55 protein-coding genes and 1 riboswitch are annotated in these 54,877 nt (G+C 66.9%); of the genes, 30 read left to right on the plus strand and 25 right to left on the minus strand.

The window, feature by feature from the left end; genetic code table 11:
- The coding region (locus AC5P6S_RS14225) for an integrase core domain-containing protein (RefSeq protein ID WP_146257439.1) at positions 1 to 127 on the plus strand (127 nt) is incomplete at its 5' end.
- Between the two features lie 72 nt (positions 128 to 199).
- Here the strand turns inward: AC5P6S_RS14225 and AC5P6S_RS14230 are convergent.
- Both AC5P6S_RS14230 and lepB read right to left on the minus strand, forming a co-directional pair.
- Entirely contained in the window at positions 200 to 1,456 is a 1,257-nt protein-coding gene (locus tag AC5P6S_RS14230) for an MFS transporter (RefSeq protein ID WP_111198172.1), read from the minus strand.
- A gap of 124 nt (positions 1,457 to 1,580) precedes the next feature.
- Positions 1,581 to 2,207, minus strand: coding sequence for a signal peptidase I (gene lepB / locus AC5P6S_RS14235; RefSeq protein ID WP_231336683.1), 627 nt, complete (start codon positions 2,205 to 2,207; stop codon positions 1,581 to 1,583).
- Positions 2,208 to 2,382: 175 nt separating this feature from the next.
- On the opposite strand from lepB, the gene AC5P6S_RS14240 reads away from it, so the two are divergent.
- Together AC5P6S_RS14240 and AC5P6S_RS14245 are read left to right on the plus strand one after the other, a co-directional pair.
- Complete coding sequence (locus AC5P6S_RS14240; RefSeq protein WP_049459209.1) at positions 2,383 to 2,784, plus strand: hypothetical protein; 402 nt, start codon at positions 2,383 to 2,385, stop codon at positions 2,782 to 2,784.
- Between the two features lie 3 nt (positions 2,785 to 2,787).
- Positions 2,788 to 3,234: a 3-dehydroquinate dehydratase gene (locus AC5P6S_RS14245; RefSeq protein WP_004153636.1), complete on the plus strand. Its 447-nt coding sequence runs from the start codon at positions 2,788 to 2,790 to the stop codon at positions 3,232 to 3,234.
- Positions 3,235 to 3,609: 375 nt separating this feature from the next.
- On the opposite strand, the gene dcp is transcribed toward AC5P6S_RS14245, so the two are convergent.
- The 3 genes from dcp to arfB all read right to left on the minus strand — a co-directional run bounded on the left by dcp (position 3,610) and on the right by arfB (position 6,916).
- Positions 3,610 to 5,766, minus strand: coding sequence for a peptidyl-dipeptidase Dcp (dcp, locus tag AC5P6S_RS14250; RefSeq protein ID WP_012478784.1), 2,157 nt, complete (start codon positions 5,764 to 5,766; stop codon positions 3,610 to 3,612).
- A gap of 111 nt (positions 5,767 to 5,877) precedes the next feature.
- Positions 5,878 to 6,480: a lysophospholipid acyltransferase family protein gene (locus AC5P6S_RS14255; RefSeq protein ID WP_005407645.1), complete on the minus strand. Its 603-nt coding sequence runs from the start codon at positions 6,478 to 6,480 to the stop codon at positions 5,878 to 5,880.
- A gap of 4 nt (positions 6,481 to 6,484) precedes the next feature.
- Positions 6,485 to 6,916: an alternative ribosome rescue aminoacyl-tRNA hydrolase ArfB gene (gene arfB, locus AC5P6S_RS14260; protein WP_005407644.1), complete on the minus strand. Its 432-nt coding sequence runs from the start codon at positions 6,914 to 6,916 to the stop codon at positions 6,485 to 6,487.
- A 133-nt stretch (positions 6,917 to 7,049) separates the two neighbouring features.
- Here arfB and AC5P6S_RS14265 point away from each other — a divergent pair, with 133 nt between their 5' ends.
- Positions 7,050 to 7,577: a DUF2059 domain-containing protein gene (locus tag AC5P6S_RS14265; RefSeq protein WP_005407643.1), complete on the plus strand. Its 528-nt coding sequence runs from the start codon at positions 7,050 to 7,052 to the stop codon at positions 7,575 to 7,577.
- 76 nt (positions 7,578 to 7,653) lie between these two features.
- Here the strand turns inward: AC5P6S_RS14265 and AC5P6S_RS14270 are convergent, their stop codons facing one another.
- Entirely contained in the window at positions 7,654 to 8,394 is a 741-nt protein-coding gene (locus tag AC5P6S_RS14270; protein WP_005411909.1) for a pseudouridine synthase, read from the minus strand.
- Positions 8,395 to 8,549: 155 nt separating this feature from the next.
- Positions 8,550 to 9,137 (minus strand): O-methyltransferase, encoded by a 588-nt coding sequence (locus AC5P6S_RS14275; RefSeq protein WP_005411908.1) that lies wholly within the window; start codon positions 9,135 to 9,137, stop codon positions 8,550 to 8,552.
- 165 nt (positions 9,138 to 9,302) lie between these two features.
- Between AC5P6S_RS14275 and AC5P6S_RS14280 the strand changes: the two genes are divergently transcribed.
- The 4 genes from AC5P6S_RS14280 to AC5P6S_RS14295 are packed head-to-tail and all read left to right on the plus strand — an operon-like array spanning position 9,303 to position 12,435.
- A complete protein-coding gene (locus AC5P6S_RS14280) occupies positions 9,303 to 9,914 on the plus strand; it encodes a PIG-L deacetylase family protein (protein ID WP_012478778.1) in 612 nt (203 codons plus the stop codon).
- Positions 9,914 to 11,053 carry a glycosyltransferase family 2 protein gene (locus AC5P6S_RS14285; protein ID WP_049460985.1) on the plus strand — a complete coding sequence of 380 codons (1,140 nt, stop codon included), beginning with the start codon at positions 9,914 to 9,916 and terminating at the stop codon, positions 11,051 to 11,053. Before AC5P6S_RS14280 ends, AC5P6S_RS14285 begins: the two co-directional genes overlap by 1 nt.
- Positions 11,040 to 11,645, plus strand: coding sequence for an LbetaH domain-containing protein (locus AC5P6S_RS14290; protein WP_088435789.1), 606 nt, complete (start codon positions 11,040 to 11,042; stop codon positions 11,643 to 11,645). Before AC5P6S_RS14285 ends, AC5P6S_RS14290 begins: the two co-directional genes overlap by 14 nt.
- Before the next feature lie 4 nt (positions 11,646 to 11,649).
- Positions 11,650 to 12,435, plus strand: a complete 786-nt coding sequence (locus AC5P6S_RS14295; RefSeq protein WP_060380409.1) for a YaiO family outer membrane beta-barrel protein — start codon at positions 11,650 to 11,652, stop codon at positions 12,433 to 12,435.
- Between the two features lie 52 nt (positions 12,436 to 12,487).
- On the opposite strand, the gene ubiB is transcribed toward AC5P6S_RS14295, so the two are convergent.
- Both ubiB and AC5P6S_RS14305 read right to left on the minus strand, forming a co-directional pair.
- Positions 12,488 to 14,143, minus strand: coding sequence for a ubiquinone biosynthesis regulatory protein kinase UbiB (ubiB, locus tag AC5P6S_RS14300; RefSeq protein WP_059034153.1), 1,656 nt, complete (start codon positions 14,141 to 14,143; stop codon positions 12,488 to 12,490).
- Positions 14,140 to 14,775: a ubiquinone biosynthesis accessory factor UbiJ gene (locus AC5P6S_RS14305; protein ID WP_005411902.1), complete on the minus strand. Its 636-nt coding sequence runs from the start codon at positions 14,773 to 14,775 to the stop codon at positions 14,140 to 14,142. The genes ubiB and AC5P6S_RS14305 overlap by 4 nt, the downstream gene beginning before the upstream one ends.
- A 419-nt stretch (positions 14,776 to 15,194) precedes the next feature.
- Between AC5P6S_RS14305 and ddlA the strand changes: the two genes are divergently transcribed.
- A complete protein-coding gene (gene ddlA, locus AC5P6S_RS14310; protein WP_099479776.1) occupies positions 15,195 to 16,289 on the plus strand; it encodes a D-alanine--D-alanine ligase in 1,095 nt (364 codons plus the stop codon).
- Between the two features lie 76 nt (positions 16,290 to 16,365).
- Here the strand turns inward: ddlA and AC5P6S_RS14315 are convergent, their stop codons facing one another.
- The 3 genes from AC5P6S_RS14315 to oleC all read right to left on the minus strand — a co-directional run bounded on the left by AC5P6S_RS14315 (position 16,366) and on the right by oleC (position 19,250).
- Entirely contained in the window at positions 16,366 to 16,521 is a 156-nt protein-coding gene (locus tag AC5P6S_RS14315) for a DUF1328 domain-containing protein (protein WP_005407633.1), read from the minus strand.
- Positions 16,522 to 16,602: 81 nt separating this feature from the next.
- Positions 16,603 to 17,595 carry a 2-alkyl-3-oxoalkanoate reductase gene (oleD, locus tag AC5P6S_RS14320; RefSeq protein WP_049400567.1) on the minus strand — a complete coding sequence of 331 codons (993 nt, stop codon included), beginning with the start codon at positions 17,593 to 17,595 and terminating at the stop codon, positions 16,603 to 16,605.
- On the minus strand, positions 17,592 to 19,250 hold the full coding sequence (gene oleC / locus AC5P6S_RS14325) for an olefin beta-lactone synthetase (RefSeq protein WP_100443447.1): 1,659 nt from the start codon (positions 19,248 to 19,250) through the stop codon (positions 17,592 to 17,594). The genes oleD and oleC overlap by 4 nt, the downstream gene beginning before the upstream one ends.
- Before the next feature lie 104 nt (positions 19,251 to 19,354).
- On the opposite strand from oleC, the gene AC5P6S_RS14330 reads away from it, so the two are divergent.
- Positions 19,355 to 19,786 carry a YkgJ family cysteine cluster protein gene (locus tag AC5P6S_RS14330; RefSeq protein ID WP_005407630.1) on the plus strand — a complete coding sequence of 144 codons (432 nt, stop codon included), beginning with the start codon at positions 19,355 to 19,357 and terminating at the stop codon, positions 19,784 to 19,786.
- 114 nt (positions 19,787 to 19,900) lie between these two features.
- Here the strand turns inward: AC5P6S_RS14330 and AC5P6S_RS14335 are convergent, their stop codons facing one another.
- The 4 genes from AC5P6S_RS14335 to AC5P6S_RS14350 all read right to left on the minus strand — a co-directional run bounded on the left by AC5P6S_RS14335 (position 19,901) and on the right by AC5P6S_RS14350 (position 25,387).
- On the minus strand, positions 19,901 to 20,791 hold the full coding sequence (locus AC5P6S_RS14335) for an alpha/beta fold hydrolase (RefSeq protein WP_088435791.1): 891 nt from the start codon (positions 20,789 to 20,791) through the stop codon (positions 19,901 to 19,903).
- Positions 20,792 to 20,885: 94 nt separating this feature from the next.
- Positions 20,886 to 21,902 carry a 3-oxoacyl-ACP synthase III gene (locus AC5P6S_RS14340; protein WP_004135358.1) on the minus strand — a complete coding sequence of 339 codons (1,017 nt, stop codon included), beginning with the start codon at positions 21,900 to 21,902 and terminating at the stop codon, positions 20,886 to 20,888.
- A 103-nt stretch (positions 21,903 to 22,005) separates the two neighbouring features.
- Entirely contained in the window at positions 22,006 to 22,323 is a 318-nt protein-coding gene (locus AC5P6S_RS14345) for a DUF4156 domain-containing protein (protein WP_005407628.1), read from the minus strand.
- Positions 22,324 to 22,537: 214 nt separating this feature from the next.
- Entirely contained in the window at positions 22,538 to 25,387 is a 2,850-nt protein-coding gene (locus AC5P6S_RS14350) for a M16 family metallopeptidase (protein ID WP_032966333.1), read from the minus strand.
- Between the two features lie 415 nt (positions 25,388 to 25,802).
- On the opposite strand from AC5P6S_RS14350, the gene AC5P6S_RS14355 reads away from it, so the two are divergent.
- Complete coding sequence (locus AC5P6S_RS14355) at positions 25,803 to 26,279, plus strand: XAC0231 family protein (RefSeq protein ID WP_005407626.1); 477 nt, start codon at positions 25,803 to 25,805, stop codon at positions 26,277 to 26,279.
- Positions 26,280 to 26,348: 69 nt separating this feature from the next.
- Entirely contained in the window at positions 26,349 to 26,828 is a 480-nt protein-coding gene (locus AC5P6S_RS14360) for a tRNA (cytidine(34)-2'-O)-methyltransferase (protein ID WP_005411894.1), read from the plus strand.
- 407 nt (positions 26,829 to 27,235) lie between these two features.
- Here AC5P6S_RS14360 and AC5P6S_RS14365 read toward each other — a convergent pair whose 3' ends face one another.
- Entirely contained in the window at positions 27,236 to 28,399 is a 1,164-nt protein-coding gene (locus tag AC5P6S_RS14365; RefSeq protein WP_049459756.1) for an acyl-CoA dehydrogenase family protein, read from the minus strand.
- A gap of 257 nt (positions 28,400 to 28,656) precedes the next feature.
- On the opposite strand from AC5P6S_RS14365, the gene AC5P6S_RS14370 reads away from it, so the two are divergent.
- Positions 28,657 to 30,333, plus strand: coding sequence for an electron transfer flavoprotein-ubiquinone oxidoreductase (locus tag AC5P6S_RS14370; RefSeq protein ID WP_005411892.1), 1,677 nt, complete (start codon positions 28,657 to 28,659; stop codon positions 30,331 to 30,333).
- A 65-nt stretch (positions 30,334 to 30,398) separates the two neighbouring features.
- Complete coding sequence (locus tag AC5P6S_RS14375) at positions 30,399 to 30,800, plus strand: c-type cytochrome (protein ID WP_099526848.1); 402 nt, start codon at positions 30,399 to 30,401, stop codon at positions 30,798 to 30,800.
- Here AC5P6S_RS14375 and AC5P6S_RS14380 read toward each other — a convergent pair.
- Positions 30,794 to 34,393, minus strand: coding sequence for an ATP-binding protein (locus AC5P6S_RS14380; protein WP_049396232.1), 3,600 nt, complete (start codon positions 34,391 to 34,393; stop codon positions 30,794 to 30,796). The two genes, AC5P6S_RS14375 and AC5P6S_RS14380, sit on opposite strands and share 7 nt — an antisense overlap.
- Before the next feature lie 75 nt (positions 34,394 to 34,468).
- On the opposite strand from AC5P6S_RS14380, the gene AC5P6S_RS14385 reads away from it, so the two are divergent.
- The 7 genes from AC5P6S_RS14385 to pnuC all read left to right on the plus strand — a co-directional run bounded on the left by AC5P6S_RS14385 (position 34,469) and on the right by pnuC (position 43,321).
- Positions 34,469 to 35,107 carry a response regulator gene (locus tag AC5P6S_RS14385; RefSeq protein WP_005407620.1) on the plus strand — a complete coding sequence of 213 codons (639 nt, stop codon included), beginning with the start codon at positions 34,469 to 34,471 and terminating at the stop codon, positions 35,105 to 35,107.
- Between the two features lie 378 nt (positions 35,108 to 35,485).
- Positions 35,486 to 36,256: a hypothetical protein gene (locus tag AC5P6S_RS14390; protein WP_005407619.1), complete on the plus strand. Its 771-nt coding sequence runs from the start codon at positions 35,486 to 35,488 to the stop codon at positions 36,254 to 36,256.
- Positions 36,257 to 36,368: 112 nt separating this feature from the next.
- Positions 36,369 to 38,360 carry a peptidoglycan-binding protein gene (locus AC5P6S_RS14395; protein WP_099526871.1) on the plus strand — a complete coding sequence of 664 codons (1,992 nt, stop codon included), beginning with the start codon at positions 36,369 to 36,371 and terminating at the stop codon, positions 38,358 to 38,360.
- 246 nt (positions 38,361 to 38,606) lie between these two features.
- Positions 38,607 to 39,014, plus strand: coding sequence for a glycine zipper 2TM domain-containing protein (locus tag AC5P6S_RS14400; RefSeq protein WP_005411889.1), 408 nt, complete (start codon positions 38,607 to 38,609; stop codon positions 39,012 to 39,014).
- Positions 39,015 to 39,139: 125 nt separating this feature from the next.
- Positions 39,140 to 40,264 carry a phosphotransferase enzyme family protein gene (locus AC5P6S_RS14405; protein ID WP_065183501.1) on the plus strand — a complete coding sequence of 375 codons (1,125 nt, stop codon included), beginning with the start codon at positions 39,140 to 39,142 and terminating at the stop codon, positions 40,262 to 40,264.
- A gap of 123 nt (positions 40,265 to 40,387) precedes the next feature.
- Positions 40,388 to 40,483: riboswitch (TPP riboswitch) on the plus strand.
- Between the two features lie 70 nt (positions 40,484 to 40,553).
- Positions 40,554 to 42,743 (plus strand): TonB-dependent receptor, encoded by a 2,190-nt coding sequence (locus AC5P6S_RS14410; RefSeq protein ID WP_235643433.1) that lies wholly within the window; start codon positions 40,554 to 40,556, stop codon positions 42,741 to 42,743.
- Between the two features lie 8 nt (positions 42,744 to 42,751).
- On the plus strand, positions 42,752 to 43,321 hold the full coding sequence (pnuC, locus tag AC5P6S_RS14415; RefSeq protein WP_024956293.1) for a nicotinamide riboside transporter PnuC: 570 nt from the start codon (positions 42,752 to 42,754) through the stop codon (positions 43,319 to 43,321).
- 104 nt (positions 43,322 to 43,425) lie between these two features.
- Here pnuC and AC5P6S_RS14420 read toward each other — a convergent pair whose 3' ends face one another.
- The 5 genes from AC5P6S_RS14420 to AC5P6S_RS14440 all read right to left on the minus strand — a co-directional run bounded on the left by AC5P6S_RS14420 (position 43,426) and on the right by AC5P6S_RS14440 (position 46,925).
- Positions 43,426 to 43,842, minus strand: coding sequence for an energy transducer TonB (locus tag AC5P6S_RS14420; protein WP_012478756.1), 417 nt, complete (start codon positions 43,840 to 43,842; stop codon positions 43,426 to 43,428).
- An 84-nt stretch (positions 43,843 to 43,926) separates the two neighbouring features.
- Positions 43,927 to 44,901, minus strand: a complete 975-nt coding sequence (locus AC5P6S_RS14425; RefSeq protein WP_049459760.1) for a Dyp-type peroxidase — start codon at positions 44,899 to 44,901, stop codon at positions 43,927 to 43,929.
- 123 nt (positions 44,902 to 45,024) lie between these two features.
- The gene (locus AC5P6S_RS14430; RefSeq protein WP_024957754.1) at positions 45,025 to 45,393 is read right to left on the minus strand and encodes a VOC family protein; all 369 of its coding nucleotides are present in this window, start codon (positions 45,391 to 45,393) and stop codon (positions 45,025 to 45,027) included.
- Between the two features lie 67 nt (positions 45,394 to 45,460).
- The gene (locus AC5P6S_RS14435) at positions 45,461 to 46,228 is read right to left on the minus strand and encodes a helix-turn-helix transcriptional regulator (protein WP_049459761.1); all 768 of its coding nucleotides are present in this window, start codon (positions 46,226 to 46,228) and stop codon (positions 45,461 to 45,463) included.
- 121 nt (positions 46,229 to 46,349) lie between these two features.
- On the minus strand, positions 46,350 to 46,925 hold the full coding sequence (locus AC5P6S_RS14440) for an OmpO family porin (RefSeq protein WP_005411880.1): 576 nt from the start codon (positions 46,923 to 46,925) through the stop codon (positions 46,350 to 46,352).
- A 206-nt stretch (positions 46,926 to 47,131) separates the two neighbouring features.
- Here AC5P6S_RS14440 and AC5P6S_RS14445 point away from each other — a divergent pair, with 206 nt between their 5' ends.
- From AC5P6S_RS14445 to AC5P6S_RS14460, 4 genes are all read left to right on the plus strand, one after another.
- The gene (locus AC5P6S_RS14445) at positions 47,132 to 48,082 is read left to right on the plus strand and encodes a DUF2268 domain-containing putative Zn-dependent protease (protein WP_032965489.1); all 951 of its coding nucleotides are present in this window, start codon (positions 47,132 to 47,134) and stop codon (positions 48,080 to 48,082) included.
- A gap of 214 nt (positions 48,083 to 48,296) precedes the next feature.
- Positions 48,297 to 48,569: a hypothetical protein gene (locus AC5P6S_RS14450; RefSeq protein ID WP_005407606.1), complete on the plus strand. Its 273-nt coding sequence runs from the start codon at positions 48,297 to 48,299 to the stop codon at positions 48,567 to 48,569.
- Between the two features lie 157 nt (positions 48,570 to 48,726).
- Complete coding sequence (locus tag AC5P6S_RS14455) at positions 48,727 to 49,419, plus strand: L,D-transpeptidase family protein (RefSeq protein WP_044569346.1); 693 nt, start codon at positions 48,727 to 48,729, stop codon at positions 49,417 to 49,419.
- A 201-nt stretch (positions 49,420 to 49,620) separates the two neighbouring features.
- Entirely contained in the window at positions 49,621 to 49,953 is a 333-nt protein-coding gene (locus tag AC5P6S_RS14460) for a hypothetical protein (protein ID WP_232092432.1), read from the plus strand.
- 28 nt (positions 49,954 to 49,981) lie between these two features.
- On the opposite strand, the gene arsH is transcribed toward AC5P6S_RS14460, so the two are convergent.
- A complete protein-coding gene (gene arsH, locus AC5P6S_RS14465) occupies positions 49,982 to 50,710 on the minus strand; it encodes an arsenical resistance protein ArsH (protein WP_012478749.1) in 729 nt (242 codons plus the stop codon).
- A 17-nt stretch (positions 50,711 to 50,727) separates the two neighbouring features.
- Between arsH and AC5P6S_RS14470 the strand changes: the two genes are divergently transcribed.
- From AC5P6S_RS14470 to AC5P6S_RS14485, 4 genes are all read left to right on the plus strand, one after another.
- A complete protein-coding gene (locus AC5P6S_RS14470) occupies positions 50,728 to 51,057 on the plus strand; it encodes an ArsR/SmtB family transcription factor (protein ID WP_049459763.1) in 330 nt (109 codons plus the stop codon).
- A 35-nt stretch (positions 51,058 to 51,092) separates the two neighbouring features.
- The gene (locus AC5P6S_RS14475; protein WP_049459764.1) at positions 51,093 to 51,596 is read left to right on the plus strand and encodes an arsenate reductase ArsC; all 504 of its coding nucleotides are present in this window, start codon (positions 51,093 to 51,095) and stop codon (positions 51,594 to 51,596) included.
- A 13-nt stretch (positions 51,597 to 51,609) separates the two neighbouring features.
- The gene (gene arsB / locus AC5P6S_RS14480) at positions 51,610 to 52,641 is read left to right on the plus strand and encodes an ACR3 family arsenite efflux transporter (protein ID WP_099526853.1); all 1,032 of its coding nucleotides are present in this window, start codon (positions 51,610 to 51,612) and stop codon (positions 52,639 to 52,641) included.
- Between the two features lie 490 nt (positions 52,642 to 53,131).
- The gene (locus AC5P6S_RS14485) at positions 53,132 to 53,506 is read left to right on the plus strand and encodes a hypothetical protein (RefSeq protein ID WP_099479729.1); all 375 of its coding nucleotides are present in this window, start codon (positions 53,132 to 53,134) and stop codon (positions 53,504 to 53,506) included.
- 60 nt (positions 53,507 to 53,566) lie between these two features.
- Here AC5P6S_RS14485 and AC5P6S_RS14490 read toward each other — a convergent pair whose 3' ends face one another.
- Positions 53,567 to 54,241 (minus strand): Ivy family c-type lysozyme inhibitor, encoded by a 675-nt coding sequence (locus AC5P6S_RS14490; protein WP_099526854.1) that lies wholly within the window; start codon positions 54,239 to 54,241, stop codon positions 53,567 to 53,569.
- 136 nt (positions 54,242 to 54,377) lie between these two features.
- Between AC5P6S_RS14490 and AC5P6S_RS14495 the strand changes: the two genes are divergently transcribed.
- Positions 54,378 to 54,833: a YybH family protein gene (locus tag AC5P6S_RS14495; protein WP_099523401.1), complete on the plus strand. Its 456-nt coding sequence runs from the start codon at positions 54,378 to 54,380 to the stop codon at positions 54,831 to 54,833.
- The last annotated feature ends 44 nt before the right edge of the window (positions 54,834 to 54,877 follow it).

Consider the following 54,877-nt stretch of genomic DNA (forward strand, 5'->3'; position numbering starts at 1 on the left):
CCAGCGCAATTCCGTGCTGACCCAATGGCTGCACCACTACAACTGGCACCGCCCTCACATGGGGATCGGTGGCCAGCCACCTATTTCCAGAGTCCTGCTGAACAACGTGGTGGGTTTACACAACTAACAGTCGACTCTACCTCGGCAAACCCGCCACGCCGTGGTTGCCGGCCAGCGGCCGGCACTACCGTGCGTTGGGTCACGCCGTGACCGGCTGTGGCGCGCGCTGCTGCAGCGTCCAGACGATGCCACCGCCGATCAGGGTCAGCACGGCGGCGAACGCACACACGCCAAGCCAGTCCCAGGCTGCATAGGCCAGGCCACCCACACCGCCCAGCACGCTGGACCCCAGGTAGTAGGCGAACAGGTACAGCGCCGAGGCTTCCGCACGCATCGCACCGGCGCGGCTTCCAACCCAGCTGCTGGCCACGGAATGACCACCGAAGAAGCCGAAGGTCACCAGTGCGATACCCAGCGCCATCGTGCTCAGCCACGGCATCGCCAGCAGCGCGATGCCGGCGCCGATCAGCGCGAACGAGATCGACAGGATGCGGCCGCGTCCGTAGCGCGTGGCCTGCTGGCCCATCCACGCCGAACTGAAGGTACCCACCAGATAGACGCTGAAGATCAGCCCGACCACGGTCTGGCTGAGATGGTAGGGCGGCGCCAGCAGGTGATAGCCCAGGTAGTTGTAGAGGGTGACGAACACGCCCATCAGTACGAACGAGGTGGCGAACAGCCACGGCAGGCCCGGGTCGGCGAACAGCGTGCGCCAGCGCGACGGCAATTGGCGCAGGCCGCCGCGACGGGCATGGAAGTGCCGCGACGGTGGCAGCTGCAGCCACAGCAGCACGGTGCTGGCCACGGCGATGATCGAGACCACGCCGATGCCCCAGCGCCAGCCCCAATGGTCGGCGATGATGCCGGCCAGCAGGCGCCCGCTCATGCCACCGATGGCGTTGCCGCCGATGTACAGGCCCATCGCCAGGCCCAGCGCGCGGCTGTCCATTTCCTCGACCAGGTAGGTCATCGCTACCGCCGGCACGCCGCTCAGCGCCAGGCCAAGCAGGGTCCGCAGCACCAGCAGCGTGGTCCAGTCGTCCACCAGCGCGGTGCACAGCGACAGCATGGCCGACGCCAACAGCGCAACGATCATCAACGGGCGACGGCCGACCGCGTCGGACAGCAGGCCGGCCAGCAGCATCGCCACCGCCAGCGTGCCAGTGGTCAACGACAGCGACATCGCGCTGCCGGCGGCGGACACGCCGAAGTGACGGCTGAACTCGGGCAGCAGCGGCTGCACGGTGTACAGCAGGCCGAAGGTGGAGAAGCCGGCCAGGAACAGCGCCAGCGCGGTGCGGCGGAAGGCCGGGGTGCCCTGCTGGATGCGGGTGTCGGTGCCGGTATCGAGAGTGGAGGGACGGCCTTCAACGGCCGCCGCAGTTTCGCCAGTCATGGAATCGAAGGGCCGGTGGGGACGGCCGGGCGTGGGAGGGAACGGGCCTCAGACTAGGCCCGTCCATCCAGTCGATCCATAACCTGATAAGTCAGGATTGATACTCAAGAAGTATCAATTCAGCTTACAGGCGCTGCCACTCGAAACCGTCGCTGCGGCGGTAGTACACCGCCACCGCACGGCCGTAGACCTTGTCGGCATCTACGAAGCCGAAGAAGCGGCCATCGAAGCTGTTGCCACGGTGGTCACCCAGCACCAGCACCTTGCCGTCCGGCACCACCAGGTCGGCGATGTCCGGGCCGCCCCCCATGTCCAGATCGAGGCTGGCACGGCGTTCACCGAAGGCTTCCACATCCTGCAGGTCCGCAGTCTGCAGCGGCTGGCCGTTGATGGTCAGGTGCCCTTCGTGCAGCTGTACATGGTCACCGGCCACTGCGGCAACGCGCTTGATCAGGCGGGTGCCGTCGGCTGGCGAATCGAATACCGCCACTTCGCCGCGCTGCGGCGTGCCGGTGGACATCAGTTCCTTGCTGGTGAATGGCAGGCGCAGGCCGTAGGCGCGCATGTCCACCACCACCCGGTCGCCGGGCTGCAGGGTCGGCTGCATCGAACCGCTGGGCACCACGTAGTGGTTGGCGAGGGTATCGCGGGCGGCGGCGAGCAGGCCGAGCATCACCAGCAACGGCAGCGCCTCCTTCTTCAGCCAGGCCAGCGCGCGATCGGAAAAGGGAGGGCGGGCAACGGCGTCCATGGCAGGCTCCGGGTGGGTGGTAGCTGCATCAGACCACACACGGGGGGAGAGGTTCCCGGTAGTGCCGGGTTACGCAGGTTTTACGCGCGGGACCGGCCGCGGGCATCGCACCTTTACGGCCAGCGCGCGCATCGTGTGCCCACCGCGCCGCAGGGCGCATTCCGCAAGGTGTTGTATGACCCTCCTGGTGATCCGCCACGCATCTTCGTCCGCGCCGCGCCCGCAATTGCCGGCGCAGCTGAGCGGCCATCGCGTGCTGTGCAGCGACTGCGCCAGCCTGTCCGAAGTGCGCCAGTGCCTGTGCCAGCCACAGGCGCGTTCGGCCGACTGGGTGCTGCTGGATGTCGGCGTGGCCGACGAGGCGCAATGGCAGGCCGAGGGCGGTGCGCTGCAGGCGGCGCTGGAACGGCTGCCGGCGCAGTACATCGAGTTGCAGGCACCCAGCGAGCCCGGCCTGGAGGCGCGCCTGCGACTGCAGCATGGCCCGGCGGCGGTGGTCATTGACCAGCGCAGCCAGCAGGCCGGTTATCCGTTGTCGCTGGCCATCGTCGGCCGCCGCCTGGCGCAGGAGGGCTGAGCCATGTCGATCTTCATCATCCGTGGCCCGGAAGCCGCCGGTGCGCTGATCCGTACCGCCATGCCGCTGCCGGCACCGGTACTGAAGTCGTTGGTGCACCGGGCGATCGACGCCGGCACCAGCGTGGCGATACGCGCCTGCGGCTCGGAACAGGAACTGCTGGACGCCCTGCGCGTGGCCGACCACAGCCGCGGCGAGGTGACGCTGCTCGATCCGGGTGCCTGTGCCAACAGCCTGCGTCTTCAGCGCCTGCTGCCCTACCTGCACAACGCCTACGTGGAAGTACATGACGACGGCGCGGTGGCCGAGCCGTGCCTGCCGGCCGGTGTCGGCCAGCGCCTGGGCATCGCCGCCGGGTACGGTGCGCAGAGCTATGTGCTGGCGCTGGACATCGCGCTGGATCACCTGGGATTGGCCGAACAGGCCAATCGCGTGCACGTGGGGACGTGATGGCCGGGCTGTGCCCGGCACCCGGTAGTGCCGGCCGCTGGCCGGCAACCTCGACAGCAACAGCCAAAGCCGTTTTCCTGGGGGATGGCGGGGTGGGTCCGGTTGCGGGGGACGCTGCAAGTACGTGCCTGTAAGCTTGGCCGCGGCATCCATGCCGCGGACACCCCCGCAACCGGACCCACCCCGCCTTCGACAGATCTCCGCGAACTGTCGGAACAGCATGGCCTGCTTTTGGTGGGTGTCGACCTTGGTCGATGCATGGATCCACGCCATGCGTGGATGAGCGGCAAACTGCGGAATCTGTCGATGGTATCGATACAACGAAAAACGGCGGGGTTTCCTCCGCCGTTATTTCTTTCGTACTTCAGGTCGCGCTTATTTCAGTCCGCGGAACTTCAGCAGCGGTTCCACCGACGGGTCCTTGCCGCGGAAATCGCGGTACAGGGTCGACAGCTCCACGCTGTTGCCGCGCGAGAGGATCTTGTCGCGGAATTCCTGGCCATTGGCGGCGGTCAGGCCACCGTGTTCGGTGAACCACTGGTAGGCGTCATGATCCAGCACTTCGGCCCAGAAGTAGGCGTAGTAGCCGGCCGAGTAACCGCCACCCCAGATGTGGTCGAAGTAGGTGGTGCGGTAACGCGGCGGCACCTGCGGCAGGTCGACCTTGAACTTCTTCAGCGCGCTGGCTTCAAAGGCGCCGACGTCCTGCAGCGGCGCGTCGGCCTTCTGCGTGTGCCAGGCCAGATCCAGCAGTGCGGCCGACAGGTACTCGGTGGTCGCATAGCCCTGGTTGAAGCTGCGTGCCTTGAGGATCTTGTCGACCAGCTCCTGCGGCATCGCCTCGCCGGTCTTGTAGTGCTTGGCGTAGTTGGCGAACACCTTCGGGTCCAGCGCCCAGTGCTCGTTGAACTGCGACGGGAACTCTACGAAGTCGCGCGAGGTGGCGGTGCCGGCAATCGACGGATACTTCACGTTCGAGAACATGCCATGCAGTGCATGGCCGAACTCATGGAACATGGTGGTGACGTCGTCGAAGCTGATCAGCGCAGGCTGGCCGGCGGCCGGCTTGGTGAAGTTGCAGACGTTGTAGACCACCGGCTTGGCGCCGGTCAGGCCGTCCTGCTCGACGAACACGTCCATCCAGGCGCCGCCAGACTTGCTGTCACGCTTGAAGTAGTCGGTGTAGAACAGGGCCAGCGAGGTGCCGTCCTTGTCGAAGACTTCGTACACCTTCATGTCCGGGTTGTAGGTCGGAATGTCGGTACGCGGCTTGAAGGTGATGCCGTACAGCTGGGTGGCGGCGTAGAAGACGCCGTTCTGCAGCACGTTGTCCAGTTCGAAGTACGGCTTGATCTGCGACTCGTCCAGATCGTACTTGGCCTTGCGCACCTGCTCGGCGTAGAAATCCCAGTCCGAGGCGGCGACCTGGAAGCCGCCCTTCTGCGCGTCGATCACCTTCTGGATCTCGCCGGCTTCGGCGCGCGCCTTGGCGGTAGCGGCCGGCACGGTGTCGGTCAGCAGCTTCAGCGCGGCAGCCGGGGTCTTGGCCATCTGGTCGCCCAGCTGGTAGTCGGCGAAGGTGTCGAAGCCAAGCAGCTTGGCCTTCTGCGCGCGCAGCTGGGCCAGGCGCTGCACGGTCTGCCGGGTGTCGTTGGCATCGCCACGCTCGGCACGGGTTTCCGAAGCCTTCAGCACGGCGGCACGCTGGTCGCGGTCACTCAGCGAGCCGAGCACCGGCTGCTGGGTGGTGTTCTGCAGCGGCAGCAGGAACTTGCCATCCAGCTTGCGCTCCTTCGCTGCGTTGGCGGCGTTGTTGATCGCATCCTCGTCCAGGCCGGCCAGCTTGGCCTTGTCGTCAACGACAACGGCCGCAGCGGCGGTAGCGGCCACCAGGCGGGTGTGGAACTGGGTGGAAAGGGTGGTTTCTTCCACGTTGAGCTTGCGCAGCGATGCCTTGTCGGCGTCGGACAGCTGTGCGCCGGCGCGCACCAGGCCATCGTAGTAGTGCTCGACCAGGCGCTTCTGCACCGGATCCAGTTCAAGCGTGTCGCGCTGGTCATAGATCGACTTCACGCGCGCGAACAGCTTCGGGTCGAGATTGATCTCGTCCTGGTGCGCGGCCAGCTTCGGCGCCACTTCTTCCTGGATCTTCTGGCGCGCATCGTTGGTATCGGCCTGGACCAGGCCGAAGAAGATGCGCGACACGCGGGTCAGGGTCTCGCCGCTGCGCTCCATCGCCACGATGGTGTTGTCGAAGGTGGCCGGCTCGCTGCTGTCGGCGATCTTGCGAACGTCGGCCAGGTGCTGGCGCATGCCTTCTTCGAAGGCCGGCAGGTAGTCGCTGTCCTTGATCTTGTCGAACTGCGGCGCCTGGAACGGCAGCGTGCTGGCGCTCAGCAGCGGATTGGTGGAGGCTTCGGCCGGCTGCTGGGCCGGGGCTTTCTGGGCATCGGACACGGGGGTGGACTCCTTGCCGGAACAGGCCGCCAGCGCCAGGCTGATGGCGGCGGCCAGGACTACGGTACGCGACATGTAAAACGCTCCTTGGGCAGACGGTATGGAATACCAGCCCTCCACCCTACTCCTGTCGCGCTCGCCCGGCATGTGCCGGACGTGGCGTCTATGCGACGGCCTGCGGCCGGCTCAGACCGTGCCGCGGGTCTTGCCGATCCACGGCCGGTAGAACTCGCGGATGGCGGCCATGTCGGCAGCATCGTCGCCGGTCGGCTGGAACAGCGGGCCGATGCCGATGGTCTTTTCCGGGTAATGGAAATAGGCGGCCAGGATCGGCACGTCGGCCATCCGGGCGATCTTCAGGAAGCCGGCCTTCCACTCCTTCACCGCCTTTCGGGTGCCCTCGGGGGTGATGGCGAACCACATCTTCTCGTTGTTGCGCAGCAGGTCCACCGCCTGGCCCACCGTGCCCTGCGGCGAGCTGCGGTCCAGCGGGATCACGCCCAGCTTGTGCAGCAGCGGCCCCAGCGGCCACCAGAACAGCGAGGCCTTGCCCAGCACCTTCACCTTCATGCCCAGCGCGATCTTGGCCGCCATGCCCCACAGGCCGTCCCAGTTGGACGAATGCGGCGCGATGATGAACACCAGGCGCGGGATGTCAGGCAGGGTGCCGGTCACCTTCCAGCCGCCCATGCGCAGGGTGCAGCGCGCCAGCCAGCGCAGGAAGGCATTGGGTTTGACCTGTGGCATCTGCGGCGGCACGGCCGGCAGCAGCGGAGTCGGGTTGTTCAAGCAATCACTCCCAGTCACGTGATGAGCGCCCGCGCTTGATCTGCGCGCGCCCGCGTTTGGCGTCCAGACGACGCAGTTTCGACCCGAGGGTCGGCTTGGTGGCCTTGCGCGGTTTGGGCACGCTCAGCCCGGCCTGGATGAAGGCCGCCAGCCGCTCGCGCGCATCCTCGCGATTGCGATCCTGGGTACGGAAACGTTGCGCGTCGATGACCAGCACGCCTTCGCCGGTCATGCGCCGGTCACGCCGCGCCAGCAGGCGCGTGCGCAACGGTTCGGGCAACGAGGGCGAGTTGGCCACGTCGAAACGCAGTTCCACCGCAGTGGAGACCTTGTTGACGTTCTGGCCACCGGCACCGCTGGCACGCACGAACCGCTCGACGATCTCGCCGTCGGGGATTTCAAGCTGCGCGTTGATGGTGACCGGTCCACTGCCCATCCGCGCATTGTAGCGGCAGCCACGTGTCGGAGTGCGCATCGCGCGCCGTATGCCGCCGATCAGGTACCGAACACGCCGCCTTCGCCTTGGCTGCGGGTATGCTGGCCGTCCCATGTACCGCAGGAAGCTTCGCATGACCCGCTCCGCACCCGCCCTGCCCTCCCTGCTGCGCCGCGCCGCCCTGCTGCTGGCGCTGGCCGTGGCCAGTGTCCCCGCCCTGGCCGCGCCGCCGACCGATGGCGACATCAACCGTCTGCTGTCCGCGTCACGTGCGCAGAGCATGATCGACACCATGCTGCCGCAGATCGAGGCGATGCAGCAGCAGCAGTTCCAGCAGGTGGCCGCACAGCGCCAGCTCAATGCCCAGCAGCAGGAGCAGCTGAAGCGGATCCAGGCACGGACCAGCCAGACCCTGCGCCAGGCACTGTCCTGGCAGCAGCTGCGGCCGATGTACGTGGACCTGTACAAGAAGACTTTCAGCAAGGAAGACGTGCTGGCGATGGCCGAGTTCTACGAGAGCGCGGCCGGCCAGAGCCTGCTGGACAAGACCCCGGCCCTGATGCAGAACGTGATGGTGGCGATCCAGGCGCGCATGCAGCCGCTGTTCGCGGACCTGCAGAAGGACCTGGAAGCGATCGTCAACGAGCCGGAAAAGAAGTGAGGTCGTGCCGGCCGCTGGCCGGCAACCTCGTACGGTTGGGATCAGGCAGATGCCGGCCAGCGGCCGGCACTACCGTCTATAGGTCCACCTGCCAGCCGAACAGGTCCAGCGCCTTCTGGAACTCACGATCCAGCGGCGCACTGACATCCACGTTGCCACCCTCAGGATGCGGGAAGCGCAGGCGCTCGGCGTGCAGCAGCATGCGGTGCACGCCCTGCATGCGGAAGATGCGGTTGTGGCGGCCATCACCATGGCTGGTGTCGCCGATCATGTGATGCGACAGGTGCTTGAGGTGCCGGCGGATCTGCCGGAAGCGCCCGGTCTGTGGCTGGCAGCGCAGCAACGCATAACGCGAGCTGGTGAATTCACCGACCGGCACCGACAACTCGCCGGTGGCCAGGCGCTGGAAGTCGGTGACCGCCGGCTTTTTCACCGGTTTGCCCGGGCCGCCGTCCAGATCATGATCGACCTGCCAGGCGAGTTCGGCCGGCCAGCCCCGGCAGACGGTCAGGTAGTCCTTCAGCACCTCGCCACCCATCAGCGCCTTGCCCAGCGCACTGGCGGTCTCGCGGTCAAAGGCCAGCAGCAGGCAGCCACTGGTGGCCCGGTCCAGGCGATGCACGAGGAAGATCGGCCGGCCCAGCTGCTCCCGCAGGCGGTCGGCCAGGAAGTCGTCTTCGCCACGGGCCAGCTTGCTGTCGTGGACCATCAGCCCGGCAGGCTTGTTGACCACGGCCAGGCGCTCATCCAGGTGCAGCAGCTGCAGGGGCGCGGTTTCAGTCTCGACCGCGGCGAGGGTATCGGGTTCGGTGCTCACGGCGGGATTATCGAGGCTGGGCACTGAATGCGGTAGAGCTGGCCGCTGGCCGGCTGCCTGCGGATCGTCTGGCTGCTGGGGTTGCCGGCCAGCGGCCGGCACTACCAGATCAGGCGCGGCCGGCACTACCGGATCAGGCGCGGGCAGCACGGCGGTCAGGCGTTGCGTACGGCCAGCAGCTCGCCGTTGCCTACCGGCACCAGGCTGGTGCTGAAGTTCGCGTCAGACTCCAGCAGCGTCCGCAGCGGTTCCATCTCTCCCGCATGCGAGGTGGCGTTGTCCACCACCAGCAGGCCACCCGGCCGCAGCACGCGGCGCAGCTGCGGCCACCAGCCGGCGTATTGCCCGCGGTCCGAATCGAGGAACAGCAGGTCAATGCTGGCATCGGCGGCCTCTGCAAGCCACGGCCCGGCATCGTCGTGGACCAGCGTGATGCGATCGGCCAGGCCACTGCGCGCGAAGGTGTCACGCGCCATCGCCGCCTTGTCCTCGGCGTATTCCAGCGTAGTCACGTGGCCGTCGATGGCGGCGGCGGCCTCGGCCAGCCACAGCGTCGAATAGCCGTTGGAGGTGCCGATCTCCAGTACGCGGCGCGCAGTGCCGAAGCGCACCAGCACCGCGAGGAATTCGCCCGTATCTGGCGTGATGTTGAGCATGCGGCGGCCGCGTTCGACTTCACGGGCGTCGTTTTCGGCACCGAAGTGGGCCAGTTCGTTCTTCAGTTCCGACAGTTCCAGGGCCATTTTCCGCTGAGCTCGCCATGACGCAGCGTCCATTCTTACCCGAATTCCGGAATTTCGTATGAATCCTAGAGCCGCTGCATTTTCACGCTGAGATAGTTCCCGCCTCCTTCGCGCGGGGACAGCATGCCTGGCCGCCGCGCACCCGGCTTCCGCTAGGACACGGCCATGACATTGAACATTCTGGCAATCGGTGCCCATCCAGATGACATCGAACTCGGTTGCGGTGGCAGCCTGGCAAAGCTCGCCCGCGCCGGCTCACGCATCCATGCACTGGTACTCAGCCGTGGCGGCCGGGGCTGCCACGCCGGCATCGACCGCAGCGATGAATCGCATCGCGCCCTGCACCGGCTCGGGGTGGCCGAGGTGATCCAGCAGGATTTCCCGGACACACGATTCCCCACCTGCCGCAACGACATCATTGCGTCGATCGAACAGGTCTGCACGCTGATCGAACCAGACCGCATCTACACGATGTGTGGTGAGGATCATCACCAGGACCATCGCACCGTTCACGAAGCGTCGATCATCGCCTGCCGCCACATTCCGCAGATCCTCTGTTATGAGAGCCCCAGCACCCTGCCGCAGTTCGCGCCGCAGGTGTTCGAGGACATCAGCGCGCAGCTGGAGCTGAAGATCCACGCGCTGCGCGAGCATGCCAGCCAGGGCGATCGCCACTACATGCAGGAAAGCCATCTCCGCTGCCATGCGCAGTTCCGTGGCCAGCAGATCGGCATCGGTCCCAGCGAGGGCTTCCTACCCTACCGTCTGGTGCTTTGATGAAGACGCTGTTGTTCCTGGCCATGTGCGCTTTCATCCTGGTACGAATCTGCGTGCAGGCCTCGCGCCGGCCCAGCACCCGCCTGTACAGCATCGACGCGATCGTGCCGGCCTACAACGAAGCCCCCTGCCTGGAGCGCTCGCTGGCCAGCCTGCTGGAAAACCCGTACGTGGCGCGGGTGATCTGTGTCAACGATGGTTCCACCGACAACACGGCTCAGGTGCTTGATGCACTGCAGGCGCGCTGGCCCGGGCGCCTGGTGGCCGTGCACCAGGCCAACACCGGCAAGGGCGGTGCGCTGATGCACGGGCTGCAGCACGCAACCGCCGAGCAGGTGTTCCTGACCGACGCAGATACCCATATCGATTCGCGCAGCCATGGCCTGGGCTATCTGCTGGCCGAGATCGAGCGCGGCGCCGATGCGGTTGGCGGGGTCCCCTCGTCCAGCCTGCAGGGCGCCGGCTTCCTCCCCCATGTGCGCGCCAGCCTGAAACTGCCGATGATCGTGATCAAGCGCAGCTTCCAGCAATGGCTGGGCGGCGCACCGTTCATCGTTTCCGGCTCGTGTGGCCTGTTCCGTACTTCGGTGCTGCGCAAGGTCGGATTTTCCGATCGCACCCGCGTGGAAGACCTCGACATGTCCTGGTCGCTGGTTGCGCAGGGCTATCGGGTTCGCCAGAGCATCCGCTGCGTGGTCTACCCGCAGGAATGCAACACGCTGGTGGAGGAATGGCGGCGCTGGCGACGCTGGATCGTCGGCTATGCGGTATGCATGCGCCTGCATCGCCGCCTGCTGCTGACACGCTTCGGCATTTTCAGCATCCTGCCGATGATGCTGCTCGCCCTGGCCGGCATCATGCTGTCGCTGCAGGTATGGTTCGGCGCGGCCCGGCTGCACGGACCGGGTGGCCTTGCCCTGTCGGTGATGCCGCTGTTCTGGACCGGCATCGTCATGCTGCTGGCAGTGATCAGTGCCATCCACCACCGACGCGCGTGGCTGGTGCCGGCGGCGGCCTTCTCGATGCTGTATGTACTGCTCGCCTATGCGATCTGGCTGTTTCATGGCCTGGCGGGGCTGTTCACCGGCCGCGAACCCGTGCGCGACAAGCCGACGAGGTACCCGCATGTGGTGGAATGACCTCGCGGCGATGGCCGAGGCACTGTCGACACTTGCGCCCCACACTGATCCCGACGCGGAGGTCTCGCCACGGGCCACCCTGCAAGGCGCCGTACGGATCGGTGCCGGCAGTCGCATCTGCGACGGCGCCCATGTCCAGGGTCCGGTGTCGATCGGCCGCGACTGCCTGATCGGCAACAACGCACTGCTGCGCGGCCCGCTGTGCATCGGTGACGGCACGCGTATCGGCTTTGCCAGCGAACTGAAGAACGCACGGTTGGGCAACCAGGTCAGCATCGGCCCGCAGTGCTTCATCGCCGACAGCCGCATCGATGACCGGGTCTATCTCGGCGCCCTGGTGCGTACCAGCAACCATCGCCTGGATGGGGCAACGGTCACCGTCCACATCGGCGACACCGTCATCGACAGCCAGCGCGACAAGCTCGGCGCCTGGATCGGCGAAGGTGCCGCGCTGGGCGTCGGCGTGATCATCCTGCCCGGCCGCATCGTCGCGCCGGGAAGCCAGTTCGGGCCGCGCATCACCGTGGAACGAAACCTGCCGCCCGGCCGCTACCGGCTGCTGCAGTCATTGCATTCCCAACCCCTGGAGTAACCCCATGCGATTGATCATCCGTGGCGCACTGCCATGCGCCCTGCTGCTGGCTGTCTGCAGCGCCCACGCCGGCGTCGACCGTGTCACGGTGCAGCTGGACCATGCCGACTACAGCGATGGCTTCGGCAAGCGCGACGTACAGACCGTGGACGTGGCCGGACGCAGTGGCGGCAGCCGCTGGCACCTGGGGTTGGCCCATGGCGAGCGTGACTACGGCAGCAGGCGATTCAGCGGCAACCGCATGCAGGGCTCGCTGCACCATCGCTGGAGCCCGCGCCTGTCCACCCGCACCGCTGTCACGGCATCCAACGATGATCCGGTGTTCGTCAACCGCCAGGTCAACCAGGACATCCAGTGGAACGTGACACCGCAGACCGTACTGAGCGTGGGCGGCAAATACGCCCAGTACCATGCCGGCGCCCATGTGAGCGGCTGGTCGGTGGGTGCCTCGCATTACTTCCCGCGCGTGACTGCCTCACTGCGCCACGAGCGGCACCGCCAGTCCAATGGACCGGATGGGCATGGCACCACACTGTCGCTGCGGCTGAAGGATGGGCAAGGCCGTGGTTCGACCCAGCTGTGGCTGGGCAGCGGCACGTCCGGCTATACCGCCGAGTCCGATCCGCTGCTGCTGCGCGAGCACGATGCACGGCGTGCCTTCCTGCGCCGCAGCCAGCCATTGGGTGAGCATCTGGTGCTGGACGTGGGTATCGGCAAGACCTGGCACAGGACGCGCCTGGACAGCTTCCAGAGTGTGCAGTCGCACCTGGGCCTGGGCTACCACTGGTGAGCCTGTAATTGATCGGCGGCGTACCGTGCCGCCGATCTTCAATCTGCCGGGGTCAGCGCCACCACGCGCGCGCCAGCGCCACCACGCCGACCGCACCGGACAGCCAGCTCCACGCCGGCACGTCGCCCCAGTACCAGCCCGGCGGCTGCAGCACATACATCAGTGCAGCGATGGCGAGCAGGCCCACACCGGTGATCGCGCCCACGGCGCGCTTCTGCAGGCGCTGCAGGCTGGCGTCGAGCGCGACCAGATCGCGCGAACGCATCGCCAGTTCGTGGCGGCCTTCCACCTGCTGGGTCAGCCAGGCGTGCACCAGCCGCGGCATGTCCGGCGCATGGGTCATGATTTCCGGCAGGCGCTTGCCCAGCTCGCGCACCACCCGGCGCGGGCTGTAGCGCTCGCGCAGGATCTTCGCCAGCACCGGCTTGGCCACCGCCCAGATGTCGATCTGCGGGTCCAGCTGGCGGCCGACGCCCTCGATGTTCAGCAGGGTCTTCTGCAGCAGGATCAGCTGCGGCTGCAGCGTCAGCTGGTAGCGCTGCGCCACCCGGAACAGCTTCATCAGCACTTCGGCCAGCGAGATCTGCGACAGCGGACGTGTGAAGTACGGCTCGCATACCGAACGCACGGCCGCTTCCAGATCGTCGATGCGTACGTGGTCGGGCATCCAGCGTGCCTGCACGTGCAGTTCGGCGATGCGGCGGTAATCGCGGTTGAAGATGGCCATGAAGTTCTCGGCCAGGTAGTACTGATCTTCCTGCGAGAGCTGGCCCATGATGCCGAAGTCCAGCGCGATGAAGCGCGGATTGGCACGGCGCGCCGGATCGGTGTCGACCCAGATGTTGCCGGCGTGCGCATCGGCGTGGAAGAAGTTGTCGCGGAACACCTGGGTATAGAACACCCGCACGCCCTTGGCGGCCAGCGCCTTGCGGTCGATGCCGGCCTTGTCCAGTGCAGCGATGTCATCGGACGGAATGCCCCACACCCGCTCCAGGGTCAGCGCGCGCTCGGCGGTGTGGCTCCAGATCACTTCCGGCACGTACAGGTCGTCGCTGTTTTCCCAGAAGCGGCGCAGCACGCTGGCGTTGGCGCCTTCGCGCTGCAGGTCCAGCTCGGCGGCCAGGGTGTTCTCGACCTCGGCCACCACTTCGCGCGGCCGGATCTTGTCGGCGCGCGGGTGGGTGCGCTCGACCAGCGCGGCCAGCGAATTGAGCAGGGCAATATCCGCGTCGATCTGCTTCTCGATGCCCGGTCGAAGTACCTTGACCACCACCTGGCGACCATCAGCCAGCGTGGCCGCGTGCACCTGCGCGATCGAGGCCGAAGCCAGCGGTTCGGTGTCGAAGCTGGCGAAGGCCTCGCTGACCGGCAGGCCGAGCGCGTCCTCGACGATGCGGCGCGCGGTCTCGCCATCGAACGGCTTGACCCGGTCCTGCAGCAGGGTCAGCTCGTTGGCCACGTCCGGCGGCACCAGGTCGCGGCGGGTGGACAGGATCTGGCCGAACTTGACGAAGATCGGGCCGAGGTCCTGCAGCGCCAGGCGCAGCCGCGCACCGCGCGACTGCGAAGCGATGCTGGCCGAGGCGCGCGGCACGAACGGCTTGGCCAGGCGCAGCCAGCGCTCGGCCGGCGTGTCCTGCAGCAGGTCGTCGAGGCGGTAACGCAGGATCACCCGGCCAATGCGGCTGGCCCGCAGCACGGCCTTCATGCGGCACCCCGCAGGCGCTGCACGCGTGCACCAAGGCGCTCCACGTCATCGCGCAGCACGTCCACGTCGTCGTGGAAGGCATCCAGCTCGGCGCGCGGCACCACATCGCGCGACTCCTCGGTGATGAACTCAGCGGCGCTGTGGGCCAAGTCGATCGCCCCCTGGCGCGCGTGCTGCAGGGCGCTGCGCAGGGTGTTGGCGACCTGCACGCCCAGTACTTCGCCGAATACGCTGACGAAAGGCTGCTGCCAGTCCGGATCGAAGCCCTTGGCCAGTTGCTGCAGGCGGCGCGCCAGCTCGGCATCGCCGGCCACGCGCACACGGCCCTTGCCGTTGTTGTCGCCGCGTCGTGCGTTGGCCAGCAGTGGCAGCTGCGCCAGCACGCCGGCCAGGCTGCTGCGCACGGCCAGGTCGGCTTCCTGCGCATCCACCGGGCCGACCCGCAGCTGGTCGCCGTCGACGCTGATGCGCATCGCCAGCGACGGCGCTTCCAGGGTCAGGTCGATATGCCGGCCATCGAGGCTGGCCAGTGCATGGCGGGTATCCGGATCCAGCGCCAGCGCGCGGTTCAGGGCGATCTGCAGGGCGCGGCCAGCGACCGGCTTGAGGGACTTGAGCAGGGAGAGAGCCATGTGCGCATTCTACCTGCGTGGGTGGGGGGCTTGGGCCGGGCTGCCGGGCTGCCGCCCGGCACCCGTGGTAGTGCCGGCCGCTGGCCGGCAAGATCAACATCAAAAGCTGGCTATCCGTGGGATGGCGGGGTGGGTCCGGTTGCGGGGGACGCTGCAAGTACGTCCATGTAAGCTCGGTCGCCGCATCCATGCGGCTCACGCCCCCACAACCGGACCCACCCCGCCTTCGACAGTTTCCTGTCGTCCGTGGGGTTGGATCCCGTTGTTGCGCAACGGGCTCCGACCCCTGTTGATGGGCCATGAGGACGGTAGATCCACGCCATGCGTGGATGGATTTCTGGTTCATCTGTGCCTCACGCGGTGGGCCGATGAAGGTTCATGCTATGGGGCCACGCAACGCACAGGACATCGCACTCCCCATGGCACGGACCCGGGTTGGCATCATTTTCGGCGGCAAGTCTTCCGAGCACGAAGTTTCGCTGCAGTCGGCGAAGAACATCCTCGATGCGCTTGATCGCGAGCGCTTCGAGCCGGTGCTGGTCGGCATCGACAAGCAGGGCCAGTGGCATCTGAGCCAGCCGGATACCTTCCTGATCAATGCCGATGATCCGTCGCGCATCGCGCTGCATCGCTCGGGCCAGTCGCTGGCGGTGCGCCCGGGCGCCGAGCAGGCACAGCTGCAGCCGTCCGATGCGGCCAGTGCGCTGGGCCAGATCGATGTGGTGTTGCCGATCGTGCATGGGCCACTCGGCGAAGACGGTGCGCTGCAGGGGCTGCTGCGCATGATCAACCTGCCCTTCGTCGGTTCGCCGGTACTGGGCTCGGCGGTGGCGATGGACAAGGACGTGACCAAGCGCCTGCTGCGCGACGCGGGGCTGCAGGTGGCGCCGTGGCTGTGCATCCGCCGCCATGAGGCAGCGGAGGTCGATGCCGATGCGGTGATCGCCCAGCTCGGCCTGCCGCTGTTCGTGAAGCCGGCCAACCAGGGTTCGTCGGTGGGTGTGAGCAAGGTCAAGGATGCGGCGGGCTTTGCCGAGGCACTGGCATTGGCGCTGCGCTACGACCACAAGGTGCTGGTGGAATCGGCGGTGGTCGGCCGCGAGATCGAATGCGCGGTGCTGGGCAACGAGCACCCGCAGGCCAGCGTATGCGGCGAGGTGGTGGTGCACGACGAGTTCTACGCCTACGACACCAAGTACATCAATGCCAATGGCGCTGACGTGGTGGTGCCGGCCGACATCGACGCCGCCACCCAGGCGCGTATCCAGCAGATCGCGCGGCAGGCCTACCAGACGCTGGAGTGTGCGGGCATGGCGCGCGTGGATGTGTTCCTCACCGCAGACGGCGAGATCGTCATCAACGAGGTCAACACGCTGCCGGGCTTCACCCGCATCAGCATGTACCCGAAGTTGTGGGGCGCCAGCGGTGTTGACTACACCACGCTGATCACGCGCCTGATCGAACTGGCGTTGGAACGCCATGAGGCCGATCGCGGGCTGCAGAGCGCTGTGTAACGTGGTGATCGCCCGCAGAGTCGAGCATGGCTCGACTCTGCGGAAAGCGATGCCGGCCAGCGGCCGGCACTACCGGCTAGCCTCGCTTGCGGAACATCGAGATCACCGCAAGGATCAGGAACACCACGAACAGGATCCAGGCGATGTTCGTTGCGGCGCCGGCGATACCGGAGAAACCCAGAACGGCGGCGATGATGGCGATGACAAAGAAAATGATGGCGTAATGCAGCATGGCGCTCCTCGCGGGTGGTCGAGCCTTGGATGGCGTGGGTCCATCCTCCCGATCCTGCGGTGTGCAACCAGTGATGGCGATCTATGCAGCAGATGAAGCCTTCAGCCTGCGCAGTCCCTCTTCGATGCTGACCTGCGGCACGTAACCGAAGTCTCGGCGCGCCGGCTCCATGCTGTACCAGTGCGGCGTGCACAGCTGTTCGGCCAGGAACCGGGTCAACGGCGGTTCGCCGCGCAGGCGCAGCAGCGGCCACAGCCGCTCGCAGATAGCGCCGATACGGTACGCGGTCTTGAAGCTGATCGCCTTGTCCACCCTCGGTGCACCCACGGCGGCCAGCAGCTGGTTGACCAGCTCGCGCATCGGCAGCGGTTCGCCGTTGGAAATGAAGTAGGCCTTGCCTGCACATGCGGCACCGGGCGCCAGTGCCTCGAAGGCGAGGAAGTGAGCGAGCGCGGCGTTGTCGATGTAGGTGGTATCGACCTTGTTGCTGCCATCGCCCACCAGGCGCAGGCGGCCCTGTCGTGCACGTTCGGCCAGGCGCGGTACCAGCTGCTGGTCGCCAGGCCCCCAGATCAGGCGCGGACGCAGCGCCACCGTCGCCAGCGACGCGTCATTGGCCGCCAGCACGCGCTGTTCGGCAATCGCCTTGGTGGCCGCATAGGGCGCCTGGAAATCTTCGCCGTACGGCACTTCGTCGGCGCCGAGGCCTTCCACCGGGTGCGTGGCCCGGTGCGTCACGCTGGGCGTGGAGGTGTAGACCAGCCGGCCGATACCGTGCGCGCGGCAGGCGGCGATGACGTTGTCGGTGCCGACCACATTGGCCTGGTGGTAGCTGTCATAGCTGCCCCACGCACCGGCCTTGGCACCGTTGTGGAATACCGCATCGACGCCGGCCACCGCATGCAGGACCGCCTGCGGGTCGGCCAGGTCGCCACGGATCTGGCCCACGCCCATCACCTGCAGCTCCGGGTAATGGCTGCGGTTGAACGCCAGTACCTGGTGGCCACGTTCGACCAGCCCGCGGCACAGCGCCTGGCCAAGGAACCCACCACCACCGGTGACCAGGATCTTCATGCGCGCTTCTCCAGTTCGGCGCTGGCCCAGACGGCGAGCTTCTCGCGGCCGATCTTGGCGTTGTGACGGATATCGACGGGGAACGCCGGATGCACCAGGAAGTGCTGCAGGCCGGCCTCAGGCGTGCGCGCTGCGGCATGCGCACGCAGCGCTTCCTGCAGCGCCGGGCTGTCGGACTGGCCGCGCAGCAGTTCCACGCACAGCACCGGCACCTGCGCACCGGCGGCGCCGACACCGACCAGCGCGGTGCGCGCCACGCCTGCGACGGTGTTGAACACTGGCTCGACCTGTTCGGTGTACAGCGGTCCGCGCGCGGTTTCCACGCGCTGCGTCTTGCGCCCGCAGAACCACAGGCGACCCTGCGCATCGAAGTAACCGACGTCGCCCATGCGATGCACCACGCGGGTGCTGCCATCGGCCAGCGTCTCGCGGATCTTCGCTGCAGCCGTGGCCTGCGGGCGGTTGAAGTAGCTGTCGGTGGCGGTCGGGCCAGCCACCGTGATTTCTCCCACTTCGCCAACCGCCAGCACGCGCGCCTGCGACCAGTCGGCCAGCGGCGCGTCATCGATGGCGATGATGCGCACTTCGTTCGGCGCCACCACGCTGCCCACGCAGGTGCCGGCACCGGCCTCGGTGGCGGCGCGCGTGCGTTCCAGCTCGCGGCCTTCGACCACCGCCACCGGCAGGCACTCGGTGGCGCCATACGGCGTCCAGAACTGCGCGTCGGCCGGCAGCAGGCTGCGGATGGTGGCGACCACGTCCGGCGGCACCGGCGCACCGGCCGAGGTCACCCGGGTCACCGTCGGCAGCGGCCGGCCATGCTTCGCCAGCACCCGCATCAGCGCCGGCGAGCCGAACAGCTGGGTCACGCCGAAGCGCTGGATGGCGTCATGCAGGCGGGCCGGGTCGGCCTGTGCCGGCCGGGTCGGGTCCATGTCCGGGATGACCGAGGTCAGGCCCAGCGCAGGATCGAACAGGGCGAACGGCGGGAAGGTCGGCAGGTCCACCCCGCCCGCTTCCATGCCGAAGGCGCTGCCCAGCAGCTGGATCTGGCCGACGAAGTGGCGGTGGCGGTAGACCACGCCCTTGGGCGCGCCGGTGGAGCCGCTGGTGAACAGGATCGCGGCCATGTCCTCGCCGTCGGTGGCGGCCAGCATCGGCCCACCCTTGGCGCCGGCGCGCTCCAGCGCGGCCAGCGTGGTCCCGCCCCAGCCGAGGCGGCGGCCCACGGTCACCAGGCGCGCCGCCGAGGGGGCCCAGCGCAGCACCAGCCGCGCCACGTGCGCCAGCGGAATGCCGATGAAGGCCTCCGGCTGCGCCTCGTCCAGGCACTGCTTCAGCGCGCGCCTGTCGATGCCCGGGTCGACCAGCACCGGCACCGCGCCCAGCTTGAACAGGGCAAACATCAGCAGGAAGAACTCCGGCGACGGCCGCACCATCACCACCGTGCGCACTCCACGGCCGATCCCGTAGCCGGCCAGGCCGGCCGCCATGGCGTCGCTGCGAGCGTCCAGCTGGCGGTAATCCAGGGTCACGTCGTAGGCGGCCATGCCGTTGCCGGCGCCACGGCGGCCAGGGCAGCGGATGGCGATCTGATCAGGCCGTTCACGCGCCAGTTCAGGCAAGCGGGCGGCAATATTGCAGGGTCGGTTCATCCGTTCATTGTCGCCGCTTACGGAATTTCTTGCGCGGCGGCCCACTTCGTGGAAAATCCGCACCCTCGTTCCTGATTCCGACTGCCGCCCGAGGCGGCTTGCCCATGCAACATCCCTGCATGACCTGCGGCGCCTGCTGCACCCAGTACCGCGTGGCCTTCCACTGGATGGAATCAGACGAGGTCACCCCCGGCGGCGTGCCGCACCAGCTCACCGAGGTGCTGGACCCGCACCGCCTGTGCATGCGCGGCACCCATTCCAAGCCGGTGCGCTGCGTGGCGCTGGATGCGCAGATCGGCGTGTATTCACGCTGCACCATCCATCCCAACCGGCCCAGCGTGTGCCGCGAGGTGGATGCATCGTGGGAGTACGGCAAGGCCAGCCCGCAGTGCGACAAGGCGCGCATCGCCTATGGCCTGGATCCGTTGACGCCGGCCGACTGGCGCTGGCGCGATGACGCCGACAACGACGACGACCATCCGGACGACAACGGCAACAGCCCTTCCTCGCCGCCGCAGGCGCCGGTCGCCGCGTAATGGTAGTGCCGGCCGCTGGCCGGCAACCTCATCAACCCTTCGGGTGTGCCGACCAACGGTCGGCACCCACCGGAAGAGGAAGGGGTGGGTGCCGACCGTTGGTCGGCACACCGATCAGATCGGGTTGGCGTCCAGGAACGCGCGGATCTCCGGCACCAGCACCTCGTGCTTGTCTTCCAGCACGTAATGCCCGGCATCCTCGAACGCATGTACCTGGGCCCGCGGCAGCGCGGCCTGGAAGCCCTTCAGGAAGTGGTGGTCGAACACGAAGTCGCGCAGGCCCCAGCCGAGGAAGGCCGGCCGGTCGGCGAACGACGGCAGCGCCTTGCCGGCACGCTCCAGCAGCGACCACGCCTTGTCGGCCGGCGACAGCGGGATGTCCTGCATGAAGCGGATGGTGCTGATGCGGTTGGCCCAGCTGTTGTACGGCGACACGTAGGCGCGGCGCACGTCGGCCGGCATCTTCCGCTCCACGCCCAGCCACGAGGCACCGGAGGAGAACGCGTTGAAGGTGCGGATGATCCACTCGCCGATCTTCCAGTGGCGGCCCAGCGCGATCTGCCACGGCATCTTCTTCGCCGCCGGCATCGGGAATGCAGCGGTATTGAGCACCACCAGGCGCTTGACCTGGTCGTGGTGCGACAGCGCCCAGCCGAAACCGATCATGCCGCCCCAGTCGTGCACCGCCAGGGTCACCGGGCCGGTGATGCCCAGATGCTTGAGCAGCGCATCGAGGTCGTCAACGCGCGACTGCAGCGTGTACTCGTAGCGGCTGTCATCGGGCTTGTCCGACAGGCCCATGCCGATGTGGTCCGGCACGATGCAGCGGTACGTGTCCGACAGGCCGGCGACCAGCGTGCGCCAGTAATAGCTCCACGACGGGTTGCCATGCACCATCACCACCACCTCGCCGTCGCGCGGGCCTTCGTCGAGATAGTTCATCGACAGGCCGGGGCGTACCTCGAAGCGCTGCGGGTGGGCGGGGTAACCGGGAAGCTGGGACATCGGATCGCACCTGTAGAAAGGGCCGGTAAACCGGCCCTTGAACACTTGGAAAAATCATCGCTGCCCGTCGTGCAGCAGGTCAGCGGTGACTCTTTTACCAGACCACTTCAGCCATCGAGCAGTTCAGGCCCGAGCCGATACCCAGAAGCGCGATGCGATCGCCCTTCTTCAGCTTGCCCAGCTGCTTGAGCTTGCTCAGCACGATCGGCACCGAGGCCGGGCCGATGTTGCCGTGCTCGCCGAAGATGGTCATGACCTTCTTCGGGTCGATGCCGAAGTTCTTGATGAACGCGGCGGTGTGCGGCTGGCTGACCTGGTGGATCACGAACTGGTCCAGCTCTTCCACGGCCCAGCCCAAGGCGATCTTGGCAGCGGTGAAGGTCTTCTGTGCCAGCTTGATGCCTTCGATCAGCAGCAGGCGGGTGTCGGTGACCATGCGGTCCAGGTTGCCCAGGCACAGCTGGTTCCACTCGGTGGCCGAGCGCGTCACGCCGCCCTTGTAGCGCGGCGCGTCCGGCACCAGCTCCGAGCGCGCCATCACCATCGCCGCGGCACCCGAACCGGTGGTCAGGGCGGCCAGCTCGTTGCGGAAATCGTCGGCGGTGACGTCCGGGGCGGTCATGCGCTCCAGGGTCTTCTCGTACACCAGGTTGGCGGTCTCGCCGTCCACCACCAGCGCGTAGTCGATGTCACCGCGCTCGATCATGCGCGCGGCGATGTCCATGCCGTTGATGAAGGCCAGGCAGGCATTGGCGACGTCGAAGGTCATGCACTCGTCGCTGACGCCGAGGTTGCCCGAGACGATGGAGGCCGTGGACGGCTCCAGGTAGTCGCGGCTGACCGAGGTGTTGACCAGCAGGCCAACCTGCGTCGCATTGATGCCTGCGTCTTCCAGTGCCTTGCGGCCTGCCATGGTGGCAGCGTCGGACGCCAGCACGCCGTTGTCCCACAGGCGGCGCGCGTGGATGCCGGCGATGTCGCCGAGCACGTCGGTGCGGATACCCAGGCGATCCAACGTCGGCTGCAGGCGTTCGTTGATTTCCTTTGTGGTCAGCGTATGCGGCGCGTCGACGTGTGCCAGGCCGGCGATCGAGACATTCTTGAAGAGCATCGAGGTTAGCGCCAAGGCTCAGGCAAAAGGGGGCGCTATTCTATAACCCCCGGGGCCTTCACCGCATCTTTACGAATTCAGCCTTGGCCGTATGGTGAAGCGTTCAGCGCGGCGGGCACTGGAATGCGGCGAAGCGCTGGCTGCCATCGGCCGGGGCCGCGGCGGCCTGCACGGCATTGGCGCCGGCGCTCGGGGCCTCGTTGCGGGCCAGGGTTTCCAGCTCTTCCTGCACGCGCAGCGGGTTGCGGTTGTAGAAGCCGACCTTGCTCTTCACGGTCACCACCACCTCGCCCTTGGCGATGCAGCCAGCGGGAACCGGGCCTGCCGGCAGCACGCGGGTCGCCTTGCCGGCCGGTTCGATCGGCACCCAGGTACAGGCGGTGACGGTGAGCAGCAGGGAGGAAAGCAGCAGAACGCGCATGGGCAGATCCTGGAAGGGTATGGAGGGATTCTGCCTGAACCGCCTGAATCGGGGGTAGCCGGTGAGGGGGGACGGATCCCCCGCAGGGGGTTGTGACCCCGCCTTCGGGTCACGGCGTTGCCGGCCAGCGGCCGGCACTACCACGGCAAGGTTGCCGGCCAGCGGCCGGCACTACCTGGGGAGGCCTGCCCGCGGGGGCGGGCAGGCGCATCCCTTATTTCTTGACCGGGTTGCCTTCGGCGTCGATCACCGTCACCTCGCCCAGGTTCAGCGCACGCACGGCCGCTTCGGTCTGCTTGAGATCACCCACCACCACCCAGGTCAGCGCCTGCGGCTTGATCTCGGCGGCGGCCTGCTGCACCTGCGCCGGGGTCATCGCCTCGATCTCGGCCTTGCGACGCAGCACGTAGTCGTCCGGACGCTTGAACTGCACGATCGAACCGATGGTCGAGGCGACCGCGCTGGCGGTCTCGTAGGCACCGGGCAGGCTCAGGGTCTGGATGTTGCGGATGCGGTTGACCTCGGCGGCGGTGGCCGGCTTGCTGCCATCGGCGAACGCGGCGATTTCCTTGCGCATTTCCGCCATCGCCGGGCCGGTCTTGTCGATCTGCACCGGCGCGCTGGCCATCCACGGGCGCTGGCCCACCGAGTTGATCGCGCTGCTGCGCGCACCGTACGACCAGTGCTTGTCCTCACGCAGGTTCATGTTCAGGCGCGAGGTGAAGTCGCCGCCGATCACGCCGTTGGCGATATCGAAGCGGGTCGAACTGGCGGCGCTGGACGGCGCCACCACCTGGCCGGCGAACAGGTTGGCCTGCACCGCACCCGGCTGGTCGATCAGGAACACGCGCGGGCCCTTCGGCAATGCCACGTCGGTGGCGGCCTTCACCTGCGGGGCGTCGCCCGCAGCCTTCCAGTCGCCCAGCTGCTTGTCCAGCAGCGGCACGATCTCGGCCAGGGTGGTGTCACCGACCACGATCAGGGTTCCGTTCTGCGGGCGCAGCCAGTCGCGGTGGAAGTCGACCAGGTCTTCGCGGGTCAGGCCGTTGATCGCTGCTTCGTCACCGCTGCCGGTGAACGGAATGGCATACGGGTGGCCCTTGCCGTACAGCAGCGGCGGCAGCACGCGCATCGCCACCGCACCCGGGTTGACCTTCTCCTGCTGGATGCCGGCAATCCAGCTCGCCTTGACCCGGTCGATCTCACCCTGCTCGAAGCGCGGTTCGCGCAGCAGGTCCCGATACAGCGCCAGCGACGGTGCCAGGTTTTCCTTCAGCGCCGACAGGTCCACGCTCATGGAGTCCAGGCCGGCCGAGGCATCCAGGCTGGCGCCCAGTGCGTCAGCAGCATCGGCGAAGGCCAGCGAGCCGAGCTTGCCGGCGCCTTCGGTCATCAGGCTCATGGTGAAGTTGGCGGTGCCCGGCTTGCGGCCCTGGTCGGCGCTGAAGCCACCCGGGAACTGGTAGCTGAACTGCACCACCGGAATCTCGTGGCGCTCGGCCAGGATCACCTGGGTGCCGTTCTTCAGCGTGGCGCGCTGCAGCGCCGGGAACTTCAGCTGCGGGAACTCGCGGGTCTGCGGTACGCCGGCCTTGCGGTCGACCTGCTCGGGCAGCGTGCTGTACTTGGGATCCACCGCCGGCACGCTGAACGGCTTCGGCGCCTGGCTCGGGTCTTCCTTCAGCGCCACGCGCTCACCCGGTGCAATCACCAGGGTGTGGCTGCCCTTGTCCAGCCACTGCGCGCCCAGACGGCTCAGATCAGCAGCACTGGCCTTCTCGATGTTGGCCAGCGAGGTGCGGAAGCAGCCCGGGTCGCCGGTGAACACCGCGCACTCGGCCAGTGCGTCGGCCTTGCCGCCGAAGCCGCCGATGCGTTCGATGCCGCGGATGAAACCGGCGCGGGCACCGGTCTTGGCGCGTTCCAGCTCGGCCGCGGTCGGGCCCTGCTTGATCAGCCGGTCCAGTTCCTCGTCGATGATCTTCTCGACCTTGGCAGGGTCCTGGCCCTGCTTGACCGTCGCCATGATCACGAAGTTCGAACCCAGCTGCGACGTCGACAGGCCTGCCGCGATGCTGTCCACCAGCTTGTCCTGGTGCTGCAGGCGCTGGCTCAGCCGCGAGGACTTGGCACCGCCCAGTACCTGCGCGAACAACTGCAGCTGATCGACCTCGGTGGTACCGACCTGCGGCACGTTCCAGGCGCGGTAGATACGCGCCTGCGGCACCTTGTCGGTCATCGTCTCGCGCGTGTCGGCGCTGCGCTTGGCCACGTTCACCGCCGGCTGCGCCATGGTCGGGCCGGCCGGGATGCTGCCGAAGTACTTGCCAACCTTTTCCTTGGCGGTGGCCAGGTCGATGTCGCCAGCCAGCACCAGCACGGCGTTGTTCGGGCCGTACCAGGTGCGGAACCAGGTCTTCACGTCATCCAGCGACGCCGCGTTCAGATCGTTCATCGAACCGATCACGCCGTGGTGGTACGGGTGGCCAACTGGATACAGCGCCTTGTTGAGCTGGTCCCAGGCCTGGCCGTAGGGCTGGTTCTCGCCCTGGCGCTTCTCGTTCTGCACCACGCCACGCTGCTCGTCCAGCGCCGCCTGGTCGATCGCACCGACCAGATGGCCCATGCGGTCCGATTCCATCCACAGCGCCATGTCCAGCGCAGTGGTGGGCACGTTCTCGAAGTAGTTGGTGCGGTCGGTATTGGTGGTGCCGTTCTGGTTGGTGGCGCCGACCTGCTTGAACGGCTCGAAGAACTCGCCGTCGTGGTTTTCGCTGCCCTGGAACATCAGGTGTTCGAACAGGTGCGCGAAGCCGGTGCGGCCGGCCGGTTCGTCCTTGCTGCCGACGTGATACCAGACGTTGACCGCGACGATCGGCGCCTTGCGATCGGTGTGCACGATCACGCGCAGGCCGTTGGGCAGGGTGAACTGCTCATACGGGATATCGACCTTGGCCGGTGCGGCCGGCTTTGCCGCCAACGCATGGGAAGGCACAAGCGTGCCCAGGGCGGTGCTGAGGGCAACGGCCAGCAGCGCAGTGCGCGGGCGAAGGGCGAGAGACATATCCGGATCCTTGGTCACATAGGTGAACCCCGATCCTAGCGTGCGCGCGCAACGGCAGGAATCGGTCGCCAGTCACTGGGGGTGTTTGCCCCTGTGCGCCATCCGCAGCGCCGATCTGCCCTGTCCGAGCCGTCACAAGCACCCGCCAGCAACGTCCGGACAGTGTCCGCAGCACATCGAATGGACAGGTGTCCGCCCGCCGGACACTTTTCGATGACCATAAAACCCTTGCAAATCAATGATTAAAAGTTGGCACGGGGATTGCTTGGTAGTTCCTGCACCAGGAAGGGCTTCAGACAAAAGCTGACTGAAGACTGAACAAACGCAGGAAATCGAAAATTTTCCTTGCAAGCCCAGAATTGGTGTACTACCTTACTACAACACCACTGATCACCAACACTAAACAGGCCCCGTCATGAACGCCAAGACCATTGCCATCGCCATCGCCCTGATCGCCGGCACCGCGGTTGTTTCGTCGGTGCAGGCCTCCGAATCCATCAAGACCCTGTCCACCGTGCAGGTTCGCCCGGCCGCCGACCAGCTGGCCCAGCAGGCCTGGGAACAGGCCAGCGGCATCCCGACCCTGGCCACCGTGGAAGTGCGCCCAAGTGCCGACCAGCTGGCCGAGCGCAGCGGCTACGTCGCCGCCCCGGTCGCCGCCGCGATGCCGATCACCACCCTGGCCTCGGTGGAAGTGCGCCCGAGCCTGGAGCAGCGCGTCGCCCTGGCCGCCGAGCTGGAAGCCCAGCGCTACGCCGCGACCCTGGCTGCCGCCGCCACCAGCGTCGCCAACCAGGTGATCGTCAACCTGCCGGCCCTGCAGGTGCGTCCGAGCGCCGCCGACCTGCAGGCCCTGGCCACCGAAACCGCCCAGGTCCTGCTGCGCCCGTAAGCGGTGCCGCCCTGCCTCGCGCAGGGCGTGCGCCGTAAAGGCGGCGGTCGTCGCAGGTACACTGCGCCGATGAATGCCGCGCCCCAGTTCCACGTGATCCTGTTCCAACCGGAAATCCCGCCCAACACGGGCAATGTGATCCGGCTCTGCGCCAACACCGGCGCGCAGCTGCATCTGGTCGAGCCGCTCGGCTTCGCACTGGAAGACAAGCAGCTCAAGCGCGCCGGCCTGGACTACCACGAGTATTCGCGCCTGCAGGTGTACCCCGACCTGGACACCGCGCTGGCGCGGATCGCACCGAAGCGGTTGTTCGCCCTGAGTACGCGTGCCAGCGTCCGCTATGACAGCGTGGCGTTCGAAGACGGTGATGCCTTCCTGTTCGGCCCGGAAAGCCGCGGCCTGCCGCAGGACGTGCTCGATGCCTTGCCCGATGGCCGCCGCCTGCGCCTGCCGATGCGGCCGGACAACCGCAGCCTCAATCTTTCCAACACCGTTGCCGTGGTGATGTACGAAGCGTGGCGGCAGCATGGGTTTGCCGGCGGGGCGTAACGCCACGCGTCTCTCTTCTGCCTGGTCGTTGCTGTGGCGGGCGCATGCGTTCATGGGCGTTACTTTTCTTTCCGCGCGGAAAGAAAAGTAACCAAAAGAAACGCGCCGCCATCCGCGAGCCGGTGCTGCGCACCGGTGCCCTGCGCTCCTCGGCCCGCCGGGGGGCGGCGCGGAACTCGCTGCGCTCAGACACCCGCGCCTCTTCGCCCCCGCCGGACCTGCGGTGCTCGGCTCGCTTCAAGGCGGACCCAACAGCCGCGCGGTACAGGCTGTCCTTGAACCCATCTCGGTACGGTGCGCGGTTCGGTACACCGATCGCTCGCCTGCGAATACGCTACTGGGCAATGCCGGCCAGCGGCCGGCACTACCAACTCAATGCCGGCCAGCGGCCGGCACTACCGGTGCACTCAGAACGCGTTGATGCCGGTCAGTTCGCGGCCGATCACCAGCTGGTGCACGGTCTCGGTGCCTTCATAGGTGATCACCGATTCGAGGTTCAGCGCGTGCCGGATCGCCACGTGTTCGGTGGTGATGCCGGCGCCACCCAGCAGGTCACGGCATTCGCGGGCGATGTCGATCGCCATGCGGCAGTTGTTCCACTTGGCCAGGCTGACCTGCTGCGGCTGCAGCTGGCCAGCTTCCTTCAGGCGGCCCAGCTGCAGGGCCAGCAGCTGCGCGGTGGTGATGCGGCGGGCCATCTCGGCCAGCTTGATCTGCGCGCTCTGCGTGGCCGCCAGCGGGCGACCGAACAGCACGCGCTCCTTGGCATAACCCAGTGCTTCATCCAGGCAGGCAATCGCCGCACCGATCGGGCCCCAGCTGATGCCATAGCGGGCCTGGGTCAGGCAGCCCAGCGGCCCCTTCAGGCCCTTCACGTTCGGCAGCCGGTGGCTGTCAGGCACGCGCACGTCATCGAAGAACAGCGCCCCGGTCAGCGATGCGCGCAGGCTCATCTTGTGCTTGATCTCCTGCGTGGTGAAGCCGGCCATGCCCTTTTCCAGCACGAAACCCTGGATGCCGTCCTCGGTCTGCGCCCAGACGATGGCCAGGTCGGCCACCGGGCCGCTGGTGATCCACATCTTGCTGCCGCTGATGCGCCAGTCGCTGCCGTCGCGCACCGCGCGGGTCTTCATGCTGGCCGGATCGGAACCCCCATGCGCCTCGGTCAGGCCGAAGCAGCCGATCAGTTCGCCGCGCGCCATCGCCGGCAGCCACTGCTGGCGCTGTTCCTCGCTGCCATAGGCGTAGATCGGGTACATGCACAGCGAGCTCTGCACCGAGACGAAGCTGCGCAGGCCCGAATCGCCGCGCTCCAGCTCCTGGCAGATCAGGCCGTAGCTGACCGCGCCGAGGCCACCACCGCCGTACTCGGTCGGCAGGGTGGCACCGAGCAGGCCCAGTGACGCGATCTCCGGCACCAGTTCATCGGGGAAGCGGGCCTGGTCGAAGGCATCGCCGATGATCGGCAGCACGCACTCGTTGGTGAAACGGGCGACGCTCTCCTGCACCGCGCGCTCTTCCTCGTTGAGCAGGGAACGGACATCGAACAGATCGTACGGATGCAAAGCCATGGCACTCACGCGCAGTCAGGACCGGGCCATTGTCGGTCATCCGGGCAGAGCGTGCCGACCAAGGTCGGCACCCACCAGAGCCGCGGCCCTACGCTGCATTGCAGCAATCCGGGTGTGAACATCGGCGATCTAGCTCGATCACGCGCGTCCCGGTACCCTGACACATTCAAACAACCGTTTCGCCCGTGGCCGCACGCGCGATTCCCAGGCACCGCCGGTGGCCCCGATGCCGGCCCTACCCACGAGTCATGCAATCGATGAGCGCTGAAGCCAACGCCCTGCCCCCGCGTGAAGTAATGGAATTCGACGTGGTGATCGTCGGCGCCGGCCCCGCCGGCCTGGCCACCGCGATCCGCCTGCGCCAGCGCGCGATCGAAGCCGGCCGCGAGTTGTCGGTGTGCGTGCTGGAGAAGGGGTCCGAACCAGGCGCGCACGTGCTGTCCGGCGCGGTGATGGATCCGCGCGCGCTGACCGAACTGTTCCCGGACTGGGCCGAGCGTGGCGCACCGCTGAAGCAGAAGGTCACCCGCGACGAATTCCTGTTCCTCAGCGAAACCGGCGCACGCAGCACGCCCAACGCGCTGCTGCCGGAGTGCTTCCACAACGAAGGCAACTACATCATCAGCCTGGGCGAAGTGACCCGCTGGCTGGCGCAGCAGGCCGAGGCGCTGGAAGTGGCGATCTTCCCGGGCTTTGCCGCCGCCGAAGTGCTGTATGGCGACAACGGTGAAGTGATCGGCGTGGCGACCGGCGACATGGGCATCGAGAAGGACGGCAGCATCGGCCCGGCCTTCGAGCGCGGCATGGCGCTGCACGCCAGGTACACGATCTTCGCTGAAGGCGCACGCGGCCACCTGGGCCGCCAGCTGATCGCCCGCTACAAACTTGACGAAGGCAAGGACCCGCAGGCCTACGGCATCGGCATCAAGGAACTGTGGCAGATCGACCCGGCCAAGCATGAGCCGGGCCTGGTGGTGCATGCCGCTGGCTGGCCGCTGGACAGCGACACCTACGGCGGCGCGTTCCTGTACCACGCCGACGGCGGCAAGGTCGCCATCGGCTACGTGGTCGGCCTGGACTACAGGAACCCGTGGCTGAGCCCGTTTGAAGAGTTCCAGCGTTTCAAGACCCATCCGTCCATCCGCAAGCACCTGGAAGGCGGCACCCGCATCGGCTACGGCGCGCGCGCGATCACTGCCGGCGGCCTGCTGTCGCTGCCGAAGACCGTGTTCCCCGGTGGCGCACTGGTCGGCTGCGAGGCCGGCTACCTCAACGCCAGCCGCATCAAGGGCAGCCACGCCGCGATCAAGACCGGCATGCTGTGCGCCGACGCCGCGTTCGATGCACTGGCCGCCGACCGCCAGCACGATGAACTGAGTGCCTACCCGACGGCGTTCGAAGCCAGCTGGCTGTTCACCGAACTGCAGCAGGCCAAGAACTTCAAGCAGTGGTTCAAGAAGGGCCAGACCGTGGCCACGCTGATGACCGGCGTGGAGCAGTGGCTGCTTCCCAAGCTGGGCGTGCGCAACCCGCCGTGGACCCTGCACCGCACCCAGCCCGACCACGCCTGCCTGGAACCGGCCGCCAAGCACACCCGCATCGCCTACCCGAAGCCGGATGGCGTGCTGACCTTCGACCGGCTCAGCTCGGTGTTCCTGAGCAGCACCAACCACGACGAGAACCAGCCCAGCCACCTGACGCTGAAGGACCCGAGCATTCCGGTGAAGGTGAACCTGGCCGAGTACGCAGGCCCGGAAGCGCGCTACTGCCCGGCCGGCGTGTACGAGTTCGTCGGCGAAGCCGACAGCGCGCGCCTGCAGATCAACGCGCAGAACTGCGTGCACTGCAAGACCTGCGACATCAAGGACCCCACCCAGAACATCGTGTGGGTGACCCCGCAGGGCGGCGGCGGCCCGAACTACTCGGGCATGTGAACGCCACGGGCTGCGACCGAGCGTCGCAGCCCGTCGCTTGCCGCGCACCGCTATCCTGCCCGCCCATGCGTGCATCATTCCTGCTCATCGCTGTTGCCGTGGCCCTGGCCGCCACGGCCTGCCAGCGCCCGCCTGCAGCGCCCGCCACGCCGGAACAGGCGCAGCAGCAGGCCATGCAACGCGCGTTCGAGTTGTGTGCCGGCTGCCACACCGTGCAGCTTGGCGGCATCCACCGCTTCGGCCCGAACCTGCACGGCGTGATCGGCCGTCGCGCCGGCAGCCTGCCCGACTACGGCTATTCCGACGGCATGCGCCGCGCCGACATCACCTGGTCCGCGCAGACCCTGGATGCGTTCCTGCAGTCACCCACCCATGTTGTACCGGGCACACGCATGTACAACGCCTTCCCCAGCGCCGAACGCCGTGCGCTGGTGATCGCCTACCTGCAGCAGCAGTCGGCTCAGTGAGCCAGGCGCTGCAACTGCTGTTGCAGCCGCGCCACGAATGCCGCCACCGCGGTGAACAACGGCACCGGATCGGTCTCGGCCGCATCCTGCAGGCGCTCGACCAGGGCATTGGCCTGCGCAGCCAGCACCGTCGCTCCCACCGCGCCCAAGCCACCGGCCTGGCGATGCAGGTGCAGCGCGGCAGCCTCACGGTCGCCGGCCTCCAGCGCGCGCTGCACAGCGGCCAGGTCACCTGCACTGGCCTGCAGCAGGCTGTCGCGCAACTGCTCGGCCACCGCACGTGAGCCGAAGCGCCGCTGCAGGCTGTCCAGATCGGGCAGCGTCCTGTCATCGACGGCAGCGGACTCGGCCAGCGGCTCCTCGAACCGTTGCCCCTGCGCCTGCGGCAACCAGCGCAGCAGTGCCGCGCGCAGTGTCGCCAATGACAATGGCTTGGCCAGCACCTCATCCATCCCGGCTTCACGGCAACGACGTGCATCGTCGTCCAGCACGCTGGCGGTCAGCGCCAGTACGGTCAGCCGCGGCTGGCCGTTGCGGCCTTCGCGTTCGCGCAGCAGGCGGGTGAAGGCGAAACCATCCAGTACCGGCATCCGGCAATCGGTAATGACCAGATCAAAGTGCTCCGATGCCAGGCGATCCAGCCCCTGCTGGCCATCGCCGACCAGCACATGTGGTACACCCAGCTGCTGCAGCCGCCAGGCCATCATCGCCTGGTTGGTCGGATGATCTTCGATCACCAGCACGCGTGCCTGGCGCAGTGCGGGCGGCAGCAGCGCCGCCTGTTCCTGCTCGGCGACCAGCGCTTCAACATCACTGCTGCCGGCTTCCACCAGCGACAGCCGCACCTCGGCGCGGGTGCCCTCGCCCAGCGTGCTGTGCAGTTCCAGCTCGCCGTCCATCATCTGCACCAGGCGCTGGCAGATGCTCAGGCCCAGGCCGGTTCCACCATGGTCGCGCTGGATGTACGCACCGGCCTGGGTGAACGGCGCAAACAGGTGCTGCAACTGTTCCGGTGCGATGCCGATGCCGGTATCGGTGACGCTCAGGCACAGCGGCTGGCTGCCGTCTTCGGCGGTCGGCCCCAGCACTTCCAGCTGCAGCCGCACTTCGCCGCGCACGGTGAACTTGATGGCGTTGCTGAGCAGGTTGAACACGATCTGGCGCAGGCGCACGCCATCCACTTCGTGCGCGGCTGCCAGCTGCGGATCGATCTGCACGTGCAGGCCCAGCCCACGTGCACTGGCCTGCGCCGACAACAACCGGCACACGCTTTCCAGCAACGGCCGCAGCGGCTGCGGTACCGGCTCCAGCCGCAATGCGTTGGCCTCCAGCCGCGAGTAGTCAAGGATGTCGTCAAGGATCTGCCGGAGCATCTGCGCCGAATCCTCGATCACGCCAAGGATGCGTTTCTGTTCTGCATCCAGCGGTGAGTGCGCCAGCACTTCCAGCATCCCCAGCACGCCACTCATCGGCGTGCGGATCTCATGGCTCATGGTGGCCAGGAAGCGGGATTTCGCCTCGGCCGCCTGCTCGGCCTCGGCCTTGGCTGCGGTCAGGGCGTCCGCTTGTGCACGAGCCTCGCTGGCATCCACCCAGTAGCCACTCCAGGTCACCACACCGGCTTCGGCGGCATAGGGTTGCGCCTGGGTGCGCACCCAACGCGGGCCCGCTCCATCGCCCCGCAGGCGGAATTCCAGCATGAGCGGTGCGAACTGGTGCGCGGCCTGTTCGACCACCTGCAGGATGCGCGCGCGATCGTCCTCTTCGACGCGTTCCAGCAACATCGTGGCGTCCTGCTCAGCCTGCTGTCGGGTGATCCCGAACAGCGCCTGGAGGTCACCGGCAATGAACGGGAAGCTGAGCGTGCCATCAACCTCGCGACGGGCCTGGTAGACCACGGCAGGCAGGTTGTCGGTCACTTCGGCCAGGCGCTGCTCCAGCTGGCGGCGCCCGGCCACCTCGCGACGCAGGCGCCAGTAGCCGATGCCATGCACCAGCAGCGCGGTCAGCAGCACCAGCAGCAGCGGTACACCCCAGCGCAGCGTGCTTCGCCAGTCGATGCCGTTGTGGTACTCCACCGCCAGCCAGTCGCCGCGCAGCGCTTCGCGCTCGCGTGGCGTCATCTGCAGCAGCAAGCGATCGAAGGTCGTGGCGAGCGCCGCATGCCGGCGCTCCACGGCCAGTGCCAGCTGGTCGTTGAAGCCCGCGGGCGCGGCAACCTGCAGGCGCCCCGGGAAACGCGTGCGCAGCAGGTGGTCGACCAGGGCCAGATTGCCCACGTAGGCGTCGGCCTCACCATCGATCAGGCGTTGCATGGCCTGTTCGGCGCTGCGCGCGGCGACGATCCTGGCCTGCGGCGCCTGCTGCAGCACGTAACCGCGTACGCGCTCCGGATCCGACAGCAGTACGCGCTTGTCCTGGAGGTCGGACAGGCCCAGCAGCGCCGGGCTGTCGTGGCGGCTGACGATCACGTTCGGCACGCTGATGAAGGGTTGGCTGTACACCCAGTCCGGGCCCAGATAGTGCGAATCGACCGGAATGCCCATCACCGCCTGCAACTCGCCGCGGCGCGCCTTCTCGCGCACCTCGTACCAGTCATGGCTGTTCTGCGCCTGCAGGTTGGCACCGGCCTGCATCAGCCGCGCCAGGTACTCGCTGGCCAGGCCGCTGGGCCTGCCATCCTCGTCGGCGAACGACAATGGGGCGGCGTTTGGCGCGAAGCCGATCTTCAACGGCTGTTGCAGAACCCGCTTCTCGGCCTGGCTGAGCGCCAGCTGCGCCGATGCCGACCACTGCGGCAGGGGCAGCCAGCGTTGTGCCAGTGCATCGCGCTGGGCCTGGCTGGTCGCGGCCAGCGCCAGGTCCAGCGCTTCGGCCAGCGGTTGCTTGCTGTTGGGAACGCCGAAGTGCATCCGTTCGGGAGGCAGGTCGCTCGGACGCAGCAGGACGACACCCTGCAGGCGCAGGCGTGCGATCAGTTCGGTGGCAACGTAGGCATTGCCTATGTAGACATCAGCTTTGTCGTCTCTGACCATCTGCAGCGCAGCCAACGAGCTGTTTGCGACAAGCTGCACCGCACGCGGGAAACGTGCCCGCACCTGCGGTCCGGTCAGGAAATCCTGCTCGATGACCACCCGCAATCCGTCCAGGTCGGGCATGTTCGAAGCACGCAGATCGCCCGGCCTCCCCACCAGCGCCAACGGCGCCTCGCCATAGGCAGCGGTATAGACCATGCACTGGGTGCGGTCGGCACTGAGACCGACATTCATTACCACGTCGATCTCGCCACGACAGGCCGCATCCAGCACGGATGTCCAGTCGGAATAACGCCTCGCCTCGACCTTCACACCCAGCTGACGGGCGAGAAGCGCCAGATAATCCGGACCCAGGCCAACCTGCTGGCCATCACGGAGGGACTCGAACGGCGGCCAGCCGCTGTCATACTGGCCCACGACGATGCTTGGATGGGCGGCGAGGTACTCGCGCTGCAGGGGACTGAGCGGCAACAGCCCAGGCACAGCCTGTGCCAGCGCCACGGGCAGCACCAGCACGGCCAGCAGCAGGACCAGCCCGCGAACAGCCCAGCTACGCATCGGCGTCGATCTCCTAGAATCCTGACAGGGCCGCGATGGTCGCGGCCCGGCTTGCCCGGTGGCCATACTAGAGCAATGAGCTTGCGCATCATCATCGCAGACGACCACCCTGTGGTCCGTATCGGTACCCGCGCCGTCATCGAATCGAGCGGGGTCGGCCGCGTGGTCGGCGAGGCTGACAGCGCGCAGGCGCTGATGGCCCTGCTCGGCAGCCAACCCTGCGACCTGCTGGTGACCGACTATTCCATGCCGGGCAGCCCACAGGCCGACGGCTTCGCCATGATCGGCATGATCCGCCGCCGCTTCCCCGACCTGCCGGTGCTGATGCTCAGCGTCTCCAACAACCTGGCGATCCTGCGCATGGTGCTCGACAGCGGCGTGCTCGGCCTGGTCGACAAGAGCTCGTCGATGGACGAACTGCCGCAGGCCATCCAGGCGGTCTATCGGGGCCAGCCCTACATCAGCCGGAGCCTGCGTGAGCGGGTCGAGGCTGCGGGCAGCTGGCGCATGCGCGAGGGCGACGGCAAGCCGTTGTCGCCACGCGAGGTGGAAGTGCTGCGGCTGCTCGGCACCGGCATGACGGTGAAGGAGATCTCGCTGCAGCTGCACAAGAGCGTCAGCACCATCAGCCGGCAGAAAGGCGACGCCATGCTCAAACTGGGCCTGAAGGGCGACGCCGAATTGTTCGACTACCTGCGCGACGGCAAGATCTGAGAACCAGATCACACTGTAAGGGCATCTGTCACCGCCCTCTTTGACCGGCCGCCGTTCTGTGCCAAGATGACCCGGCATGGGTTTTCAATGCGAGGTCGAAGGAATCGACCGGCTCATGTCCTCGCTCCCGTCCCAGGTGGATGGGGTGCGGTTTCCTGCCGGCCGTCTGGCCCGGCAACGCTGACCATGGAGAGGCGCATGCATCACCCCCCCGAGCCATGTTGGACCCTGCCGTTGCGGCCCCTGCGCGCATTCGCGGCGTGCCTGCTCGTCTCTCTTTCCGCTGCGGCCTGCAGCGCCGCCGATCCGGCCCCCTCGTCCTCCCAGCCTGGCGCTCCCGTGCAGGCTGCCGATGCGCCCCGACAGGATGTTGCCCCGATGCAGAACACCTCTCCCGACACCGCCGTCACCCCGCCCGACGCGCCGACCGTGATGTATTTCACCTACCAGGTGGACGGTGATGGCGCGACCTCCTACGAGGTCCAGAACGGCAGCGTGGCGACCTTCTGGTTCGGCCACACCTTCACCCTCGATGGCACCACGTATTACACGGGTTTCTCCTGGGATACCCGCGAGCACTACGGCAAGCCGGGCGAGCAGTCGCCGGCTGGCCCGGATGATCGCGCCAACCTCGCCGAGGCCACTTTCGTGCTGGCCGGCGCCGACGCGAAGAAGCCATGGAAGTTCCGTGGCCAGGAATGGACCATCGGCGCGCTGGGCGCGTACGACAAGGCCGACGATGTCGATACCCGGCGCAAGCCGCTTGAACATCGCACCGCCGACGGTCGCCTGCTGCTGGCGGTGCCGACCAGCAGCTTCGACCGCGGCATCAGCAGCACCGGCTATGCACTGCTGCTGTTCAACCCCAAGCGCAGCGAAGACGACGTGGACAGCAAGGTCTGGCGCTATGTCGGCTCGGTGCGTACGGGCGAGGACAACAGCGCCGCCTGCGACGAAGGCAACGTGATGCCCTGCACCGACAGCGATGGCGAACTGGCCTTCGCTGCCGACGGCAACGGCCTGCCGCGACTGACCGTGACCTTCAAGGGCACCACCATCGAAGGCCCCGGCAAGACCCGTGCACTGGGCGCCGGCGACGCCGTGCACTACACCTTCGACAGCGCGACCCAGCAGTACGTCGCGCCCTGATAGCACCCGCCCACGCGCGGGTTTCCTGTTGACCGACATGTTCTTGACTCACGGATGAGTCCGGTTGGCGATTCGCGGCATGCGCCGCTCCATCAACCCCGAGGAAAACGTCATGGCACAGCATGACTACAGCAGAAAGGAAGTCCTGGACATCGTCGAGCAGGTCGCCCGGCATAAAGGCCTTCCGGTCGATGACTTCATGCGCTTCGCGCACATCGAGACCGGCGGCACCTTCAACGAGCGCGCCCACAACACCTCGTCCGGCGCCAAGGGCCTGTTCCAGTTCGTGCCCGGCTCCGCGCGCCAGTACCACCTGACCGGCCACGAGTTCGACCCCACCCGCAACACTGAAGCGGCCGCGCAGATGTACCAGGACAACCTGGACTCGATGGCACGCCGCAACGAGCGCACCGGCAACCCCTACCTGTCCGGCGGCGACACGCCCACCGGGCTGGACCTGTACCTGGCCCACCAGCAGGGCAGCGCCGGCTATGGCTCGGTACAGACCGCCATTGCCACCGGCACCTTCGGCGTGGTCCGCAACAGCCACGGCGAAGAGATCAACATGCGCCGCAACGTGCTGAACCAGATCGGTTCCGACGCGAAGGCGCTGACCGGCCACACCCTGGCCGAGATGCGCGGCATGAACGACGGCGACCTGGCACGCACCTTCTCCAGCTACTACATCCACAAGTACGCGGCGATCAGCATTCCGGAAAAGAACATCGAACCGCAGGCGGTGGCGCAGGGCCAGGGCCAGACCCCAGCAGCGCCTGCACAGGCCAGCGCAGCCGTGGTGGCGGGTGCAACCACGCTGGCGGCAACTGCAACGGCGGCTGCCACACCGAAACCGGGCATCGAACTGCAGGCCGCCTACGAGGCCGGCGTGAAGTACGACCACGTGAAGTACGCCATCAACATTCCGGGTCACGCGCTGTACGTACCGGGCAAGACCGGCAAGAACGTGGAGCAGGGTTACATCGACTGTTCCGGCTGGGTCGGCACCCTGCAGAACCGGACCATGGACGAGATCAACCAGAAGGCCGGGCACGCGGTGTTCAGCAAGGCTGATCGCATCGACCTGGGCAACCTGGGTTCCGGCGGCATCGTGCGCAAGGCGTTCGACCAGTCCGGCGTGCTGCTGGACCGCGACGCGATCCTGAAGCCCGGTGCGCTGAAGGAAGGCATGATCATCGGCCTGGATACGGCCAGGACCCGCCACGAGCACTGGAACGGCATCGACCACATCGTGATGGTGGTGCGCGACCCCACCACCGACAAGCTGCTGATCAGCCAGTCCTCCGGCAGCAAGGGCGTGCACACCATGCCGGTCGAGGACTACCTCAAGCAGGTGAAGGACCACCCGAACTGGAAGCTGTACGCCTCCGATCCACTGTCCAAGGCGCGCGACCTGCTGGAAAACCGCACCCCGTCGCACGAGCAGACCCAGGGCAAGCCTGCCGCCGAGCACAAGGCCGCTGCCACGCCGCACGCCGAACTGTACAAGCAGGGCGCGCACAGCGAAGGCGTGCGCAAAGTGCAGGAACAGCTGGGCCACCTGGGCTACGTCGGTGCCGACGGCAAGCCGCTGGTCGAGGATGGCCGCTTCGGCCGCAACACCGACGCGGCGGTGCGCCAGCTGCAGAAGGACAACGGCCTGGTGGCCGACGGCATTGTCGGGGCGAAGACGCTGGAGGCCATCAAGGAAGCCCGCGAGCGCCCGCTGCTGAACGACGAACGGCACCCGCGCAATCCGCTCTTCATCCAGGCCAGCAAGGGTCTGGAACTGTTGCCGGCCGGCACCTTCAAGGATCGCCACGCGCTGGAAAGCGCCGCCGCGGCCCTGACCAAGGAGGCGCATGCCGCCGGCCTGCAGCGCATCGACACGGTGGTGCCCAGCCCGAACGGTGAACGCCTGTTTGCCGTGCAGGGCACGATCGGTGACCCGGCAGCCAGCCGCGTGGCGGTGGAGGCCCGAGCCGCCAGCGAGCAGAGCATCGCGCTCAGCAGCGGTGCCGTGCAGGGCGCGCCTAACGTGCTGCACCAGCAGCAGGACGCCCAGCAGGAGCAGGCCCGGCAGGCACAGAAGGCGATGGGCGTCTGAGCCCGCAACGCCTTGGCAGAGAAGGGAGGGCCACGTCCGCGTGGCCTTTTCCCTTTCTGCCAGCTGAGCGGCCGAGGCCGCTTTCAGCCTTGCTTCATGCCGCCTGCCGCTAGATGAATGCGCAAGCCGCACGGTGGACCAGGCAATGTTCCGGCAATGTTGGAACGCCAGCGTGGGCACCACGGCAGCCGGGCGCCCCGCGCCCTCCCTGCCCAGCGTGGCATGCACCTCACAGGAGAACCGAACATGCTCAGTACTTCCGCACTCAGCTTCCGTGGTCTGGCGATGGCTCTGGCACTGGTGGCCGGTGTGGCCGTGGTCAGCGATGCCAGCGCGATGTCGAGGAAGGACAAGCGCACCCTGGTCGGCGCCGTGGTCGGTGGCGTGGCCGGCAACCTGCTCTCCAACGGCGATCCCGCTGCAACCGTCGGCGGCGCCGTGGCCGGCGGTGCGATCGGCAACCTGACCACCTCCGACCGCCGCGACCGTCGTTACTACGACAATCGCCGTTACGACGACCGCTACGATCGCCGTTACGACCGTGGCTACTACCGCAGCGGTTACTACGACCGCGGTGACGACCGTCGCTGGCAGCGCGAGCGCTACTACGACAACCGCTACTACCACGACCGCGGTCGCCATCGCGGCTGGTAAGCAGCGCGGCATCTCCCATGCCGATGCACGGACGGGCGGGTCGATGACCCGCCCGTTTGCGTTGGCCGCGTGCATGGCGTTGAATGCGCAGCCTTGGATGTGACTTTCCCCACTGGGGCTGCGGCATGACTTCTTCCTCCCACCGCGTGCAGGGCCTCAACAACGACGAGGTTGCTGCCGACTGGCCACCTATCAGCGCGGCGGACATTGCGTGGCTGCGCCAGCGCTACCCTCAGCTGGACGAGCGCAGCCAACCGCGCTGGCACAGCCCGCGGCCGCTGTCGGCCGCCGCCATCGTCAACGGCGTGGACGGCGCGGTGTTCATCAAGCGCCACCACCACAGCGTGCGCAGCGCGGCCTGCCTGGAAGAAGAACACCGCTTCATCGCCCATCTCGCCGCAGCGGGCGTGCCGGTGGTGCAGGTGCTGCCGGCGGCCGATGGCCACACTGCGGTCGAGCATGGCGAATGGACCTTTGAACTGCATGCAGTTGGCATCGGCGAGGATCTGTACCGCGATACCGTGTCGTGGTCGCTGTTGACCGATGCCGCGCAGGCCCGCGAGGCCGGTCGCATGCTCGCCCGGTTACACCTCGCCGCCGCCAGCTACCAAGCGCCCCAGCGCAGCACCCATGTGCTGGTCGCGCGCGACGATCTGATCCGTGCCGACGATCCGATCGCGGCCATCAAGGCAGGGCTACACGAGCGCCCCGGGCTGGCCCGCTATCTCGCGCGCATTCCGTGGGAAGCGCAGCTGCAGCGTGACGTGCTGCCGTGGCATGCCGGCCTGGCCGAGCGCCTGCGCGATGAGCCACGGTTGTGGGCGCACAACGACTGGCACGTTTCCAACCTGCTGTGGCGCGATGGGCAGATCAGTACCGTGCTGGATTTCGGCCTGGCCTCGCCCACCAGTGCGCTGTTCGACCTCGCCACGGCGATCGAGCGCAACGCGGTGGCGTGGCTGGAACTGGAGCGCGGCATGGAGGCGGTGCGCATCGATATCGCGCTGGCCCTGCTCGACGGCTACCGCGAGGTGCTGCCACTGTCGGCGGCACGCGTGCACCTGCTGGCCGACCTGCTGCCGATGGTCCATTTCGACTTCGCACTGTCCGAAGTGGAGTACTTCGAAGGGGTCATCGGCTCGACCGCCAATGCCGACGTCGCGTGGCAGCCCTTCATGCTGGGGCATCCGGCGTGGTTCCACAGTGCGCCGGGACAGGCACTGCTGCAGGCGCTGCACGCGGCGGCGTGACCCGGTTGGCGCACCATTGGGGTCAGATCCCTTTCCTGCGGGAAGGGATCTGACCCCGCAGCCTGGACCCCGCAGCCTGAAGGACGCCGGCTCGCAAATCCGTACCATTTGTAGTGAAATGGTCACCTGAAGCGGGGGTGCCTGGATCTGCCAGGCTGAGAGAGTCCCTTGGAACCTGATCCGGTTTGCACCGGCGTAGGGAGCTTTGAGCCGCAGCCACACCCCCATCATGGGCCGGTGCACCTGCGCGCCGTCGCTTCGTCTCCCTTGTTGTCCGAAGACGAACCGAATGAACCGCTGCCTGCGCCCCACCCTGCTCTCCCTCGCCCTCTGCGCTGCGCTGCCACTACACGCCAGCGAGGCCGATGCGTCCCCTGATGCGGCTACCACCGGCGCCGAGCGCTCGCCCACCGAACTGGCGGCGGTACGCGTGCAGGCCGGCAAACCGAAGGCCGATACCTCACGCGTGAACGCCTTCGGTGGCGGCAGCTGGAAGGACACGCCGGCCTCGGTGAACGTGCTTGAGCGCGATTACCTCGACCGTCGCCAGGTGCGTTCGCTGTCCGAGCTGGCCAGCAACGATGCCTCGCTGGGTGATGCGTATGCGCCGGTGGGTTACTACCAGAACATCGCCATCCGTGGCTTCGCCCTGGACGCCGCCACCGGCTACCGCTTCAACGGCCTGTCCATCGCCGGCGAACAGCGCCTGGCGCTGGAGAACGTGCAGTCGGTGGAGATCCTCAAGGGTGAAGCCGGCCTGGCCGCAGGCGTGATGGCGCCGGGCGGCATCATCAACTACGTCGGCAAGCGCCCGGCCGAAGTGCGCACCGCCACGCTCGGTACCGATTCGGAAGGCTCGCGCTACGTCGCCGTCGATGTCGGCCACTGGATCACCCCGCGTTTCGGCCTGCGCCTGAATGCCGCATGGGATTCCAGCAACTCCTATGTCGAGCACGCCGACGGTCGCCGCAACTTCTACTCGCTGGCCGCCGACTGGCTCATTGGCGAGCGCGGCAAGCTGGAAGTGGATGCCAATTACCAGACCAGCTCGCAGCGTTCGGTGTCCGGCTACCAACTGCTGGGCGCACGCGACCTGCCGCGTGGCGTCGACCGCGAACACCTGCTGGGTTACCAGCCGTGGCAGCGCCCGGTGGATATCGCCAGCACCAACATCACCGCGCTGCATACCTACGACTTCAACGAGGCCTGGCAGTCGCGCATCTCGATCGGCCACAGCCGTTCGGTGATCGATGACAACGTCGCCTTCGCCTACGGCTGCTACTACGCCGTGCAGTGCGCCGATGGCAGCGTGCCGGGCAACTACTTCGCGCCCAACGGCGACTATGACGTCTACGACTACCGCAGCCCGGACGACACCCGTCGCAACCAGCAGGCCCGTGCCGAGCTGCGTGGCCGCTTCGAGACCGGCAGCGTCGGCCATGAGCTGACCCTCGGTGCCGACTACTTCCGCCGCACCGTGGACAAGCGCCCGAGCGTCAACGAGTACGTCGGCACCAGCAACATCCACGAAGCACCGGTGCCGGTATTCGCGCCGTCGCCGAAGATGCCGGGACCGTCCGCACGTCGCCTGGACAGCCGCCAGACCGCGTTCTTCGCGCTGGACCGGATCAGCTTCGGCGATGACTGGCAGTGGCTGGCCGGTGGCCGCTTCGTGCGCCTCGATGAGCGCGCCTACGACAAGCGTGGCACCCCGCAGCGGCACAGCCGCCTGTCGCGCTTCCTGCCGCAGACTGCGGTGGTGTGGAAGGCCACCGACCAGCTCAATGCCTATGCCAGCTACGTGCGCGGCATTTCGCTGGGCCAGGAAGCGCCGTTCTGGACCAGCAACGCCGACACCTTCCTGCCGTCGGTGCAGTCGCGGCAGCTGGAAGTGGGCGTGAAGTACGTGCCGGTCGAAGCGCTGACCCTGGGCGCGGCCGTGTTCCGCATTTCGCAGCCGTACCAGTACGCCAAGCCCGACAGCAGCGACGTCGGCTACACCTTCGTCGAGGAAGGCACGCAGACCCACACCGGCCTGGAGCTGACCGCCAACGGCCAGCTGACCGATGCGCTGCAGATCGTGGCCAGCGCCAGCGTGCTGCAGGCGCGCGCGCGCGACACCGGCACGCCGGCCTATGAAGGCCATCAGCTGGTGAACGTGCCGAAGGTGCGCGCCAGCGTGCACCTGGCCTATGCGCTGCCGTTCGTGCAAGGCCTGGACGTGACCGGCGGCTGGCGCTATGCCGGTGCCAACGTGGCCCGCGCCGACGGTGGCGTGCGCGCACCCGACTATTCAGTGTTCGACGCTGGCCTGCGTTTCCAGCATCGCCTGCGCGAGCGCGCAGTGACCTGGAACCTGTCGGTGGACAACGTGTTCAACCGCTTCTACTGGCGCGATACCGGCAGCAGCGGCGGTGACTACTACCTGTTCCCCGGCGCACCGCGACAGGCCCGCCTGTCGGTGACGTTCGCGCTGTGAGCGGCGTGATGCTCGAGTGGACCGCCGCACTGTGCAGCATCCTCGGCGTCTGGCTGATGGCCCGGCGCCGGCTGGCGGCGTGGCCGGTGGGCCTGCTGTCGGTGGCGCTGTATGGCCTGGTGTTCGCCGAGGCCAAGCTGTACTCGGACACCCTGCTGCAGGTCGCCTTCGGTGGTTTCCTGGTCTATGGCTGGCTCAACTGGCGACAGCATGCCGCCGATGAGGGCAGCATCCGCATCGTGCCGCTGGCGCGCGGCACGCTGCTGCGCGACCTGTCCATCGGCCTGTGCGGTGGCGTGGCGCTGGGTGCGGCCATGCACAGCTTCACCGACGCTGCCCTGCCGTGGTTGGATGCGCTGCTGACCGGTCTGAGCCTGGTCGGGCAATGGTGGCAGGCACGCCGCCACGTGGCCTGCTGGTGGGTGTGGATCGCAGTGGACGTGGTCTATGTGGGTGCGTACCTGTTCAAGTCGCTGCACGTGACCGCCGCGCTGTACGTGTTCTTCCTCGGCCTGGCCGTGTTCGGCCTGCGCGCATGGAGCGCCGCCGCTCGCGAGCCACAGGTGGCAACCCGGTAGAGCCACGCCATACGTGGCTGGGCTACCGGTAGTCGCCAACCTTGGTTGGCGTGCGTGCCGACCAAGGTCGGCATCTACCCAGAACATCCACGCATGGCGTGGATCTACTGGGTAAGCACCAAACCCAGCCGCAGCGGCTGGCGCATGTCGGCCGGTGGCGCGGCCTGCAGGGGTGCACTCTGCAGGGTCGCGCGCAGGGCGGCGTCGACCTGGGTATCACCCAGGCTGTCGAATTCCAGCTTCGAAATGCGGCCATCCGCCGCGATCCACACGCTCACCGGCAGCGGCGTCGGCGCGTCCGGATGTGCCTGCAGCCATTCCAGCACGCGCTGCGCCTGCGGGTCCTGCTCCTGCTGCAGGCGCTGCTGCAGCTGCCCCCCCACGGCGGCGGCATAGGCCATCCAGTGTGCAGGAGCTTCCTGCGCGGACACCCCGGCGCTCCCCAGTGCCAGCGCACCGAACAACGCGGCCAGTGGCCGCCACCAGCGGCGTGCACCGGTTGTGTTCCTTGCCATCGCCATCGCCCGCCCCTGCGCTCTCATCCAACGGCTGATGGTCGGTGCGGTAGATGACAGGCAGATGGCGGCCGCTGCTACCCGGCGCGATCAGTCGCCCAGGTCGGCCAGCACCTTGCGCGAGGGCGCGAAGAAGGTCACGCCGGTGGTGGCGGTGGAGAAGTCGAGGATGCGGTCGTGCAGCGGTGCGGGATTGCCGATGAACATGCGCTCGAGCATCTTCTCGATCACCCACAGGCGGCGCGTGTAGCCGATGAAGTAGGTGCCGTACTCGCCGCGACCCGGGTTGGCGAACGGCATGTTGTCGCGCAGGATCTCGTGCTCGCCGTCGGCATCCTCGATGGTGCACAGCGTCTTGTGCGACTTCTGCGCATCGGCCGGCGCATCGTCCAGCTCGATGTTGTCGTGCTTGGTACGACCGATGATTGCTTCCTGCGCCTCGGTCTTCTGCGCGCGCCAGGCATCGAGGTTGTGCAGGTACTTCTGCACCACCACGTAACTGCCGCCGGCATGTTCCGGATCCTCTTCACCCACGATGGTGGCTTCCGGCAGTGACAGCCCTTCCGGGTTGGCGGTGCCGTCGACGAAATCGAGCAGGTCGCGGCCATCGAAATAGCGGAAGCCGGCCACGTCATCGACCGTCTCCACCGCATCGCCAAAGGCCATCAGCAGGTTGCGCTCGAACGCCACGATCAGATCCATCGTACGTGCGCGGATGTGGTACAGCAGGTCGCCCGGCGTGGACACAGCGGTATGGGTCGCGCCCTTGATCTCGCGGAACGGCTGCAGCTCGCGCGGCGGCGTGGTGCCCACCAGCGGCTGCCACATGCGGTGGCCGAGGGCCACGTTGCAGGTGAAGGTCCGTTCGATCTCGCGGATGGCGGTGTTCTTGATCAGGTCGTCGGTGCTGGCCAGCACCTCGCGTGCCTTGGCGATCGACGCCTCGTCATCCTTCACCTTCAGCACCAGAAACGCCGCCGAATGGGTCAGTGGCGCGGTGATCTGCTGCGGCTCGTTGTCGAGCGTGTGGTTGACGGCGGTGATCGGTGCGGGCTGGGAGTTCACGGCGGTTCCTGCTGGCTTGAGGCGGGCGCATCGCGTGTGGCGATGTGCGGGCGATCATAGCGGAACCGCCTGACCGGGGACGGAGCGGTTCTCGTTCCGTCCACCGGCGAAGCTACGAAGGCCTCAGTCCACATCACTCCAGACCGCCAGTTCGTAGCCATCCAGATCGCGGAAGTGGAAGCGGCGACCACCTGGGAAGGCGAACACCGCCTGCACCACCTCGCCACCGGCGGCCACTACGCGTTGCTGCGCATCGGCCAGGTCCGCGCAGTAGAGGATCACCAGCGGCCCCCCGTGGGCACGCACCGCCGCGTCGGCCACGAAGCCACCTTTCAGACGGCCGTCGTCGAACTCGGTGTAGGCCGTGCCGTAGTCCGTGAAGCGCCAGCCGAACACCTCGCCGTAGAAGCGCTTGCTACGGTCAATGTCGGCGACGTTGAATTCGATGTTGTCGATGCGGCGTTCGGCATCGTGGGGCGCGGCAGGATTCATGGCGAGGCTCCGTGGTGGGAGCCCAGCATCGATCAATGCAGCACAGTGGTCTTGAACAAAACGGCCATCATTGTCCCCACTCCAGGCGCAGCTCGCTGGCGGTCATGCCCGCCAGTTCACGCGCCTCGCGGCTGAGATGGGCCTGGTCGGCATAGCCGGCATCAGCGGCCAGCATCGCCAACGAATGCAGTGGCAGCGCACGGCTGTGGCGCAGGAAACGTTGCAGCCGCAGGATCCGCTCCAGCGTCTTGGCGCCGTAGCCGAACTGCGACTGGCTGAAACGCCGCAGGCTGCGCGGGCTCAGGCCCAGGTGCGCCGCCAGCGTATCCAGCGTGGCATTACCCGCGGCGAGCGCCTGGAACAGGACATGGGCGCGCTGCGCCGGCGTATCGAGCGCGGCCGCACCCATGTGCTGTTGCAGGCAGTGCGCCATTCGCTGCAGGCGCTGTGCAGGCGCGGTGTCGCCGATGGAGGCCGCCGCCTTGTTCGCCCACGCGCCCTTCAGGTCGGCCAGTGGCACGGCCTGGCCGATGATCCCGGCCAAGGGCAGGCCCAGCGCGGCCAATGCCTGGCCGGGACGGAAGCGTGCGCCCAGCACCTGCGCACCGGGTGCCAGCGCCGGGTGCGCGGCCACGCGGTCCGGGCCGACGACGAACAGCGCACCGTCGCGCCAGAGGATATCCACGCAGCCATCGGGCAATACGGTGATGTGCCCATCGGCATCGGCAGGAAGCTGGCTCTGCCACAGCTGGCCAAAGTGGCCGCGCAGCGGCGCAGGCGCCAGATGCTCCTGGTAGGTCGTGCCGGTGCCTGCAAGAGAGGAAGGGTCGCCCATGCCGCATTGTGGCGCCACGGGGCCCATAAAAGTGAAGCCCGGCGCGAGGCCGGGCTTCGGTTGGCGTGTGGGAGAGAGAGAGTCACACGCCAGCACAACACGCACTAACGACAGGCGTTTGTTACCAGGTGAAGCGCGGGCCCACGAACCACTCGCGGTCGCCGGCCTTGGCCAGCTTCACTTCGCCACTCAGGCCCCAGTTCTGGTTGAACTTGGCGGTGGCGCCGACACGGCCATAGAACTCGCCGTCCGGGTTGATGCCGTGCTTCTTGGTGTAGTCCTCGTAGCCGGCCATCACGTAGCCTTCCACGTACGGGTTGAACGCGGTGCGCACGCCAACTTCGGTCGAGTAGCCGTTGAAGTCCAGGCCATGCTTCATGTCGAACTTCTGGTACGCAACGCGAGCCACCAGGTCGGTGTTCGGTGCGATGCCGTAGTTGTAGCCGGCGCCGATGCGCCACTGGTCGACGTCATTCTTGAACTTGTCGGTCTCCTGCGCGCTGTAGTCGCCGAAGATGTGGAAGTTCGGGTGCACCGCCACCGAACCCTTCACCTTCCAGCCATCGGCGTCGCCGCCCTTGGCATCGGTGTTCACGTAGCCGCCTTCAACATAGTTGTACGACAGGCCATCGGTTGCCGATGCAGCGAACGGCAGAGCAGCCAGAAGACCCAGGGCGAGCAGCGAATTCTTGTTCATCGGGACACACCTTTAATTATTTTGGTTTCGTCGGCCGCCTCCCGGGAGGGGGAGAGAGAAGAGGCGGTCGACAGGTGTGAATTATCCGTTAGGGGGTCTAATCAACCCTGAATATTGAACTGACTGGTGTATAAATAAGGCTGGCGTTCAGGGAACTCCGCATGGGACCGCTGTCGGCTTCTTACGCGCACCACGCTCGATGCGTGATGCGGGCACTGATCCTGATCGCCTCGCCGGTTGCGCTACTGCAGGCACAGGCCGCTGAGCGCATCGTTTCTGCCAGGCACATCGTCGTACAGACAGACGATGTCACGCGCTTCTTCAAGGTGCTGGACGCCAACCAAGGGCGCCCAAGCGCCGATGATCTGCAACACGGCTATCTGGATGCGGGTACGGATGCCCTGCGCAGCTTCACCGACCGCCGTATCGGCTCGATGGAGCGGCTGGCCAGGGCCATCCAGGACAAGCCGGCATTGTTTGCGAAAGCGAGAACCTGCGCGACCGCATTGCCATCGATCCGCACGCGCGTCGCCGCTGCCGTCGATCGACTTGGCGCCCTGTTGCCGTCTGCGCGCTTTCCCCCGGTCACCGTACTGGTGGGCCGCGGCAACAGTGGTGGCGTGACTACCGAAGCAGGTGTGGTCATCGGACTGGAAGCACTGTGCAACGCCGACTGGATGCAGACCGACGTAGGTGACCGCTTCGTGCATCTGATCGCGCATGAGTATGTGCACGTGCAACAGCCCGGTGCACGCGTGGACATCGAGCAGCCCACCCTGCTCTATCAGACCCTGCTGGAAGGGGGCGCCGAATACGTGGCCGAACGGATCTCCGGGCAACCGGCCAACGCGCATCTGCAACGTTGGACACAGGGTCGCGAGTGTGCGCTGGAGCGCGCGTTCCTGCAGGACAGCATGGGTACCGATCTTTCAAGGTGGCTGTACAACGGTCCCGGCGACGATGCGCGCCGCGGAGATCTCGGCTACTGGATCGGCTACCGCATCGCCCATGCCTATGTTGCGCGCGCGGCCGACACGCGCAGCGGCGTCGCCGAACTGCTGGATGTCCAGCCTGGGAACGCTGCAGCGCTGCTGGAAGCAAGTGGATGGCAACCTGCGTGCGGAGCAGGCGGAAGCACGCAGACGCGCATGCCGTGATGCCGGCTTCATGCAGGTGAATGGGTAACGTTTAACAGACACAAGGCGCTTCGCCGATGCAGATCAGTTCGCTAGATCCCGCTTGTTAAGGTTTGTTGATCTACAGGCCTTCACAGCCCATCCACGTACTCAAATTCCAGCTGAAAGCACGGGCTGGCGCCGGGAACAAACGCCGCTATATTCCAGCTTCCCCAGACGAAGGAGGGAGTTGGAAATGAAACTGACCAAGCAGCACATCAACGCAGCACGCGCCATCACCGTCGCCATCGTGGCCACCGTAAGCCTCGGCGCTTGCGCCACCTACAAGGACGAGTTCGCAACCATCAACTCGCGCCTCGATCAGCTCGACGTAAAGGTGCAGGGCGCTGCCCAGAGTGCCGAGTCCGCCAACCAGTCGGCGCAGCAGGCCAACCAGCGTCTGGACCAGATCGAAGGCCGCGTACAGCAGCTTGAAAGGGCACCGGCCGGTCGCAAGCCGCGCGGCTGATAGCTCCCTCATCCTTTGAATTGATCCACCTCTGTATCGGGAACCAGTGGCCTTCGCCGGCCACTGGCATCCTTCCACCCAGGATTGCATTGCAAGGAGCCGTCCCATTCGTACCTCCTCCTCCCCTGCACGCCGCGCCCTCCATGCCGCACTGGCGATGGCACTGGCCGTTGCGTGTAGCGGCGCAGCCAGCGCCAAGGGCAAGGACAAGGAAGCCCCTGAACAGCGAATTGCCGCCGTTGATGAACTTCCACCCGACCAGAGCGTGTCCGAAACAGTGATCGAGCTGGCCGGCTGGGTGGTTGCCAGCAAGGACAACCAGGGCTACCCGTTCGCAATCATGGACAAGGCCGCCGCGCAGGTCCTGATCTTCGGCGGCGACGGTAAGCTGCGCGGCGCGGCACCGGCGCTGTTCGGTTCGGCCATCGGTGATCACTCGGCCCCTGGTGTTGCCAAGCTCGCACTGAGCGCGATTCCCGGCCATGACCGCACCACCCCTGCCGGCCGTTTCATTGGTGGCTACGGCCCCTCCGACGATGCCGGGCGCGTGCTGTGGGTGGACTACGATTCCGCCGTCTCGATGCACCCGCTGCCGCCAGGCACCCCGAAAGAGAAACGCGCCCAACGGCTGGCAACGCCGACGCCGGACGACAACCGCGTCACCCACGGCTGCATCAACGTCTCGCCCGCGTTCTACGAGCAGATCGTGCAGTCCACGTTCGAGAAGGGCGGTGTGTTCTACATCCTGCCGGACAAGGATTCGATCGCGAAGACGTTCCCGGAGTTCGCGCAGAGCCGTGCCGCCGCAGATGGCGACGAGAAGAAGACCGCACAGCATGCCGGCGAGTAGAGCGTTCCTGCATCCGCCTTTGTCGCTGCGGCGCACGCCTTGACCGAGCCTGCCCGCCCGGGCAGCTGCGATGCACCGTCGGCTGCTGGAAAGTCGCCTGCGGCTGAGGCAAGGCGCCATCCCTTGGGGGCCAGCACGCTGGCATACTGCGCCCGTTGATGATCCTGCGAGGCAATGTCTGCCTCGTCCAAGAGGCCGCCGGTGGACCCACTCTTCCAGTTTCTGCTGAGCACGATGGGTGGCGTATTCGTCTTCCTGTTCTTCGTGGCGCGCGAGTACCTGCGTGGCTTGGGATGGCTGCTCGGTTCCTGGGATCCGAACATGGGGCACGCGACCGAAGATGAGCTCATTTCGAAGGCCAATCGCAGCGCCTTGCTGATTGCGGCGGTGCTTCTGGCGTGGGCCTTCATGGGCCCTTCTCCCTACCGCCACAACTGGGAAATCGAAGTAATGGGCATCGGCGCCGGCATGCTGCTGGCCTATGTGGTGATCATCCGCCTTGCAGCTTCAAGGGTGAAGAGGCTGCTTGGGTGAGCGTGCCTCACATCAGCACCAATGAGGATCAGGAAGCCGTAGCCTCTGCAGCCCGCGCCAATGCCGCGGCGTGCGCGTCGCCCTTCCGCTCGCTGTAGCGGTCTACCAGGTAGTCCGACCGGCCCCGCGTCAGCAGCGTGAACTTCACCAGCTCTTCCATCACATCCACCACCCGATCGTAGTACGGCGAGGGTTTCATCCGGCCGTCGTCATCGAATTCCTGCCAGGCCTTGGCCACCGACGACTGGTTGGGGATGGCCAGCATGCGCATCCAACGGCCGAGCACGCGCAACGTGTTGACCGTATTGAACGACTGCGAGCCGCCACTCACCTGCAGCAGCGCCAGCGTCCTGCCCTGCGTGGGCCGCACGCTGCCATCTTCCAGCGGCAACCAGTCGATCTGGTTCTTGAACACGCCGGTGACCGTGCCGTGCCGCTCGGGGCTGACCCAGACCTGGCCTTCCGACCACTGCGACCATTCGCGCAGTCGCTGCACTTCAGGGTGGTGCGGGTGCACGCTGTCCAGCATGGGCAGCGCATGCGGATCGAACACGCGGGTCTCGCACCCCAGGTGACGCAGCAATCGCTCGGCTTCCAGCGCCAGCTTGCGACTGAACGACTGCGGCCGAAGCGAGCCGTAGAGCAGGAGGATGCGTGGTGGCCCCAGATCTGCGGCGGCAAGCTGGCGGTGATCGGGCTGGGGCAGTGAGGCGTCTACCAGGTTCGGCAGGTGGGCACTTGTGATTGGCTTATTCATTCGACTATTCTAGAAATATGGAAACGTCGAATGCAATCGCCGCCCTCACCGCCCTCGGCCATGCCACCCGCCTGGCTGCCTTCCGCCTGCTGGTGGAGGCTGGCCCGGCAGGGCGCATGGCGGGCGACATCGCCACGGCCCTGCAGGTGCCCCCAGCCACGCTCAGCTTCCACCTGAAGGAGCTGGTGCAGGCCGGCCTGGTGGAGAGCAAAAGCCAGGGTCGCCATGTCTGCTACCGCGCCAACTTCGATGCGATGAACGGCTTGATCGAGTACCTGACGCACAACTGCTGCGCGGGCTCGCCAACCGAGCAATGCATGCCCACGGCGCCCGCCTGCAAGGGCTGACCCCACAGATCCTCTCCACTCAAGGCAATTGCTCCATGACCCGCAATGTCCTGTTCCTCTGTACCGGCAACAGCGCGCGCAGCGTGCTGGCTGAAGCCACCCTGCGCGCCTGGGGCGGCGATCGCTTCACCGCCTTCAGTGCCGGCAGCCAGCCCACCGGCCAGGTCAATCCGTTCGCGCTCGCCCAGCTGCAGGCCGAAGGAATGCCCGTTGAAGGGCTGCGCAGCAAGTCGTGGGATGAGTTCGTGGATGCAGCCCCGATGGCTCTGGTGATCACCGTGTGCGACGCGGCCGCTGCCGAAGCCTGCCCTGTGGTGTTCGGTGACTTCATCCGCAGCCACTGGGGCCTGCCCGATCCGGCCGCCGTGGCAGGCAGCGATGCCGACAAGGCCGCAGCCTTCGCGCTGGCCCATGCCATCGTGAAGGCGCGACTGCGTGCATTGCTCGCCTTGCCTGACTCATTGTGGTCCGACCGCGAAGCGCTGCAGCACGCGCTGGATCAGATCGGCCAGTTGTTGCCGGCCGACGGCGCGCAGTAACGGTGCCACTGCCATGAGCCTGTTCGAGCGGCACCTGACCCTGTGGGTTGTGCTGTGCATTGCGGTCGGCACGCTGCTGGGCCACTTCCTACCCGGTGCCTTCGCGGTGCTGGCCTCCGCCGAAGTGGCCAAGGTCAACCTACCGGTTGCAGTGCTGATCTGGCTGATGATCATCCCGATGCTGCTGAAGGTCGACTTCACTGCGATGCGCCGGTTGCAGCAGCACTGGAAGGGCATCGGGGTGACGCTGTTCATCAACTGGGCCGTGAAGCCGTTCTCGATGGCGCTGCTGGGCTGGCTGTTTCTGCGCCATGCCTTCGCCGACTGGCTGCCCGCAGCACAGATCGACAGCTACATCGCCGGGCTGATCCTGCTGGCAGCGGCGCCCTGCACCGCCATGGTGTTCGTGTGGAGCAACCTGTGCCGCGGTGATGCCAACTTCACCCTGAGCCAGGTGGCCTTGAACGACGCGATCATGGTGGTCGCATACGCACCGGTGGTTGCGCTGTTGCTGGGCCTGTCGGCGATCACCGTGCCGTGGGATACGCTGCTGTTGTCGGTTGGCCTCTACATCTTGGTGCCCGTGCTGGTGGCCGCGTTGCTGCGGCGCTGGATCCTTTCGCGTGGCGGCGAGGCGAGGCTGCAGCGTGCGCTTCGACGGCTGGGTCCGCTGTCGCTGTCCGCCCTGCTGCTGACGCTGGTGCTGCTGTTCGGGTTCCAGGGCCAGCAGATCGTGAAGCAACCGCTGGTGATCGCGCTGATTGCGGTGCCGATCCTGATCCAGGTCTATTTCACTTCCGGCCTGGCTTACCTGCTCAACCGTCGGCTGGGCGTGGCGCATTGCGTGGCCGGCCCTTCGGCGTTGATTGGCGCCAGCAACTTCTTCGAGCTGGCGGTGGCGACAGCCGTGGGACTGTTCGGCGTGCATTCGGGGGCGGCGCTGGCCACGGTCGTCGGCGTGCTGATCGAAGTGCCAGTGATGCTGTCCGTGGTGCGGATCGTGAATCGTACTCAAGCCTGGTACGAGGGACGCGAAGAGCACTGACAGACCTGAGTGCGTCAAAGTCGATTTACGTACTTCGCCCCGCACTGTCGTCATCGGCCTGGTGGGGTACCCGTACGCCACGTCATCAACTTCGACCCATGTCGCATATTCCCCATGCCGCTACGGACGTTGCGGCGCCTGCGTCTGCGACGGCTTAACAGCATGCAAAAATGCCAAAAGCGTCTTTGATCCAGCGTTGAATTCAGCTCTTCTGATTGGCGTTGCGCAGCGACGGCGGTACAGATGGTGGGCCACCGGAAAATGGGTGGCCGGGCCTCGAAAACCCGTTAGATCACGAACGTTGTTTGCGCTTGCCAGCCGGCGTCACCCCGCGTGGCGCCGGCTGGCATTCCGTCTGCCGGCTATGGCGGGCGGAGCGTGGAGGCCTTGCGCCTGCCGGTCTTGTTCGTGATCTCCCGGTTTTCGAGCCACGTCTCCGCCCGCCACCTTTGCGTGGCGGCTGCCGTCTGTCCTGCACGGAGCCTCTGCCATGAGCACACCCGAATCCTCCCGACTACGCACGCAGTACGTACCCACCAACGCGGACGCGCCTTCGGAAGCGGCGCACGCGCGCGATCCTCTCGGTTTCATCGCCACGCTCGATCGCATCGGCAAGGGCGCAGCCGCCGATGGCCAGCCGTGGCCGGAGCGTCACCAGATGCCCGGCCGCCGCATGGCGCTGGCCGACGCGGACTGCGCATTGACCGGCCTGCGCGTGGCGCTGGAAATGCTGCTGGCTGCCGAGCGCGTGCGCCAGAACGGACCCGACGAGGAGTACGTGGGCGACCGTGTGATGGAGGGCCTGATGATGGTCAGTCTGTCGCTGACAGCACAGGTCAGCGCACGCATGCGGCCGGAAGGGTGATACGGGGAACAACGCTCACTGCAACGCCGGGCACGGCCCGGCGCTGCGGCGCGCGCCACATCACTCGCAGAGTGCGCTGTCTTCCTTCAACGCGGCATCCTGCAGTGGCTGGCGCTGTTCGATCTGCGCACGTTGTTCCGCCGTCGGCTCGCCCAGCCACCATACACGGCAGCGCGCGGTAAGACGGCCAACCATCTTCGACTGATCGGGCGAATACAGCATCGCCAACGCCGTGCCGGGGCAGTCGTGGGCCTGGCAGGCGGTGTAGAACCACCACGGCTCACCCTGCAGGACTACCAGTTCGCCAGGACCGCTGGGCCCGCTCAGCAGGCGTTCGCGCAGCGATGGAATCTCCTTGTCAGCGGATTCGGCTGCGGCCGTGTTCTTCATCAGGGCGTTGAACGCGGCCAGCACCTTCGGATCCTTGCGGCCGCAGTCGTCCACGGTATTGCCGCCCACCAGGGTGAAGAAATGCGTCGCCAGCGGGTTGTCCGCGCAGGTGAGTTCCCCGCCTGTGCTCGGGTCTTCCGGTTCGCCTTCGTTGTCCCACACCGAGGGGTCCACACCGTCTTCGGCGGACGGTTCCTTCTCGACCACCGTCGCCGCGGCGGCCGGTGCTTCGGCGGTCGGCGCTGGCGCCACAGCAGGTGCAGTCTCGCCAGTCTTTTCCGGCGCCTGTCCGCAGGCTGCCAGCAGCGCGGCCATCATCGCCATCCCTGTGATTCGCATCTTCATTCCGTGTCCTTGTCTGATCTGCGCTGCATCCACCAAATCGGCGGCCGCGTGATTCTAACCAGCGGCGCGCTAGGATGCGTCTGAAGCCTTCCCATCATCGCCAGGGCCTGGACGCATGCGCCGCACACGACTCGCCATGATCTTCTGCAGTGCCCTGCTGATGGCATCGCCGGCAATTGCCCACGATGCAGAAGGCGCGAAGCCCGCACAGCCGCTTCCCGATATCGCGCTGCCCGCACCGCTGGACCGTGTACTGCGCGACTACGAGCAGGCGTGGCGCACGGGTGATGCCAAGGCATTGGGTGCGCTGTTCGCCGAGGATGGCTTTGTGCTGCAGAGCAACCAGCCGCCGGTGCGCGGCCGCAGTGCGATCGAGGCCGCGTATGCCGGCCAGGGCAGCAGTCCGTTGCGGCTGCGTGCCTTGGCGTATGCGGTGGAGGGGAATACGGGCTACATCATTGGTGCGTACAGCTACGGCAACAACGTGGGCGATACCGGCAAGTTCACGCTCACGTTGAAGCGCGTGGGTGATGGGCGGTGGCTGATCTTTTCGGACATGGACAACACCAGCGCGCCGCCGCGGGCGCGGTGATTGCTGCCGCCGGGCGCCAACCAAGGTTGGCAGCTACCAGAAGC

It is taken from the genome of Stenotrophomonas sp. YJH_SMC_119, from assembly GCF_059368315.1.

Bases quoted from the DNA above. Each gene is read 5' to 3' on its own strand.
- AC5P6S_RS14230 (WP_111198172.1), bottom strand. From the start codon at position 1,456: ATGACTGGCGAAACTGCGGCGGCCGTTGAAGGCCGTCCCTCCACTCTC.
- lepB (WP_231336683.1), bottom strand. From the start codon at position 2,207: ATGGACGCCGTTGCCCGCCCTCCCTTTTCCGATCGCGCGCTGGCCTGG.
- AC5P6S_RS14240 (WP_049459209.1), top strand. From the start codon at position 2,383: ATGACCCTCCTGGTGATCCGCCACGCATCTTCGTCCGCGCCGCGCCCG.
- AC5P6S_RS14245 (WP_004153636.1), top strand. From the start codon at position 2,788: ATGTCGATCTTCATCATCCGTGGCCCGGAAGCCGCCGGTGCGCTGATC.
- dcp (WP_012478784.1), bottom strand. From the start codon at position 5,766: ATGTCGCGTACCGTAGTCCTGGCCGCCGCCATCAGCCTGGCGCTGGCG.
- arfB (WP_005407644.1), bottom strand. From the start codon at position 6,916: ATGGGCAGTGGACCGGTCACCATCAACGCGCAGCTTGAAATCCCCGAC.
- AC5P6S_RS14265 (WP_005407643.1), top strand. From the start codon at position 7,050: ATGACCCGCTCCGCACCCGCCCTGCCCTCCCTGCTGCGCCGCGCCGCC.
- AC5P6S_RS14275 (WP_005411908.1), bottom strand. From the start codon at position 9,137: ATGGCCCTGGAACTGTCGGAACTGAAGAACGAACTGGCCCACTTCGGT.
- AC5P6S_RS14280 (WP_012478778.1), top strand. From the start codon at position 9,303: ATGACATTGAACATTCTGGCAATCGGTGCCCATCCAGATGACATCGAA.
- AC5P6S_RS14285 (WP_049460985.1), top strand. From the start codon at position 9,914: ATGAAGACGCTGTTGTTCCTGGCCATGTGCGCTTTCATCCTGGTACGA.
- AC5P6S_RS14290 (WP_088435789.1), top strand. From the start codon at position 11,040: ATGTGGTGGAATGACCTCGCGGCGATGGCCGAGGCACTGTCGACACTT.
- AC5P6S_RS14295 (WP_060380409.1), top strand. From the start codon at position 11,650: ATGCGATTGATCATCCGTGGCGCACTGCCATGCGCCCTGCTGCTGGCT.
- ubiB (WP_059034153.1), bottom strand. From the start codon at position 14,143: ATGAAGGCCGTGCTGCGGGCCAGCCGCATTGGCCGGGTGATCCTGCGT.
- AC5P6S_RS14305 (WP_005411902.1), bottom strand. From the start codon at position 14,775: ATGGCTCTCTCCCTGCTCAAGTCCCTCAAGCCGGTCGCTGGCCGCGCC.
- ddlA (WP_099479776.1), top strand. From the start codon at position 15,195: ATGGCACGGACCCGGGTTGGCATCATTTTCGGCGGCAAGTCTTCCGAG.
- AC5P6S_RS14315 (WP_005407633.1), bottom strand. From the start codon at position 16,521: ATGCTGCATTACGCCATCATTTTCTTTGTCATCGCCATCATCGCCGCC.
- oleD (WP_049400567.1), bottom strand. From the start codon at position 17,595: ATGAAGATCCTGGTCACCGGTGGTGGTGGGTTCCTTGGCCAGGCGCTG.
- oleC (WP_100443447.1), bottom strand. From the start codon at position 19,250: ATGAACCGACCCTGCAATATTGCCGCCCGCTTGCCTGAACTGGCGCGT.
- AC5P6S_RS14330 (WP_005407630.1), top strand. From the start codon at position 19,355: ATGCAACATCCCTGCATGACCTGCGGCGCCTGCTGCACCCAGTACCGC.
- AC5P6S_RS14335 (WP_088435791.1), bottom strand. From the start codon at position 20,791: ATGTCCCAGCTTCCCGGTTACCCCGCCCACCCGCAGCGCTTCGAGGTA.
- AC5P6S_RS14340 (WP_004135358.1), bottom strand. From the start codon at position 21,902: ATGCTCTTCAAGAATGTCTCGATCGCCGGCCTGGCACACGTCGACGCG.
- AC5P6S_RS14345 (WP_005407628.1), bottom strand. From the start codon at position 22,323: ATGCGCGTTCTGCTGCTTTCCTCCCTGCTGCTCACCGTCACCGCCTGT.
- AC5P6S_RS14350 (WP_032966333.1), bottom strand. From the start codon at position 25,387: ATGTCTCTCGCCCTTCGCCCGCGCACTGCGCTGCTGGCCGTTGCCCTC.
- AC5P6S_RS14355 (WP_005407626.1), top strand. From the start codon at position 25,803: ATGAACGCCAAGACCATTGCCATCGCCATCGCCCTGATCGCCGGCACC.
- AC5P6S_RS14360 (WP_005411894.1), top strand. From the start codon at position 26,349: ATGAATGCCGCGCCCCAGTTCCACGTGATCCTGTTCCAACCGGAAATC.
- AC5P6S_RS14365 (WP_049459756.1), bottom strand. From the start codon at position 28,399: ATGGCTTTGCATCCGTACGATCTGTTCGATGTCCGTTCCCTGCTCAAC.
- AC5P6S_RS14370 (WP_005411892.1), top strand. From the start codon at position 28,657: ATGAGCGCTGAAGCCAACGCCCTGCCCCCGCGTGAAGTAATGGAATTC.
- AC5P6S_RS14375 (WP_099526848.1), top strand. From the start codon at position 30,399: ATGCGTGCATCATTCCTGCTCATCGCTGTTGCCGTGGCCCTGGCCGCC.
- AC5P6S_RS14380 (WP_049396232.1), bottom strand. From the start codon at position 34,393: ATGCGTAGCTGGGCTGTTCGCGGGCTGGTCCTGCTGCTGGCCGTGCTG.
- AC5P6S_RS14385 (WP_005407620.1), top strand. From the start codon at position 34,469: ATGAGCTTGCGCATCATCATCGCAGACGACCACCCTGTGGTCCGTATC.
- AC5P6S_RS14390 (WP_005407619.1), top strand. From the start codon at position 35,486: ATGCAGAACACCTCTCCCGACACCGCCGTCACCCCGCCCGACGCGCCG.
- AC5P6S_RS14395 (WP_099526871.1), top strand. From the start codon at position 36,369: ATGGCACAGCATGACTACAGCAGAAAGGAAGTCCTGGACATCGTCGAG.
- AC5P6S_RS14400 (WP_005411889.1), top strand. From the start codon at position 38,607: ATGCTCAGTACTTCCGCACTCAGCTTCCGTGGTCTGGCGATGGCTCTG.
- AC5P6S_RS14405 (WP_065183501.1), top strand. From the start codon at position 39,140: ATGACTTCTTCCTCCCACCGCGTGCAGGGCCTCAACAACGACGAGGTT.
- AC5P6S_RS14410 (WP_235643433.1), top strand. From the start codon at position 40,554: ATGAACCGCTGCCTGCGCCCCACCCTGCTCTCCCTCGCCCTCTGCGCT.
- pnuC (WP_024956293.1), top strand. From the start codon at position 42,752: ATGCTCGAGTGGACCGCCGCACTGTGCAGCATCCTCGGCGTCTGGCTG.
- AC5P6S_RS14420 (WP_012478756.1), bottom strand. From the start codon at position 43,842: ATGGCGATGGCAAGGAACACAACCGGTGCACGCCGCTGGTGGCGGCCA.
- AC5P6S_RS14430 (WP_024957754.1), bottom strand. From the start codon at position 45,393: ATGAATCCTGCCGCGCCCCACGATGCCGAACGCCGCATCGACAACATC.
- AC5P6S_RS14435 (WP_049459761.1), bottom strand. From the start codon at position 46,228: ATGGGCGACCCTTCCTCTCTTGCAGGCACCGGCACGACCTACCAGGAG.
- AC5P6S_RS14440 (WP_005411880.1), bottom strand. From the start codon at position 46,925: ATGAACAAGAATTCGCTGCTCGCCCTGGGTCTTCTGGCTGCTCTGCCG.
- AC5P6S_RS14445 (WP_032965489.1), top strand. From the start codon at position 47,132: ATGCGGGCACTGATCCTGATCGCCTCGCCGGTTGCGCTACTGCAGGCA.
- AC5P6S_RS14450 (WP_005407606.1), top strand. From the start codon at position 48,297: ATGAAACTGACCAAGCAGCACATCAACGCAGCACGCGCCATCACCGTC.
- AC5P6S_RS14455 (WP_044569346.1), top strand. From the start codon at position 48,727: ATGGCACTGGCCGTTGCGTGTAGCGGCGCAGCCAGCGCCAAGGGCAAG.
- arsH (WP_012478749.1), bottom strand. From the start codon at position 50,710: ATGAATAAGCCAATCACAAGTGCCCACCTGCCGAACCTGGTAGACGCC.
- AC5P6S_RS14470 (WP_049459763.1), top strand. From the start codon at position 50,728: ATGGAAACGTCGAATGCAATCGCCGCCCTCACCGCCCTCGGCCATGCC.
- AC5P6S_RS14475 (WP_049459764.1), top strand. From the start codon at position 51,093: ATGACCCGCAATGTCCTGTTCCTCTGTACCGGCAACAGCGCGCGCAGC.
- arsB (WP_099526853.1), top strand. From the start codon at position 51,610: ATGAGCCTGTTCGAGCGGCACCTGACCCTGTGGGTTGTGCTGTGCATT.
- AC5P6S_RS14485 (WP_099479729.1), top strand. From the start codon at position 53,132: ATGAGCACACCCGAATCCTCCCGACTACGCACGCAGTACGTACCCACC.
- AC5P6S_RS14490 (WP_099526854.1), bottom strand. From the start codon at position 54,241: ATGAAGATGCGAATCACAGGGATGGCGATGATGGCCGCGCTGCTGGCA.
- AC5P6S_RS14495 (WP_099523401.1), top strand. From the start codon at position 54,378: ATGATCTTCTGCAGTGCCCTGCTGATGGCATCGCCGGCAATTGCCCAC.